This window comes from Endozoicomonas elysicola (assembly GCF_000710775.1).
GTDB lineage: Bacteria > Pseudomonadota > Gammaproteobacteria > Pseudomonadales > Endozoicomonadaceae > Endozoicomonas > Endozoicomonas elysicola.
The window spans coordinates 292,107-349,777 of the sequence record NZ_JOJP01000001.1; the positions used below are offsets into that span (position 1 = coordinate 292,107).

Here is a 57,671-nt window from a genome sequence, read left to right on the forward strand (position 1 = left end):
CCAGAGTTCTTCCCAGAACAATCCAGCCAGGATCAATGGGGAGCAGCTTGCCAAATAGCCCTGATAATCCAAATAAAAGTATGGCGATATGAAGTGTGAATAAAGCCTGTCGGCTATCGTTCATTGCTTTCCCTTACATCTTAAACAGGAAAAGGCTACCTGCAATCTGAGAAATTCAGGGTATGAGCATGGCAACCATTGAAAAACAGAAGGAAGAATAACCGATTAATTATAAAAGTGTTGGAATAATGGCACTTTTGCTTAACCCACGGACATATACCTATATAAACACCGTTGTATCAAATAAAACTTCAACCTGTTGAAAATAAAGAATAAAACTTAAAACCAACTAATCAATACAGATAACTAAAAACCAAATAGATTAATTAATTATTTCTTATCCAAATTAAGAATAACTTCTTACTTTCACTTCCTTGTTATTTGTTCCCTATACAACTTCACTATTAATTAAACCCTTTATAAATATGGTTTGAAATTAACTCGTCTGATTTTAATGGAGAACAATAATGAAAAAGACTCTTTTTGCCATCGCAACTTCTTCTGTCATTCTTTTCAGTGCTAATGCTTCTGCTGACATGGATTACGCCGCTCAAGCTATGGAAAGACATGGTATGGAAAAGCCTGTATCAATGCCTTTCATGAATGTATTCAGTGGCAGAGCATCACTGGATTCTATCGTTGTTCCTACTGACTATGAAAAGCTGCAAGCTAGAATGGAAGAGCTATCTGATAGAAGAGGAAAGTAATTTCTTTTAAAAACATATGGTTGTGATACTTATACATCCCAACCATATGTGCGCTGATCAACACATATGCTTCCATTCGATATACTGAAGATAAAGCAAGTAACTATGGGTAAATATAGGATGGCATAAACTGTTTACCCAAAATCCATCCCTTGATAACACTGCATTTTTTTGAGAAAGCATTCTGCGCCTTTTAAACACCCCATCCAACACCGTATGGGTTAAAAAACCATGTTAAGGGAGCTGGGTATTATGAAGTTTTTTGTAGTCATTCTTATTGCAGTTGCTGCTTTCTATTTTTATAAAAGTGATCAACCAGAAATCATTATTTATGATGGTATAACTAGTGAGAATATCTTTGAAGTAAGTGGTTCAGACAGCCGCTTTCAATATGAACTGGAAGAAGGCTTTATCTCCATCGACGCTGTTGCTGCAATGACTGGTACAAATGGGGGGCTTAAGGAAGGAGGAGCGTTACTGACGGTGCACTTATTAAACCATCAGGCAGTCAATAAGTTTACTGAAACGTATGGTCAGTCTGGACTGTGTCCAGCACCTTTCTTTAATCAATATGCAGATCAGAAGATTCTGGTTGCCGCAAGCTCAGTGATTGGAGAGAAAATCGCTTCCTGGAATTTACCAGATTACAGAATGAGCAGTACGTGGGAAAACTTCACAATACAAGGACAATGTATAAAGCGGCTAAAGTACGGAGAGCTTGATGGAGAGGAAATGCAAATACCTGACTCTTTTTTTAATAACTGCCGCATGATTCTGGTGAATGAACTGGAACATTATTCCCTCTAACAGACTCAATATCTGTATTCTTAACTGTCCTTCAGGATTCGTTCAATTAATTGGCTTTGGTCTAAACTTCACTCCTCTCAGCCAAATTAAGTGCAGAGCCATGTCATTAGTTGTCAACTTTCTTAATGAATTCAGAGACTGTCTGCTCAATGGCAGTGAAGACCGAGTACTGGAACTGAATATGCCTGATGACATCACAGGCTGGGGCATCACTGAAAGTGATGATTTCAACTGTCTTGATGATCTTTACAAGCGCTCAGGTCGTTACTTTGCAGAGCGGGAGTCTGCTGATATTCAACTTGAGCCACTGGACAGTTTCGGAAATGGCAAAGCAATGATGATTGCCTGCCGGCTCAAACGGGACATTCAATATAAAAACGGTTTACGGTTGAAAGATGACAATCTAAGACTCACGTTTTATCTAATAGAGCATCAGGGCGAGTTGAAAATTCGTCATGGCCATATCAGCAAAGCCTGGCCTGAAACCATAGCATTTCCGGTCGATCCGATCCCACAAAGACCTCAACCAGAATTGACTGATCGTTCTGCGAGGTTGGACTCAATCAGCATTGCTCCATTTCTTGATGCTTTGAGCAAACGGGTTAACTACAGTGAATCAACCGATATGGAAGGCCTTGAGTCCCTGCAGCACCCAAGTCAGAGCAGGATTTACTTTCCCATTCAGGGGAGTGGAGAACTTCGGGGAACCCGTCAGTACACACAATACCTTCACTCGCTTGCCGAAAAGTACGCCAATCCATCGCTTAAATATCATCACCCGGTAGCCTTTCAAGATCAATCTCTGGTCTGCCTCTCGGCCTACGCTGAGTCTTCCTGTCTGGATAAAATCACCGGCGAGGAAATCAGCGTCTCACCATTGCGTGTAACCTATGTTCTTCAAGAGCACGAAGGCCAGTGGTTATGTCGACACAGCCACTGGTCGTTACCCCATCCCGATGTTGTCTGAGCCCGCCAGACAATCTGCTTTTAAACCAGATCTGCAACATCCGCTCTTAACAGAGGTTCCTTACCAAGATCAAAACCAGCAACAGCAATATGCAAAATGAACAGTTGCTTCAGGGTGTCAAAGTCTCTCGACTTTGGCCACCTGTCTTCATCTTCAGTCCACACTGAAAACTCATTCTCCAGAATGGCGCGAGCCTCCTCACTCACACCATCGACCAGACTCTCTTCCGACTCATGCTCATCAAAAAGATAAGCGCCTCCTTCAAAGTCCCATGTCTCAGGAAGTTCAACATCCAGACTTTTTACCCAGTCGATAAACGCTGGTTTTGGCTTCAAGGTAATGACACAACGGTTAATAAATTTCATTACTTACCTGTTCGCTCTTGGATATAGGAGGTTGAAATTTTTTGTGCCAGACGCTTTGAATCACACCATTAATCATGGATGATTAACTGCCGGCACGCATAAACTCAAATTATTATAAACAACCATGAGTATAAGAAATATTTTTCTCCACACTCCCTGATGAGTTTTGAACAGAAAGCACTCAATAAAAAACACAAAAACACTTTCTTGAAATTGGAGTCTGCAGCGCAGAAAGGATGGTAACGAGATGCCTAAGGCCTGGCAGCTAACAAAAAGAACAGGTAGCTTTATTGCACTGTCACTCATACTGACGGGTTGCAAGGAAGAGATAGCCCAGCCCTCTGTTCAGTCCGTATCAGCCCAGAACAAATCGGTTCAGAACCAAAGTGGACAGACTGATAAAGCTCTGCCGAAAGTCTCATTACAAACAATGGTGGAAACGCAAACTGTACCGACCATTCGCACCGTCGGGGAAATACAGTCAGCCGTACAAGTCGATATGTCGGTCAACTTCTCTGCTCCCGTTTCTCGTATTGCGGTAACAGAGGGTCAGAGAGTCAAACGCAACCAGCTATTACTGGAACTGGATGCCACCAAACTACAACTTCACCTCAATGCTGCAAAACAGGCACTGCAAAAAGCCGAAAGTCGTTTGGCTGAAGCGGCTAACAACCTGCAACGCAGGGAGGTGTTGGCCAATCAGAATAATCTATCCCAAGAGGCACTCGACAGTGCCCACTATGAACACCAGCGCAGCCAGGCTGAAGTGGCTGAAGCAAGGGCAAATGTAAGCCTGGCGCAACGGGAACTATCAGACACTCGTCTTTTAAGCCCGGTTGATGGCATCGTTAATAAGCAGCTTGTAGAAGCAGGAGAAAGTGTTCAGCCTGGACAAAAACTGCTGATATTACAGGCGACAGAAACGCTTGAAGTACAAACATTTGTCAGTGACCACAATGTTAACTCTCTTGCTCCAGGCAGCCGTGCTGAAGTTTCTATTAATAAAGGCTGGAAGGAACGCAGTTATCAGGCGGAGATCTTATCCGTTGGTGCTGCCGCAGACTCACGGACGGGTAACTTTGAGATACGGCTACTGCTGAACCAGCCTGATACCTATATTCGTCCTGGCATGACCGCCCGAATTTCAATGGAAGGCCTTCCTCTGAACGGTATTCTGCTGTTACCAGAAAGCGCTCTGACCGATCAGCAAAATCAGCGCGTCGTTTTTGTCTACAACGACTTAACCGGCAAGGTTGAGCAACGGCATCCTGCCTTGAAAGTGGGGCTGGGAGATCAGCTCATTATTATGTCTGGCTTAGTGGCTGGGGAGCAGGTTGTTGTTGGTGGCGTTAAACATCTGGTTGAAGGCACTGAGGTGGGTGTAGCTGACAGAGCCAATAATGAAATATCGCAGCTATCTGTCCAGTAGAACGAAATAAAAGAATAATGAGTTCGTCACTATGAAGTCACTTCTACCGTTTTTTATTGCACGCCCTAAAATCGTCAACCTACTGGTCGGCTGTGTGTTCCTTGCAGGGTTTCTTTTACTGGATGGCTTGCGGTACGAATACAACCCCCGGGTTGATATGGGTACCGTCAACATCACCACAACCCGCCTCGGGAGTGGCCCTGAAGAAATTGAACGGTCCATTACCATGCCCATTGAAGAAGAGCTGCTAAAGGTTGAGGGCATCGAAAAGATATTCTCCAGCTCCATGGATGGCATGTCGGTCATTACCGCACGGCTGGATATCAATTACCATGATAAAACCCTTCTGCTGTCTGATATTCAGAAAGCGGTTGATCGTGCCTATACCCGTCTTCCCCAGGATTTGCTGGACAAACCCCTCATAGAAGAACAGTCCACCCAGAAGACACCGGTTATAGAGATCCACCTTGTAGGTAATGTCAGTGAAGAGATACTGCGTGCCTCTGCACGAAAAGTAGCTGAAGGCCTTCGTGAGGTAGAGGGAGTTTCTGGGGAGCATCGCATTGGCTATCGACGCAGTGAGGTGAAAGTATTCCTTTCTCCTGAAAAATTGACTCAGCTGGGTATTTCTATCGATGAGGTACGCAAGGCTATTGTTTCACGTAATGTGAGAGACTCAGGAGGCTCTCTGTCCAGCTTTAATGCTGAAAAGAAAGTCATTTCAGTTGGCCAGTTCCAACAGCCTAAAGATATTGAATCCGTGATTATCCGAGCTTATGAACCCGGTAATGTTGTACGCGTCAGCGATGTTGCCAGTGTCATAAGTGGTTACGGTGACTGGGAGGTTGAGAGTCGTACCGATGGCCGCCGGTCTATCATCCTGCAGGTTCATAAAAAACCGACATCCGATGAACTTCATACCGCCAGTAATGTACGAAATTATATCGAGCGGATGCGCGCACAAATGCCTGCTGGCATTGAGCTGATTGATGTAAACGACATTTCACGTTTGACGATACAAATGCTCGATGTCCTGGTAAGCAATGCAGCCCTTGGTCTGGCGCTGGTGTTGGTGATTCTTTATGTAACACTGTCACCTCGTCTCGCATTCTGGGTGGCAATGGGACTACCCTTCTCGATCATTCTGACCTTTCTTACCATTGATGCACTGGGTATCAGTGTCAACGCCATCAACCTGGTTGCCATCATTTTGATGCTGGGAATTCTGGTAGATGATGCAGTGGTGGTTGGAGAGTCTGTTCAATATCAGCGGGAGCTGGGTTTATCCGGGCCTGAAGCAGCAATAAAGGGAACTCAATCTGTTGCTAAACCGGTAATGTTCGCGGTACTGACCACAATTCTGGCATTTGTGCCCATGCTGGCCATGGGTGGGCGGGACGGTGCATTTATGAAGGACTTTCCTATCGCCGTTCTGATTGTTCTCACCGTATCGCTATTTGAATCTCAATATATTTTGCCCACGCACCTGGCTCATAAAAGTGGCAGCATCGAGCAGAAACAGAGTCGCTTTCTCAGCCGCTGGTCATCAATCTATGAAAAGGTCATTTCAACACTGATCCGGCACAGCAGGAAAAGTACGCTGGCTTTTATCGTGGTATTTATCGGTGTAATGGCTTTTGGTGCATCCACCATTAATTTTCAGCTCTATCCAGCAGTGGATATTGATAATGTCAATGTCAAAATTGAACTGCCAGCAGGCTCCCGTATGACCGATACACGGGAAGTAGTATCTGCACTGGAAACGCGGGCAAGGGAGCTGATTCCTGCTTCTGACCTGCTGAATATCACCTCTCAAATTGGTCATCACGATACTGATTTTTATGGAGCCACAGAGGGTCGCAGTGAGTCCTGGGCCTTGATGATTGTGCAGTTAAAACCGCTCAGCCAGCGTACGGTAAAAACTCACGAGATGGTTGAACTGCTTCGTACTGAGCTGAAAAAAGTATCACCGGTTACCCATTTGGTAGTCGAGCCTCAAACCGATATCCCTGTGACAGACAAGCCAATACAGGTTGAGTTCATCAGCAGTGAGGAATCCCGTTTCCCTGCAGCACAGAAGCTGCTGGACTATCTTGAGCAGCACCCAGCAGTGACCGAGTCCTGGTCAAGCTTTAAGCCCGGCAGGGATGTAGTAGACCTGACGTTTAATTATGAGCTGCTGGCATCCAGAGGCCTGACGGTTCGTGAGATCACCGATGCAGTTCGTGTGGCGATGGATGGGCTGATTGTTGATGAGTTACAGACGCTGGATGAACGAATCTACTATCGCCTGCAATACCCTCCCAGCCGTGAAAGCCAGCTGTCCACTCTGGAGAATCTGAGTATCATCAATCATCGAGGAGAACAGATTTTTCTCAATAGCCTTGTGGAATTTAACTGGCGCTCTGGTGAGGCAGATATCAAACACTACCAGGGACGCCGTACCACAACAGTGTACGCAGAGATGGATACAGCGGTGATGTCTCTGGAACAGTTAAATCAGGACGTCAGTGACTTTATCGCAACTCAAAGCTGGCCACAGACCCACCCGGACCTCCGTGTATACCAAGGAGGCGCTCTTGTTCAACAGGCCGATTCCCTGGGACGGATGGGGGATGCATTTCTGATCTGTCTGCTGGCAATTTTCATTGCCCTCGTGTTGTTATTCAACTCATACAGCCAGCCAGCACTGGTACTGTTATGCCTACCTTTTGGTGTGATGGGTGTGGTTCTGGGCTTTGGCTTACAGGGTATTGATATGGGCTATGTTGCACTGACCGGAGTACTGGGACTTATGGGTGTACTGGTCAATGACTCGCTGGTTCTACTTCATACGCTCAACAATCAGAAAACCGATAGGGCCTCGTTGTTGAGTAATTCAGAAATTGCCGCCGGTGCGGCCATGCGTTTTCGACCTATTGTGATTACCTCACTGACGACAGTAGCCGGATTAATTCCAACCGCATACGGAATAGCTGGGACGAATTCTTATATAACACCAATGGTTATGGCGATGGCCTGGGGGGTTGGCTTTGGTATGTTTGTCACCTTATTGCTCTTACCCTGTCTCTACACAATTGATCGCGATATTAAGGCCTATTTCCATCGCCGATCAGAAGCAAAGAAAGATCTGAGCTGGCAAAATTCTGAGCAAGTTTAGGTTCTGTATTTTTCTGAAAATTCAGCACCCGAACACAACAGGCTAATCTGCCTGAAGCAATAAGCTTGGCAGCGCTTCCATATTCGCAAATCGGGTTACCAGTGGATGATTTACCGGTTCGGAATGTTCATCCCTGCAGTAATGGAAAACAGGGATACCTGCATTGATACCTGCCATCACGCCAGGTACGGAGTCTTCGACCAGAACGCATTTTCCCAAATTGACGCCCATGCCTTTTGCAGCATAAGCCAGTAATCCAGGGTCTGGCTTCCAACAATTAGCATCAAATGCACTGAACAGCTTTCCTTCAAATCTTGGCAGTAGCCCGGTCAGCCCCAGAGTATGTTCCATCTTGCTGGCCGGCCCATTGGATGCCACACAGATGGGCATCTGGATCTTCTCCAACATCAGAGGTACACCATTCACAGGTGTCAGATATTTATCAAACAGTTGTCGCAACTCTTCCCGATACTCTTTCTCAAGCTCTGCCAAATTAAGAGACAGATGATGATCACCACAGATGGCTGTCAGGATCTCCACCATCTTGCCGCCTTTGTATTTAGTCAGGCACTCTTCCAGCGTGATTAGAGCACGGTAGCGGGTAAAAACATTGACCAGTCCCTGGTTACACAAAATCTCGCTATCGACGAGTGTTCCATCACAGTCGAAGATTACACACTCAATGGTTTTTGGGGTCATTTCAAAAGTTTTTTATCTACTGAAGTTACAATAATGCCCATATAGCAGGTGACTATATGGGCACCAAATACGTTGTAACAAGCTCTATCAGGCTGATATTTTAGGCTTCACGTCAGTGGTACCCATCAGCCGAGGTCGGTTCAACTCCATTTCAACCAATGGCATCACCTCTTTCATGGTTTTGCCAGAGCGGATGGCCAGGTCCTGATACTCTTTGGTATTCAAACCTTTCCAGTGCATATCCTGATCAGACACCTGACGAACCGGTTTGGCCGGTGAACCAATCAAAAGCTGTCTTGCTTCACCCTGAAAGCCAGCTTTCACAAAACTCATGGCCGCTACAATGCTCTCTTCCCCGATAACAGCACCGTCCATTACCACCGAGTTCATGCCAACCAGTGCATTTCGACGGATGACACAACCGTGAAGAATAGCGCCATGGCCGATATGTCCATCACGTTCGACAACCGTGTCCATATCGCAGTAGCCATGCATTACACAGCCATCCTGAAGGTTGGCACCCTCCTCCAGAATCAAGCGACCATAGTCGCCTCTCAGACTGGCAACAGGGCCAATATAAACACCCGGCCCGACAATCACATCACCAATCAACACCGCGGTTGGATGGACATAGGCAGTAGGGTCTACCACCGGTACCAGTCCTTCAAACTCATAACAGGGCATTTCGATAACTCCCTTAAAAAACGCTGCCCGTCACCCGCTGCCCGCTTCCCGTATAAGCGAAGGTTATCCTGGCTTTTACGGACGACGGGCAGCGGGAGGCGCGTAGCGTTTTAAAATTACTCAGCCGTAGCGGAACTCAATACCAAAGGTACCCTGTGGGTAGTGCCATTTTTTGATAATGGTGTCACCACAGAGAATACGACAGGTACCACACTCCAGGCAGCCAGCGGAGTCAAAATGGATATTGCCATTTTCGTCACGCTTATAAAGACCAGCAGGGCAGGCAGCTTCCAGCTTGGCAAATTCTGCCGGATCCGGATTCTCAACCAGTTCGATATGAGGATTGCCTTCATCAACAAAGAATTTGTTAATGCCCAGCTTTACATCAACATTGACCTTCTCGCTCATAGCGCAGTCGCTCCCTTGAAGCCATCTTTAATCAGGTTCATGAAACCGGCCTGCTTCAGGTGAGGCATCACAATTTTCCGCAGTGGAGCAGAAGTGCCGTTCATGGTGTAAAGGTCTTTCATGATGCCGGTCATCATGGTTGGATACTGGTTAAACATTCTTGGGTTATCCAGGAAGCCGGGAACCTTCTTATAGAGCTGAAGGTCTTTCATCACAAAGCTGTTATCCAGCGTTGTTTTGTAGGAGGCCAGACCCGCTTCACTGAAGTCGCCCGCCTCTTTAGCCTTGATGATGGCATTGGCAGCTGCTTCACCGGAGGCAATGGCCAGGTCCATTCCCCGAATGGTAAAGCCAATATTCAGACAGAGACCTGCGGCATCACCGGCAATCAGAACGCCATCACCCACCATCTTCGGCACCATGTCATAACCACCTTCCGGTACAACGTGGGCAGAATATTCTACGGTCTTACCACCAGCGATCAGCGGCTTAACGGTTGGATGATTTTTGAAGTCTTCCATCATCTGAGGAATGCTTTTGCTGACCTTGTCAATGTTATGCAGACCAAACACCAGCCCCAGAGAAACGCTGTCTTCATTGGTGTACAGGAAGCCACCACCCATCTGGCCATCAGAAGGTGAGCCAACAAACAGCCAGGCAGCACCTTCATTATCCATGCAACCAAAACGATCATTGATCTGCTGGCGGCTCAGCTCAATGACTTCCTTAACACCCACACCGGTGTTGTGTGCATTTACACCGGTCACCATGCCCAGCTTCTGGCCCAGCATGGAGTTCACACCATCGGCAAGAAGCACAACATCGGCTTCCATCTCTTCGCCACCGGCAATAACACCACAGACCTTACCGTCGCGAACAATCAGATCATCAACATGAACACCCGGAACAATGCTGGCACCTTCAGATTCAGCTTGTTCTGCCAGCCACTGATCAAATTTTGAACGCAGCACAGCATAAGAGCGACTGCCTGGATCTGCGGCTTCAGGGCTTGCATAGTCAAGCGTCACACTGCTGCTGCCATCCATAAAAGAGACCTTCTCATGGACAATGCAGCGCTCAACAGGAGCTTCTTCAGCAAAGTTGGGGAAGATTTTCTCGATACTGTGGGCATAAAGGCGACCACCGGTCACATTCTTTGACCCTGGAAAGTTGCCCCGTTCAATAACCAGTGTTTCCAGACCGGCCTTGGCTAACAGGTACGCACTGATGCAACCGGCAAGTCCTGCCCCGACAATGATTACATCAAATTTATCTTCGGACATGGTGTCCCCTCACTTCTAACGATATGCACCTGGTAGTGCAATTCCATTTATTGATTAAACTTTTCCGGCCCACGCTGTTTATTGGCTTAAAAGAGCGTTATATGGGATGGCCCAGTAATAGATAAGAAAGGTGGAAACCAATACCCCGGCAGCCACCATAATCCAGCCGTAGTAGCGACTTCTGACATACTCTGCCGCCACCGTTTCTGATGCGGGTATCTGGTGAATTTTGTCCTGGTAAGTAATCTCTTCGATGGTCTTGGTCTGGCCTTTTGAGCCCCAGATACCAAGCACGATACTGATGGCTACGCCAATAAAGAAAGGATCAAAAAGATTAACCAATGGCACACCGGCCAGCTCTTTAAGCAGCTTAGCGACCATATACCCAAAGAAACCGCCCGCCATGGCCAGGTAAGCGCCACGTTCTGTCAGCTTCTTACTCCAGACACTGGCAAAAGCAACGTAACCCCAGGATGCCGCGATGATCGTGCTGGCAAACCAGGCAATGACACGGATACTGGCCATATCCATACTGGCAATCATCAGTGACAGTAAACTGACCAGCAGCATCATCCCACGGGTGAAGCGCAGTTGTGATTTCTCACTGGCAAACTTGATATTCAGAATATCGCTGGACAGGCTGAAGCCCACCACCGACAGAAAAGTACATGCTGAAGTAAGACCGGCAGTCAGAATACCCGCGAGCAGAGCTACACCCACCAGCGGAGGCATTAACTCCATGGCAGCCCAGATCATGACCTTTTCAGGCTGATCCATCGCTGGATTCACAGGAATGACACTGATGGACATCAGATAGAGGTAGAGCAGAAAAATTACCGTCAGCAGCGCCATCATCACACTGGAGCGCAGAATCACATGTTCATTTCGCGCCATCAGGTTCCGGCCAGCCTGCCAGGGGCTGACGGCAACGGTTACCAGCCAGATAATGCCCATGGTGATGCCGTAAAACACCATATCAAACTCGGAGCCACCACGAGGGTTACCGTGGTAATCCAGCAGTCCCGGTGGCGTTTCTGGATTACGGGCCAGCGTATCAAGCAGATTCTCAAGACCACCTGCGGCTTCAAATACATAAGGCCCGGCAAAGATCGTGATGCCCAGGAAGAACAGGCACATAACGGTGTCTGTCAATACGCTTCCACGAGCACCGGAATAGAAGGTAAACAGGGTGATGCCGACCCAGGCAATCAAAAGACAGGTTATACGACTGTAACCAGTTAATGTTTCCATCAGCAGGCCGGTACCCTGTAGAACACTGATCAGATAAGCGAACAGGGAGGCTACCGTAATCATGGCAGCCAACCGGCGAATACGAAGGCTGTTAAACCGATTAGAAAAATAGGTAGGCATGGTATTAACCATGGCCCTGCGAATATAGCGACCAAAAAACAGGCCACCGATCACATACCCTCCGGCACAGAGCGTATTCAGTAAAAGCATGGTGGTAATGTTGCCACCGTAGCTGAAAGCGGTATCCCCCATAAACCCATTAGTACTGAGCATGGAGGCAAATAAGGTGCAGGTAATAAATAACGTGGGAGCATTGCGACCGCAGACATAATAATCATCAATGCCTTTAACCTTCATTCCGGCGTATGCACCAATCAACACGAATACAACAATGCTGACAAGAACGCCGGCGGCATAAATACTCATAACCCACTTCCCACAGGTGCGCCCGGTAATGCTTCCGGTGCTGTCACAGATGTTTCTTCAATATTGTTACTATCAATGCTTTGCTGATTGTTAGAGTTGTGTCTTTTTTGCTCAAGATATAAGACTCTATTCATCAACAGGCCAACACCTGACAGAAAGCTGCCAATAAACAATGAAAAAATGATTTCACCCATGATTGAACGTCTCCCTGCCAGTTATAAGAGCGCTTTCCGCAACCCGCTGGCCGCTTCCCGTAAAAGCATATGTCTTATCTTTTTCGGGGAGCAGGCAGCGGAGACCGGACGGCGAATCAGCTGATGCTTATTTCTCGCCAAACGCAGCAGTCAGTGCTGGCACGATCTTGTAAAGATCGCCAACAATGCCGTAGTCCGCGTATTGGAAGATCGGAGCATTTTTGTCCTTGTTCACTGCAACAATCACCTGGGCACTGTTGGCAGCAACCATGTGCTGGATCTGTCCGGAAATACCCAGTGCCAGATACAGTTCTGGTTTTGGCATCACACCGGAGATACCCACATAACGCTCTTGCTCCAGCCACTTCTCGCTCTCAGCGATTGGACGGGAACAACCCAGCTCAGCATCAATGGCAGCACCCAGGGCTTCAGCCATGGCAATGTCTTCTTTCTTGGCAATACCACGGCCGATACTAACGATACGCTTGGCCTTACCCAGGTCTACCTGAGTAGCCTGCTTAGGCTGACGCTCCAGACACTTGATGGCTGCTTTTGGTGCAACGAATTCAACGTTGATGGTTTCACCGGTTCTGGCAGCGTCTTCGCTTTCAGGTGCAAATACACCACCACTGACAACCATCACGGCAAACGGAGAAGCCACTTTCTCCTGACCGTGGGCGAGACCACCGTAAACCATGCGCTTACCGGTAACACCACCGTCTTCAACGGTCACGTCATACGCTTCAGTTACCACACCCGCCTTCAGCTTAACGCCCAGCAGTGAAGCCAGAGCCTTACAGCAGCGAGTGCCTGGCAGCAGAATCAATGCAGAATCGGCAGCTTCAGAGATGGCCTTGGCCATGGTGTCAGCGTAATCTTCAACAATGCGTGAAGTTTCTCTGGCACCCAGCAGATAAACTTTGTCAGCACCCTGGGCGTAAGCTTTTGCTACATCACCATCTGTGCCAATAACAAAGGCAGAAACCGTATCACCCAGTTCGCGGGCACCGGCAAGTACTTCTGCCTGACGGGATTCGACGTCGCTGAAAACCCAAACGTTTGCAATCTTACTCATTGGTCAACCTATCAATTCAGAATTTTACGCAGGTGGCTTACCAGCTCAGCGATTTGATCTTCACCGTCGCCTTCAATCATGACGTTGAGGCGTTCTTTCTGCTTGGGTGCTTTGGTTTCCAGCAATTCAACCGATGCTGCACCCTGCGCCACGCCCAGCGCTGATGGTGTCATCGTACCTACTGGCTTCTTACCGGCAGCCAGAATGGCCTTCATGCCAGGAATCGCAGGGGTGTTGATGTCTGCAGAAACAGAGATAACGGCAGGCAGAGTGACTTCCAGCACTTCCACTTCACTTTCCAGTGCACGCTCAACCACCAGTTTGCCGTTGTTCGCGGAAACAATTTTGCTGACGCCGCTCAGGGTGGCGACATCCAGCAGTGCACCCAGACGGGTACCGACCTGCTGAGCCAGAAGGTCTCCGGAACCGTCACCACACAGGATCAGGTCAAAGCCAATCTCTCTGGCGGCAGTTGCCATCACTTCGGCCGTCTGCTCTGGAAGCAGATGCGTATAGGCATCATCCATAACCGCAGTCATGGCGTCAGGACCGCGGGACAAGATGTCCTTACGGGCCTTGCTGTTTTCCAGTGTCTTGTCACCCACGCTCAGAGCGGTGATGTGGGCTTCACCCACCAGGCCTTTTACTTCAACAGCTGCTTCAATAGCATTCAGATCAAATGGGCTGATCTTTGGCGTTGCACGGCTAACGTCCAGTGAGCCATCGGCCTGTACAACGATATCCTGCTCTTCAGGTACCAGTTTGCATCCAACAATAATTTTCATAGTCATTCAGCTTTCTACCTAAACTGCCCGGAGCACTCTGCCCCGGACATACTTCAAAACGACCTCTGCTCACCGGAACAGAGGGTATGCATCTTTATTTCCACTCAGCGAGGGCGTAATTCAGATATGCGATTTCTGGATCGTTGGCATCAATCACACGGAAGTGGATGGAGTTGTCATCCCACTTCCACATCTGGGTCTTGATGGTGCAGCCTGGGTACAGAGACTTGGTAATCCGAGTCTTGAAGCGGGTCAGGCGCTCAGGCTCACCAGGCAACAGCGTGTTGATGATGTGACGGCAGGCAAAACCGGCAGTACTTACTGCATGCAGGTTTGGCTTGGGATGGTCAAACTTCTGGGCATATTCCCAGTCAATGTGCTGAGGATGGTAGTCACCATTCAAACGGTAAATGATGGCCTGGTTCAGAGGCACCTGTTCCACAACTTCAAAGTCAGGCTCTCTCTCAGGAATCTCAACAATATCCGCTGGTGCTTTTGGACCACCGAAGCCACCGTCGTACAGACAGCAATCCCAGCTTTCATTGGTAAACAGCAGGGTGCCATCTTCATCAAAGGTCTCGCCAATATGCTGAGCCAGACAGCCACGACCTGGACCACGGTCATAAAGACCTTTCAGTAATACTTTGGTGCTGAGTTTGCCAGACAGCTTGGTCAGCGGCTGATGGAACTGAAGATCAAAGCCCCAGTGGAGGGAACCACCCCACTCAAAACCAAAGTCGATGGTTTTGGTGACTTCGCTGTCCACAATCGGCATGGCAGCAAACATCGGCAGAATTTTCTGATTCTTTTCGTAAACGTACTCAAGATCAGTCTTGCCATCGGCACCGGCACCACAGCCCAGGCCAAAGATAATCAGTTCACGGAAGTCATATTCCCGTTCAAAAGGGCCGTATGTTTTGCCCTGCATATCCAGTTTTAAAGCCATCGTCGTACTCCTGACGAAATTAATTTTTCAGTCGTTCGCCTTTATTGCCACTCAGCCAAGGCAAAATTCAAAAGAATGGTTTCAGGATTGTTGGCATCGACTACACGGAAGCGAACGGACTGGTCAGGCATTTCCCAGACCTGAGTGCGCACATCCATTCCCGGATAGCTGACGCCGGTAAAACGAAGTTTGAAACGCTTCATGCGTTCGGGACGACGTCCCATAAACTGATTAGTGATGTGTCTGAATGCCAGACCCGCCAGACCGAGGCCCATATAGAAAGGCTTTTCGTAACCAAACTCCTTGGCATATTCCCAGTCAGCGTGCAGGTGGTGATAGATACCAATCAGACGGAAAACCAGGGCACTGTTCAGGTTCAGGTGGTCATCAAATTCAAAGTCAGGGGCACGATCCGGCATCTCCACGATGTCCTGTGGTGCTTTAGGCCCACCAAAACCACCGTCGTATAGACAGATATCCCAGTTATCGATGGTCAGCAGTTTGTTGCCATCCTCATCGAAGGTTTCTCCGGTTTTCTGTGCCAGGCAGCCTCGGCCTTCACCTCGATCGTACAGACCGGTCAGAGTAATATTGGTGGTCAGCTTGCCTGCCTTTTTGACAAAGGGGTGATGGAATTTCATATCAATCCCCCAGTGCAGAACACCATCCCAGTTAAAACCGAAATTAATATCCTCGGTTACTTTGTCGGACGCATCGATAGTCGCCAGAAAGACAGGGTTTACCTTGAGGTCTTTTTCAAATGCCCAGTCCAGGTCGGTTTTACCATCCTGAGCGGCACCACTGCCCACCCCGAAAGCCAGCAGATCATTCAGGTCATACTGAGTTTCATAGGGTCCATATACCTTACCTACCAGATCTGTATTAATCGTCATGGTTTTGCTTCCGCGTCTATCGATATGTTTGTTTTTTATTCATCACATGCTGATGACAATCAGCATGCACACCATTCATCAAAAACCCGCATCAGACTTGTTCAACACATTCACTCTTAATTCAGTACGGTATCCACCCTGATTTCAGCTGTGTGATTCCGGTTAATCAGATAATTCTCAACTTGCTGGAATTCAGATCTGGAAAGCACTTCTTCTTTCAATACATTTTTCTGTACTTTTCCTGTACAGGTTCTTGGAAACTCTGTTCTGAATTCCACATGGGCTGGCACTTTAAAAGCCGCCATATGGGTTGAACAGAATTCAAGAATTTCTTCAGTGCTTAATGTTTCACCTTCTTTAAGAATGACAAACGCGTTAACCACTTCGTCATACATTTCATCTGGAATACCGATAACGGCGGCTTCAATAATTTTGGGATGGCAGACCAGTGCATTTTCAATTTCAGAGCTGGAAATATTTTCGCCGGAGCGCTTAATCAAATTGACATTACGGTCAACAAAATAGAAATAGCCGTCTTCATCCATGTAGCCGCTATCACCGGTATAAAGCCAACCATGACTGTCCAGTGCTTTTGCTGTTGCTTCCGGGTTGTTGTAATACTCTTTAAACAGCGTTTTTCCTGGTTCACCCTTGATGACAATTTCACCGGTGGTATTTGGTGTTGCTTCGTTACCCTGATCATCGACAATTTTGATTTCGTAGCAGAATCCGGGTCTGCCAATGGATGGCCAGCGACGCTCATAGCCGGGGGTATCACCCAGATTGCCAACGATGGTTTCGGTCATGCCATAAGACGTCAGCAGCCGTACACCAAAGCGCTCTGAAAACTGATCTTTTTCCAGCTCAGAAAGTGTCAGATAAAACATAACCTCCCGCAGACAGTGGCCCTTCTCCCAGGCTCTCTCTGGCTGCAGCATGAGGGTGCGAATCATCAGCGGAATACATTCGGTCACGGTTGCCCGGTAATGGCAGATCTGACTCCAGAAGCGAGATGCACTGTACTTCTCTATCAGGATCAGCGTGGCGCCTGAGGCAAACGTTGGCATCGCTGCAGTACATTGAAAATCAATGTGGCAGGCTGGCATGGTGCTCAGGTACCGGTCTTCTGAACGCAGAGAGCATAACCAGGAGGTATATATTCCGGAAAAGTTAAGGTTGTAGTGCGTAATCACCACACCTTTTGGTCGAGACGTTGTGCCCGACGTAAAAATAATCTCTACTGGATCACTGCTGTCTAAAGGAACTGTTTTTTCAAGTGTTGTTGATTGCTTTCTTAACAGGGCACCAAAATTCAAAGTACCAGCAGGTTCTTCATCTTCTTCAATTCGTGTGATCAGGATGTGCTCAAGAGGAATGCCATCCTTCTGGCTGATTTCCTGATAAAGAGAAACAAACTGCTTCTCAACAATGACCGTTTCTACCTGGCATTTCTTCAGAATATAGCTGGCTTCGTGGTGCAGGGACTGCACATTAATCGGAACGGTAATGGCTCCAATTTTCGCCAGACCAAACCAACTCATTAAAAATTCAGGGCTGTTGAATAACTGGGTAGCAACCCGGTCACCCTTTTTAACGCCCAGTTTCAGAAAGAGGTTTGCAGCCTGATTTATCTGATGATTAAACTCAGCGTATGAAAGTTCACTGGTTTTACCTGATACATCTTCAAAGACAATGGCTGTATTTTCAGCATACGCTTGAGCCAGCCGATCCCATGTATCACGTAAATTTTTATTGCCAACCAAGTCCAATGTAACACCTCATCGCTGAGCAATTCGCCTGCAAACCCCGGTTATTTATTCAAGGCATTCGGGTAGCTGCCGGAAAATCAGACGGTCTTTTCCGACAGTTCACCAAAATGCGCTCTTGCCCAGTTCACTCTTTCAAGTTCGGCTTTTAAAAAGCCAGCCAATAATCAAACGTTCGTCGTTTAATCAGCCAGCTTGACGGCACCGACTTCTGCCAGAGCATGGATCTCCTGATCCGAGTATCCGAGATCACTCAGAATACTTGCGGTGTCCATACCCCGTGATGGTGTGCTCCGCCAGATCTGTCCTGGGTTTTTGGTAAATTTAGGAACAATGTTTGAACCCTTGCACTTACCACCAGACAGCGTGTCCCACTCAACAATGTTTTCGCGGGCGATGTACTGTGGGTGGCTTTCCAGTTCAGGAATGGTCAGCACACGGGTCGCAGCGATGGTCATGGACTCCAGCAGCTCCAGCGTTTCATCGATGGTTTTCTCACCGAAGAATGCATCCAGCTTGTCTTCCAGAATCTGCCCCTGAGAACTATCAGCACGAATACCAGGAATACCTTCAGGAAACTCGTCAGTGCCCAGAATGTGGGTATGATCCAGAACCTCAAGCAACCTTCGGATCTGTGGACCACCTACCCAGGACATGGTGATACAGCCGTCATTACAGCGATAAACGCCACAACCTACCTGAGTTGGATCCTTACCTTTGGTTGTGCGGGGATAGAGCGTGCCGTTATTGAAGTAGTCGATCATGTAATAGTGGCTGACTCGCAGCAGAGCCTCATACATGGCAACGTCAACACTTTCACCTTCCCCGGTTCTTTTAGCATTGTGAAGTGCCGCCAGGGCGGAACTCAGCACCATGAAGCCGCTGATGTAGTCACCAGAGTATGGGAATGCAGGTACTGGCTGATCACCATCACCGTTCTGAACCAGGTAACCACTGAATGCCTGGGCAATGTGGTCATAAGAAGGCAGGTTGATGTACTGATCTTCACCGTACTGGCCATAACCTGATAGATGCACAATAACCAGCGACTTGTTGTGTTCCCACAGCAGTTCATCGGTCATACCACGGCGTTTGAAGGCTGGTCCTTTACTGGACTCGATAAAGATATCGGTGGTTTCCATCAGCTTGAGGAATGCTTTCTTGCCTTCCTCAGAGAAGATATCGATGGACAGACTGTGCAGATTACGGCGCGCCAGCTCGCGGTAATTTTTCATTACCCGGATGGTATCGGGATATTTGGTGTGCTCGATCCAGATAACTTCTGCACCCCATTCCGCCATCATCTGGGCTGGAAATGGGCCAGCAATTTCAAGCGCTGAAAAAACAACCCGGACCCCGTGCAAAGGGCCAAATTCCGGTGTAGACACCTTGTTGGACATTATTCATTCCCCCGCTAAGCAATATATTCACCTTCAGAAAGGTAACCCCGCAGGGTCAGCCCTTTCCAAAGGTTCAGTTAACGACAGATTAACGATACTTTTTCAGTACCTGGCGACCGAGAGTCAGAATCTGCATTTCGTCAGATCCACCGGAAACACGGTCAACCCGCAGGTCACGCCAGAAACGTCCAACGCGATGTCCAGTGATACCGATACCGCCCAGTACCTGCATGGCAGAGTCCACTACTTCGAAGGCAGCATTGGCACAGAAGTATTTACACATGGCAGCGTCACCGGAGTTCACAGTGCCGTTGTCGCACTTCCATGCAGTTTCATAAACCATGTTCTTCATGGCGTTCAGTTTGATCGCCATGTGAGCAAATTTTTCCTGGATCAGCTGAGTACGACCGATGGCTTCACCAAACTGGATACGCTGGTTTGCATACTTGGCAGCGTCTTCAAAGGCGCACAGGGCAACACCGTAGTTGGTGCAGGCTACCAGGAAGCGTTCAGCATCAAACTCTTCCTTAACACGGTTGAAGCCGTTGCCTTCAGAGCCAAACATGTCCTTCTCTTCCAGCTCAACGTTATCGAAAATCACTTCGCAGCAGCTGTCCATGCGCAGACCGATCTTGTCCAGTGGGTTCAGCTTGATGCCAGCCTTGCTCATATCCACGAACCACTCGGAGAAGACCGGTGAGTCTGGAGAAGCAGAGTCGCGGGCCATCACCACCAGGTAAGGACAGTGGGAGCTACTGGTGATAAAGCACTTGTGACCGTTCAGGTAAACTTTGCCATCCTTGCGGGTGTAAGTGGTTTTCAGACTACCTACGTCAGAACCGGCACTTGGCTCAGTAATGGCGGAGTTCCACATTTGTTCGCCAGTGCCGCGCAGAGCAAAAATCTTGTCGATCTGTTCCTGGGTACCATGACGCAGCATGGTATTGAAACCAGGCAGCTGATACAGAACGTAGGTAGGCGCACCGTGACGCCCAAGCTCTTCCCAGATAGCGGTCAGAGTAACCAGACCAGCATCCATACCGTCGTGTTCTTCTGGCAGCAGCATTGTGTCGATGCCCAGTTCAGCCAGAGCCTTCACCCAGCGCAGTGGGTATTCGTGCTTTTCGTCACATTCAACGAAGTAGGCTTCCCAGTTCTCTCTTTCCATCAGTTCGCGGACACCCGCAACAAACAGTTCCTGCTCGTCAGATAAATTAAAATCCATGTCTAATACTCTTCTTACTTAATTGACTATTGCTTCACTGAAAAACGGATTTACCAGCGATTCTTTTTGGCATCTTTCAGGAATGCCCAGATAACCAGAATATTTACGATGGCCAGTGGCGCGCCCCCTGCGATGATTGCTGTCTGCAGAGGCTTCAGGCCACCCAGAGCAAGCAGGGTAATACCCAGAATCCCCACCAGTAGAGACCAGCCAAGTCGAATCCACAGTGGTGGTTCGTCGTAACCAGTCGCTTCCTTACAGGTAGACATGGCCAGGGTGTAAGAACAGGCGTTTACCAAGGTGATCGTGGCCAGGAAACAGAGCACCAGGAAGACACCGATGGTGAAGGTGCTGAGTGGCAATGTTGCCCAGATTTCGATAATGGCCCGTGGTACATCGTTCTCACTGATGATGGTGCTGATATCCAGCAGTCCCTTGTGCATAACCTCAACGGTATAGCTGCCGAGGATGCCCCAGAGTGTCCATGTGGTCAGAGTCAGACCGCCCACCATGCCCAGACAGAGTTCACGTACCGTTCTGCCCTTGGAGATACGGGCAAGGAAGATGCACATCTGGATGCCGTAAATCATCCACCAGGCCCAGTAGAAGACGGTCCAGTTCTGAGGAAAACCACTCTCACCGATGGCATCGGTATAGAACAGCATCCTGCCGGCATTCATCAGGAGAACACCAAAGGAGTCGGTGAAGTAATTCAGAATAAAGGTGGTACCACCAACGATCAGAACCCAGGCAAGCACAAAGATACTCAGGTAGCTTCTCAGGTCACTGGCGATACGAATGCCTTTCTGAAGACCGAAGGCCACACAGATCGCGTTGAAAACAATAAGGAAAGAGATAATGGTCGCATCAACTTCCAGGCTACGCTCAATACCAAAAAGATACTCGATACACTCAGTAACCAGTGGTGTCGCCAGACCAAGACTGGTACCCATCGCCAGAATCAGCGCAACGATGTACAGGTTATCTACGAAGGTTCCAAAAAGGCCGTTACTGTGCTTTTCACCCACCAATGGTTCAATGGTCTTACTGGGGCGAATAACATTGACCTTTTTCACATACAGGAAGTAGCCAAAAGCAACACTTAACAGACTGTAGGTTGCCCAGGGTAAAGGTCCCCAGTGGAAGAGAGAGTAGGCAACACCGTATTCTTTTGCCTGTTGAGAGAAAGGTTCGATACCGAATGGAGGCGTGAGGATATAGTAATAAACTTCAATCGTACCCCAGAAAAGTACGGCTGCCGACGTACACGAGGCAAACATCATGAAGATCCAGCTGGCAGTACTGAATTCAGGCTCTTCATCACCCAGCTTTTTATTGGCATAAGGACCAAAGAGCAGCCAGAAATAGCCGCCCAGCATGATGACCATATACCACTCAAATGCCCAGGCCCATTTGTAGGTCACATATTGAAAGACCTGATTAATCACCTGATTAGCGGCATCCAGGTCCCGAACCGTGAAATAAATCAATATGGCAACAATAGCTAACGAAGGTATTGCTATCTTCGTATCTATTCTTATTGCCTTTTTTGGTTCAGCATCCATTCAAACTTCCCCCTATTAAAAGCCTTGAATAACATACTAAAAAGCTAATCTGATTTTTGGGTGTTCAATCTTTTTTCTATAAATAAATGTTTTCAACGATGGATCAATTGAATACTCAAAAACAGACTCTGAAACAGAAAATGAATAATCTGGAATAAAAATTAATTCAGAATTTTACGAATAACTCATCATGAAGAAGACCAGATCTTAAGGTCGCATAGCAGGACAACTGGTCTTTAAATGATCAACAACACATCATAGTAATAAATGTAACTTCTCCCATTCATCTTAACCAGGAGATAAAAAATAAGCGCTTCTATGAAGGCAGGCAGAATATAATATACTCACTATTTCCATAATTTGATTTGAAGCAATTATTGGATGAATAGTTTTTTCCTTTATCTTTCATTTACTATTCATAAACTTAAAGAGTTTTGAGTATTTTTTAAGCAACACAAAGCGTACGTCACTATTTATTAAAAAACAGATTAAATATTATTCAGGACAAATATTAATCTACTGATCATCAATTGATCACTGGCCAAAAAAAGCACTAATAAAACAGTCAAACTTATTAACCTAGATCAATTTCTCAATCATCAACGATAAAATACACCCCAATAGTTTGATGAGAATCATTTATTAACAATCAAAAGCTATTCGACGTGAAAAATACTTATTTTCCAGAAATAAAATAACATTCCTTATAAAAGTATTGCCGACGATACTCTATCTCTTTTTAACAACCCGATTCTCATTACTAAAATTCACTTTTTAGAAAAGCCTTTATAAAAATGACTCGTTTTTATAAAGGCTATTTGTGACAGGATTCTCATATTGAATTTCTGTATCCAGAAAGATACATAATCAAAAATCAACCGTTTTCCTGGTCCTCCTGACGGCAAAGTAACCCCATCACCAGACATTGAGCCAAGTGCATAGAGGTACTCAATGAACGCATCCCCATCATTTCCGCTTCTTTAACCTGAAGCCCGTGGGTAATCACTTCTTTGCAGGGATGGATACTGTGATCGGTCAGAACCAGAGATGGACAATGACGCTCATGGGCAATCTGAATGCACTCATTGGTCTCATCGGCATGTGGGTGGTAGCTGACTGCCAGCAGCAGGTCATTCTCAGTCAACCGCTTTAGCTGGTTTTTATGCATGGCACCCACACCATCGAGCAAGATAACATCGACATCTGCTCGCATCAGGGCATAGCAAAGGTAATACGCAACCGGAAAGGCACGACGAGCACCGGTTACATAAATAATACGGGCACTACTCATCAGGCCGAGCGCTTTATCAAAATCTGCAGGAGAAATATCAATCGATAGGTTCTCGATCGCAAGACTCTGCGGCCCAGAAAAAGCATCCAGCAAATGATGACCTTCTTTAATGGCGCCAGTCATTTCCGAAGCGTGTCGAACCCTCTCACGGTAACCACTGACTTGTCCCTTCAGCTGGCTGCGATATAGCTGTTGTAGTTCAGAGAAACCGGCAAAGCCAAAAAAGTTGGCAAAACGCACCAGCGTTGAAGGCGACACATCAATCTCACGGGCAATAACCACCAGGTTTTCCAGTGCAACCGTATTGGGATTCTGAACAAAAAAATCCGCAACCAAACGCAGGCGCTTACTCATTGAGTCGTAGCGATTGATGATGTCACTTTTCAGTTCTTCAAGTGTTTGAGGTGTTGCTGGCTTCAGCTTGGTATTCATATTCAATGACTTGTACTTGGTAATGGATCAAATGTGGATTCAGCCCTGCATATGCTTGGTAAAGAGCAGCAAAAACAATCCCTGACTCAATCCATCACCTATTTATACTCTCTTCTTTATTTAGACGGTCGCCACGGCAACCGTATTATATACACACTTGTGTATAAAATTAGCCGCCATTCTTTCCGTAGAACAGCTCCAGTTGATGACGTGCAGCATCTTCAACAGCCAACATCGCTGCAGCCATCAAGACCGGCCGGTCAAATTCCTCAGGATTAGCGATCATCGTTTCCCGAAGCTTACGGCCAAAAGCCATACGCAGAACTGTGCCAATATTAAATTTGGCGACAGCCCCCTTACGCATTCTGGTCAGATCTTCTTCCTTAATGCCACTGGTGCCATGAATAACCAAAGGAGTATCAACCGCATCAGCAATACGCGCCAGGCTGTCATGATCAATCGTGGCCGTTGGCTCTTTCAGACGATGGATATTTCCTACGGATACTGCCACGGCATCCACACCGGATTCTCTGGCAAAAGCGGCGGCTTCAAACGGATCAGTAGCAATGGTTTTAATGTGTGGGCGAATATCGTCGTAAGGAACGGAACCAATCTCCCCTTCAACAGACACACCACAGGCATGAGCGACGTCAACCACCGCACGGGTACGACGGATATTCTCTTCCAGGGGTAACTGAGAACCATCAAACATCACGGAACTGAAACCATGATGAATACCCTTGAAAATAATATCCTCCTCATACGTATGATCAAGGTGAGCACAGACCGGTACACTGGCTTCTTTCGCCAGAGCACTGATCATCTGGGCAGCACTCGCAACTCCCATAAAGTCCACAAGGGTTTTATTAGCTGCGAGAATGACCGGTCGGTTCATTTTTTCTGCTGCGTTAACTACTGCTCTGGCATCTTCATAGCCAAAAACATTAAAGCAGGGTACAGCATAATCTGATTTTGCTGCGTCCGGCAGCAGGTCCCCAAGGTTCACCAACATGGTCTTTCCACCTGAATAATGAGAGTGGGAAGTACTGCAGGCTACCTTACCCCCTACTGCAGTACCCCCAAATTGTCACAGCCATTTACTTGAATTTGGCAATCATGTCTTTGATACCGGGAATGGTGTTCACTTGATCCGCATGAGCCGGCTCAAAGTACTGAATCAAAGACTTGGAAGTTTCACCAACGATGATGGTGAAGTAATACATCTGATAGCCTGGAGCCGCTACGCTTGGGTGATAGCCTTTATCGATCGCGATAACGCTGCCGTCTTTCACCATGTAGCAGGGGCCACACTTTTCTTCTTCGGTATAGAGGAACTGGGCGCCAAACCCCTGGGGCGGATCAAAACGGAACTGGTAAACTTCTTCGTAACGGGTTTCAATACCTTCACGATCTTCATCGTGTTTGTGAGTCGGAAAACCTGACCAGCCACCCTGACCAACAGTAAATAGTTCACTGACCAGTAGACGGCCACGCTTGTCAGCATTAGCCTGCCCGAGAACATGCTTGATCTTGCGATGAGTTTTGGTGTCATCACTACCATACTGAACTACCTGAACGTCATCAGGACGAACGGCAAATGGCCTCAGTTTCTCTTCATAGCGTCCACCAGCAATCATGACTTCAGCATGATCACTGATGCACTCAATAAGCACTTCACTGTCGATTGGGGCATAAACTGCACTGGGATGACCATCCCAGATACGCTCGCGCTCACCAATATTTTCGAATACTTCACCATCAACGGTGATGCGACAGGTACCATTGGCCAGTACGGCCGCAGTTTCATAATTTCCCAAGCGGTAAGTGTGAGTGCCACCCTTTACCAGCTTGACGCTGTTGAAATAACAAAGTGGGGTTGTATCGTCGTTTTCTGCAATAATCGCTTCGTTGCGATTATCAAAAGGTTCAATATGCTTGCCCATGTTTAACTCTTTCCCGGAGTGGTTTTTTAAGCCTTCCGCTTCCCGCTGCCCGCTCCCCGTAAAAGCATTTGTCTTGTCTTTTTCGGGTGGCAGGTAGCGGACGGCGGGAAGCGTCTTAACAACGTTCAGCGATAAATTCAGCCAACTCATCACTGGTTGGCATCGCTTCAGTACAGGTATCCCTTGAGACGTTTATGGCCGCTGCTGCCGACCCCATCTTCACCGCTTCTCTGAGGCTCTTGCCACGAATCAGTGCCAGCAACGTGGTTCCTGCATAAGAGTCACCGGAGCCAAATGGCTTTTTCACAGTGACCGGGAAAATACCCTGCTCAAAACGCTCGCCATCGCGGGTGTACACCTTGGAGCCCAACTCACCCGCCTTAAGCAGAATGATCTGGGTCTCACCCGTCATGAAACGCTTCGCAGTAGCATCATCATCACGGTTGTTCGGAGCAATTAGCGCTTCCAGAACATCAAACTCTTCACGGTTACCAATCAAAATATTGGACATGCTGGCAGCCTGGCGATAGTAGATGGCACTCTCGGCCTCGGACTTCCAGGAATAAGCACGGTAATCCAGATCCAGGGCAACAATCGTTCCGGCTTCTTTCGCCAGTGTCATAGCATGAAATGCAGCTTCTCTGGATGGACTTCCTGACAGGGCGGTACCGGTCACCAGTAACACCTTGGCACTAGCAATATAATCACGGTCAATATCGTCTGGTGTCAGTGTTAAATCGGCAGGCTGGTTACGATAGAAAACAACGGAGCCACCACTGGCTTTCAACTCACAAATAGCCAGACTTGTTCTTGATCCAGAGTCGTCTACCTTTACGCCCCTGAGGTCAACTCCAAATCCTTCCAGGTAATGGCAGACAAACTGTCCAAGAACGTCGTTCGATACACCACTGATCAGACCAGGGCGACCGCCCTGACGGGCGATCGCAGCACTGATGTTCGCCGGCGAACCGCCGACGAACTTGTTGAAGCCGGTGACATCTTTCATGTCAGTGTCGGCTTCACGGGCGTAAAGATCGACTCCAGCCCTTCCAAGACTGATAACGTCTAATGGACGATCCTTCAGGGAAGGGTGCTGAAAATCGATTGTTGTCATACGTTCACCCACTGGCTGCCATTATCTGCGGATTCAACGCAACGCTCGATAAAGCGAACGCCTTCAATGCCATCGTCAATGCCAGGGAACCAGATACTGGCCAGTTCCTGCTGGGCATCGTTGTCAGCAGCGATCATGGCATGACCCATGTTGCGGTAGAGGTTAGCCCAGGAGTCGAACAAGCCTTCAGGGTGGCCACCACCGATACGCTCAAATCGTGCAGCGTCGTGCAGGTAGCCCATACCGCGATCCAGCTTGCGGAAAGGCTCACCCAGTGGTGCGTATTCGATCTGGTTTGGATGCTCATCCCACCAGCGGATGGTGCCCTTTTCACCAATGACTTCTACTTTGAAGTCGTGGACGTTACCGACGGCTACGGCGGAACACCAAAGAGTACCGACCGCACCGTTCTTGTAACGGATCATGACGTGTGCATCGTCTTCCAGCTGACGGCTTTCTACAAAGCTCTTGCGCATGCAGCTCAGGCTGTCCATCTCCATGCCACTGATCAGATGACCCATCTGCAGACAGTGAGTACCGATATCACCCAGAACATAGGAAGGACCAGAAGCTTCCGGAGTTACACGCCAGGCCAGACCCGGATCGTTCTTTTCAACTTCTTCCGCGTGGTAGCCGTGAGCAAACTGCATGTGAACGATACGAACCTTACCGATATCACCACGCTTAACCATTTCACGGGCCTGGGCAATGGTTGGGTAACCGGTGTAGCCATACATCACGCCGAATACACGATTGTGCTTCAGGGCAATTTCTTTCAGTTCTTCGGATTCAGCCGCTGTAAACGTCAGTGGCTTTTCACACACAACGTGCATTCCATGCTCAAGCGCCATTTTGGAAATGGCGTAGTGAGTGCTGTTAGGCGTAGCGATGGTGACGGCCTGAATACCATCTTCACGCTTGCTTTCCACTTCGATCATCTGCTTGTAATCGTCATAGCAACGATCAGCATCCAGCCCCAGCTCTTCAACACCAAAGGCACGGCCACGCTCAGGGTTTACGTCGAAAGCGCCAGCAACCAGTTTAAAGTTACGGTCACGCTGGGCTGCATCACGGTGGATATAACCGATCTGGCTGCCCTTGCCACCACCAATCTGCCCCCAGCGCAGTGGCTGCTTCAGGTTATCAGTGCGAATCATGGTCTTACTCTCAAATGGTCTTAAAAATGTTTTGAATTAATTTTTTTCTGGTTCGGGCAGGCTTCCCCACCTGCCCGTTATCCATAACGTATTGATTCAGCTTTCTATTGGGTGATCAGACGCCGGGGCGCTGGTACATGCGCTTTTCTTCCCAGTCAGCAACCGCTTTGGCAGTACGATCATCACGGGTAACTTTTGGCAGACCCACTTCCCACCAGCAGTCACACTTGGACCAGGCGTTCGGATCGATGTCCACAACAATGGCAGTGGTTCGGTCAGCGGCCTTGGCTTTAGCGAACGCTTCATCAAACTCATGCATGCCACTGATCTTGATCGCCAGAGCACCCTGAGCTTCTGCATGCTTGGCAAAGTCAACACGGGCCAGTTCACCCGTTACTTCACGACGGCAGTCTTTCAGAAGGTTATTGAAGGATTCGTTACCGGTGTTGTTCTGCAGTTTGTTGATAACGGCAAAGCCTGCGTTATCACACACCACCACAATCATCTTGTGACCGGTCAGGACAGAACTGTAGATATCGGAGTTCATCAGCATGTAAGAGCCGTCACCCACCAGAACCACCACATCGTTGTCTGGATTGGCAATCTTGGCACCCCAGCCACCGGCAATTTCATAACCCATACAGGAGTAGCCAAATTCGATATCGAACTTGCCAAGCTGCTTGCTCTGCCAGTTCATGGCCAGTTCTGCAGGCAGACCACCCGCAGCTGTCAGAACGGTGTCGCCTTCTTCGGTCAGGCGGTTAACAGCACCAACAACCTGGGCGTAAGAAGCCATATCTCCTTCAACCGGTGTAATACGTTTGGTGACCAGAGCCTTCCACTCGTTGGTCACTTCCACACCCTTGGCAGTCCACTCTTCAGAGAAGCGAACGCCCTGAAGCTGTTCGCTCAGCTTTGGCAGTGTGTCGCGGGCATCGCCAATCACAGGGACGGAGCGGTGCTTGATCGCATCAAAGTGCGCTACGTTAATGCTGACAATTTTCAGCCCTTCATCGCGGAATACGGACCAGGAACCGGTGGTGAAGTCCTGCAGACGGGTACCAACAGCCAGCACCAGATCAGCATGGCCAGCCATGTAGTTGGCGGAGTCAGAACCGGTAACCCCAATCGGACCGCAGTTCAGCGGGTTGTCCTGAAGCATGGTGGCTCGGCCAGCAATGGTTTCTACCACTGGAATGTTGTGGGTTTCAGCAAACGCTTTCAGTTCTTCAGACGCTTCTGAGTAGTGAATACCACCACCGCTGATGATCAGCGGACGCTTGGCGTTGCGGAGCAGTTCAGCGGCTTCTGCCACCATGCAGGCTTCTGGTTGTGGACGACGAATTCTGTGTAATTTCTCTTCAAAGAAGCATTCTGGGAAGTCAAAGGTATGACCCCAGACATCCTGTGGAACACCCAGGAAAGCAGGACCACAGCTGGCTGGGTCGAGCATGGTATCAACCGCATGAGGCAGAGAATGAATCAGCTGCTCAGGGTGAGTGATACGGTCCCAGTAACGGGTAACAGCCTTGAACGCATCGTTGGTGCTGATGGTTGGGTTGTGAAAATGTTCGGTCTGCTGCAATACAGGGTCAGGCAGACGACTGGCATAGGTATCGCCAGAGATCATCAGCAGCGGCAGACGGTTGGCATGAGCAACACCTGCAGCGGTAATCATGTTGGCAGCACCAGGACCAATGGATGTGGTCGCAACACCAATACGCTGACGCTTATTTGCCTTGGCATAGGCAACGGCAGCCATGGCCATGGACTGCTCGTTCTGACCACGCCAGGTTGGAATCTTGTCTTCTATATTTTTTAACTGCTGAGAAAAGCAGGTAACGTTGCCATGACCAAAAATACCAAAGCAGGTACCAAAGAGTTGCTCAACCTTGCCGTCCACCTCAATTTTCTGGGCAACCAGGTATTTGGCCAGTGCTTCTGCGGTTGTTAGACGAATGCGTTTCATGCTGACGGAACTCGTTAATAATTTCCCGGAATGTTTCAACTGACGATTCCCGTAAAACCCCCTCTTCGTCCGGTTGCCCGGAACAGGCAGGGGGAACACCCCGGGAAACAGTCAGTGCCTGGACTTACAGTCCTGCTTTAGCCACGTAGGCAGTCAGATTCTTGTAAGCCATGTCTGCATAAGTCTGTGGGTGAGCAACCGCAGGATCCTGCTCAGCTTCAACCACCAGCCAGCCTTCGTAGTCGAAGTTTTTCAGGGCAGCGAAGATTTCATCCCAGTTCAGGTCACCATCACCAGGAACAGTGAATACGCCGTTCAGAACCGCTTTCAGGAATGGAAGGTCTTTTTCACGAGCGTCTTTCATTACATCCAGACGAACGTCTTTGGTGTGGAAGTGAACAATACGCTCACCAACCAGACGGATGATTTCAGCAGCATTACCACCGCCGTATGTGGCGTGGGCAGTATCAAATGTCAGGCCAACAGATGGCCCGGTGTACTGCATGAACATTTCAAAGTCACGTGGCGTTTCAAAAACAGTACCTACATGGTGATGGAATGCCAGACGAATACCGTGCTCTTTCAGGTAATCAGCAAACTGGGTTACTTTGGCACCATACTCTTTCCACTCTTCGTCAGTCAGCACTACGCGAGTAGAAAGTGGTTTTTCAATATCACCATGAACCGTGTTGCTGACTTCACCGGCAACCATAACTTTACAGCCGCAGCCTTTCATCAGGGCCAGGTGACTCTGAACCGCATCAATCTCTTCTTCTACAGAGCGATGGCACAGTTCCAGGCTGTACCAGCCGGAGGCCAGAACCAGACCATTTTCTTCCAGTTTTGGTTTCAGCTCATCGGTAGTGCGTGGATACTTGACTCCCATTTCAGAACCTTTAAAACCAGCCTGGTGCATACCTGCCAGACAGGTTTCCAGAGCAATCTCACCGCCCAGACTAGGCATATCATCGTTGCTCCAGGTCAAAGGACTGATTGCCAGTTGTACCTTGCTCATTGTTACGACTCCTAAGGTTTGGTATGAAGGGAAGCCCTTCTGATTTTCTTCAAATAGTTCGTCACGGCGTTGGCCCTATCTAACAAAAAAAATGAATTTCCAGTCAATAAGCTTTTGGAAAATATTTTCCAGTTCTCCACTTTTTTTGACAAGCATCAACGTTTTAAATAACAAAAAAACTCATCCTTTCACCATCTCGAAACAGTCACGGCGCAAAAATGCCCGGAAATAATCACACTGTTTCTTTTTTAATCATCAAGTGTCGTTTATAGACAACTTCCAGCATCGGTTTGTTAATGGCTGTAAGGATGAGAAAAAGGAAAGGTGGATCCGGGTTAGCAGTCAGCCAGACAGGGTAGCTCCACCAATCGACTGGTCGACTGGCTTTATCTACCCGGGGGAAGAGCATCTCTTATCTGAGTGCTTCTGGCTGGCCTTTCATAAAAGAATGGTCAGGGAATCATTGTGAAATCGAGTCAAACCCACGATATCCAATATGTAATCCGTATCTGTATGGTGTCAGCACTGGGAGGATTGCTATTCGGCTACGACACTGCTGTTATCTCCGGAGCCATTGGCCCTTTACAGGAGTACTTTTCGCTTACTCCCGCCATGACTGGCTGGGCAGTATCTAACGTCGTTGTTGGCTGCATTATTGGCAGTTATTTTGCCGGCAAGCTCAGTTACTCCACTGGCCGTAAAAATGCCCTTCTTATTGCTGCCGTTCTTTTCTTTATTTCTGCATTGGGTTCTGCTGCAGCCTCTAACTTCACATGGTTCGTTATCTATAGGATGATCGGTGGTCTGGCCGTGGGTATCGCATCGGTTATATCACCAATGTATATGTCCGAAGTGGCACCAAAAAACTACCGTGGTCGTACAGTAAGCATGCATCAACAGTCTGCTGTCATTGGCCAGACGGTGGTTTTCTTTGTCAACTTCCTGATTGCCCGCGGTGCATCTGAGCTGTGGCTGGTCGATATGGGCTGGCGCTACATGCTGGGCTCCGAAATTATTCCGGCATTGATGTTTGGTGGCCTTTTGTTTTTGATTCCTGAGTCCCCCCGCTGGTGTGTACTTCGTGGCCGGGATAACCAGGCACTGGAAATTCTCACCCGTATTTCCAACCCGACACATGCTCAACGTACACTGGCAGATATCAAAGCATCCATGAAAGATACTGGTACGAGCGGTGGCGTCAGTATTCTCAAATCCGGCCTGATGCCCATTGTTATCATCGGTATCATGATCGCCAGTATGCAGCAGATCATTGGTATCAACGTAATCATGTACTACACACCGGAAATTCTTAAGCCTATTGCCGGTGGTACCGAAATGGCACTGCTGCAAACCATCGTTATCGGTGTGGTATTCATTGCCGGTAACTCTCTGGGCATGTACCTGATTGATAAAGTAGGCCGCCTGCCTCTACTGAAAGCCGGCTCTATTGGCTGTCTGATCGGTATGCTGATGGCCAGCTGGGGAATTTTCAACCAGTCAACAGGTTATACCGCACTGTTCGGCCTGATCATTTATGTTGTGTCCTTTGCCGTCAGCTGGGGTTGCTGCTGCTGGACACTGATCTCGGAAATCTTCCCCAACCGAATTCGTTCACAGGCAATGGCCATTGCCGTTGCAGCCCAGTGGACTACCGGTTTTGTCGTCACCCAGGCGTTCCCGATGATTAACAGCAATGCCTGGTTGCAGGAACAGTTCAACGGCGCCTTCAGTTTCTGGGTATTCAGTCTGTTCTGTGTCTTCGCTTACTGGTTTGTTCAACGTTACGTACCAGAAACCAAAGGCGTCAGTCTGGAGCGTATGGAAGAGCATTTCATGTCACGCTATGGCAAGCAAAAACAGTCCACTGCCAATGCAAATCTTGCCCAAACCAGTTAACCACCGGCCTAACTCCCTCTTAATATCACTTGTGGCTCCTGCATAGGAGCCACTTTCAGTCTGGCTTTTACGCACAACAAAAATGGAAAAAATATTCCAAAAAAATAAAAACGGAAAATTAATGCAAAGTTTTGACACATATCAACAGCAGGATTCACAAAGAACATCAAAATACACCACGCCAAACCCCGGGAAGATTCTGTGAAAAAGGTTGAGCTGCATGCTTGCCATTAAGGTGCAAGCCTCTGGCTTACCCATGGTGATCCTGCAAAACCGTCTGTAATAAGAACGATTCAGAAAGTGAGGGTAGATATGAAGAAGCTCACCAAAATGCTTCTGGTGTCAAGCATGGCAATTCTGGCTGGCTGTGGTCAGAAAGATGATGGACGTATCAAGATCGGCGCCTCTTTCTGTGCATTCAACGACACTTTCCAGATGTATATGAAAGATGCCATGGATGCCAAAGCGGCCGAACTGGGTGATGTTGACGTGGTCTACACCGACGGCAAAGAAGACATCACCATTCAGCTCTCTCAGGTTGAAAATTTTATAGCCCAGGGTATGGACAGCATGATCGTCTGCCCAACCAACGGCGATGCTGCCAAATCTATCTCCGATGCTGCCATCAAAGCAGGTATCAGTATTGTTTATCTGAATCGAATGCCAACAGAACTTCCTGACGGAACGTACTACGTCGGTTCCGATGAGCGCAGTGCCGGCCAGATTCAGGGCAAATACATTGCTGAACAGTTACAGGGAAAAGGACAGGTCGGTGTCATCATGGGTATTCCCGGTCTGGATAACACCGTTAAGCGTACCGAGGGTGTGAAAGATATCCTGAAAGATCACCCAGAGATGGCGGTTACCCGTGAGCAGACTGGCCGCTGGATGCGCGATCTGGGCATGAGCGTTGCGGAGAACTGGATCACTTCCGGCGACAACATGGCCGCCATCATTGCCAATAACGACGATATGGCTCTGGGTGCCGTCGCAGCGCTTGAAGCCAGCAACATGAAAGGCAATGTTCTGGTAATGGGTATTGATGCCACGCCCGATGCCCTGGCTTTTATGAAAGATGGCCGCCTTGATGCCACCGTCTTTCAGGACCCTGTCGGTCAAGGTGCCGGCAGCCTGATGGTCGCTTACAACCTTGCCAAAAAACAGCCCGTGGAAAAGGAAACCTGGATCCCCTTCGAGCTGGTCACACCTGAAAACTACAAAGATTACCTGTAATTCATCACCGCATAGAAACGGAAGCCTGTTTGAACCACAAAGACACCCGAATTAACCATCGTGCACTTTGTGGTTCAACCAACTAATGGAGGCAATATGCAAGCAGAGGCAGAAGTTGTCCTCGATATGCGGGGAATTTCGAAATCCTTCCCTGGTGTCAAGGCACTGGATAACGTTCAGCTGAGCCTGAAAAAAGGCAGTGTCATGGCCCTGATGGGCGAGAATGGCGCCGGTAAATCAACGCTGATGAAAATACTGTTCGGCATGTACAGCCGTGACAGTGGCACCATCACTCTGGATGGTCAGGACGTTCAGTTTGACAGTGCTCTTGATGCCCTGGAAAACGGCGTCACCATGATTCATCAGGAACTGGCCCCTATCCTTCACCGAAGTGTCGCAGAAAACATCTGGCTTGGCAGAGAGCCAGTGAAAGGTCCTCTGGGACTGATCGATCATGACAAAATGTGGGCAGACAGCCAGAACCTGCTGCGCAGCCTGGATCTGGACATGGATCCGAAAAAACGGATGTGTGAACTGACCGTCGCACAAATGCAAATGGTCGAAATCGCCAAGGCCATCTCCTATAACGCCCGCATCATCATCATGGATGAACCTACGTCATCCCTCACCGATAAAGAAGTTAAACACCTTTTTGAAATCATCCGCCGATTGAAAGAAGAAGGCGTCTCCATTGTCTATATCAGCCACAAAATGGATGAAATCTTCCAGATATGCGATGAAATAACCGTCTTTCGTGATGGCCAGTACATCAGCTGTGTATACAGCAGAGACACCAGCCAAAGTGAGCTTATCAACATGATGGTTGGGCGAGAGCTCAAGGATATGTTTGTTCGTGAGAGCCATCATATTGGTGAGCCCATGCTGACCGTCCATAAACTCACCCTTGAAGGAAAGTTTCATAACGTTTCTTTCAGTGTCCGCAAGGGTGAAATTTTTGGTATTGCTGGACTGGTCGGCGCTGGTCGTACAGAACTGATCGAGACCATTTTTGGTGTTAACCAGAAATCCTCTGGAACTATTTTTGTTGACGGGAAAGAAGTCGATATTCCCTCTCCTTCCATTGCCATAGAGCACGGCATGGCGTTACTCACAGAGGATCGCCGCCAGACAGGGCTCAGCCTGATGCTCTCAGTAGAAGACAATGGGTGCATTGCCAATATTGATAATTACATCAACAAATTCAAATTACTGGATCTTGTCCGTCTTAGAAAAGAAACCCGAGAGGAATGTCAGAAAATCCGGGTTAAAACCCCTTCCATGTCGACCCCCATCGGTAACCTCAGTGGTGGCAATCAGCAGAAAGTACTGCTGGCTCGCTGGCTATTGACCCAGCCTGAGATTCTCTTCCTGGACGAGCCTACCCGGGGCATTGATGTTGGAGCCAAAGCTGAGATTTACAAACTGGTCAGCCAACTGGCTGCCCAAGGAAAAACCGTCATTATGGTGTCTTCTGAAATGCCGGAACTGCTTGGACTTTGTGACCGGATCATGGTCATGCATGACGGTCAGGCCAAAGGCATTCTCAGTCATGAAGAAGCCAGCCAGGAAACCATTATGGATATCGCTCTGAACTAACAGAGCGTTGAAGAGCATGTAACAGGAAATACAAGACAAACCATAAACAGAGTTAACCGTGTTTCCTGTTAAGAGAGTATCAAGGAAATTACCATGTCAAACCCCGCGTTATCCACAGGTGGACAACACCTGAGTACAGACGAAAAGAAAGTACTGATTAAAAGCATCATCAGTAAATACGGCATTTATTTTGTCTTTCTTGGTCTGGTGCTGTTCATGTCCATCATGCACCCGGCATTTCTGACCGTTAACAATATTTTGAATATCATACGTCAGGTTACCAGTATTGGCCTGATTGCCCTGGGTGTCACCATCATCATCATCACCCGCGGCATCGACTTGTCTTCTGGCTCAGTACTGGCACTGGTTTCAGTAATTGCAGCATCACTCGCACAAAACCCAGACTGGGGTGCCAGAATGTATCCGGCCCTGCCGATGCTTCCCGTTGTTGTCCCGATTGTTGTTGGCCTTGCTATCGGTGCATTGTGTGGCGGTATTAATGGCTTCTTTGTTGCCAAGACCGGTATCCCGCCTTTCATTGCCACCCTAGGCATGATGATCGTGGCTCGCGGTGCCGCCATGATCTATAGCGACGGTCGCCCTGTCAGCTCACTGACCCCGGAATATAACTTTATTGGTCAGGGTGAAATTCTTGGTATTCCTTTCCCGGTTATTCTCTTCGCCATTATGGCGGTGCTCTGTTACATCCTGCTGAACCATACCCGCTTTGGTAAATACGTTTATGCCATTGGTGGTAATGAACAGGCAGCTCATGTGTCCGGTATCAATGTCGGCAAGTATAAAATTCTGGTCTATATCCTCGGCGGTGTGATGTCTGCCCTGGCTGCACTGGTTCTCTCTGCCCGTATCAGCTCCGGCCAGCCAGGTCTCGGCAATATGTTCGAGCTGGACGCCATCGCCGCAGCCACCATTGGTGGTGTCAGTCACTCCGGTGGTATAGGAACCATTCAGGGTACCGTCGTCGGCGCCTTAATCATTGGTGTACTCAATAACGGTCTGGATCTGCTTAACGTCTCAGCATACTGGCAGATGGTGATCAAGGGCGTGATCATCGTGGCTGCGGTTGTCTTTGATATGCGCAAGAACGCCAGAAAGAGTTAAAAGCGACAACGAACACCCAGCTAAACAGGCACGAATTCAAAAAAGTATTGTCTTTGTGAATTCGTGCTCTTGTGGTGAAAAAGCTTTCCTATTGCATTTTTGATTCATAAACGACCAATAGCAGGAGTTGTAAACATGGCTATTCACAGACAGGAAAGCCAGTTCAGGATTGCCAATGCCCCCTGTTCCTGGGGAGTGGAAGACCCAAGCAACCCAGATAATCCACCGTGGCAGCAGATTCTGGATGAAGCATCCAAAGCCGGCTACAAAGGGCTGGAGCTGGGACCTTACGGCTTCCTGCCAACAGATCATGTGCATTTACGGGACGAGCTGGGTATCCGCGAACTGACCATCAGTGCCGGTACTATCTTTGAGCCGCTGTGGGATGAAGAACAGCGCCCATTTATTCTGCAGAAAACCCGCAAAATCTGTCAGCTGCTCAACAAGCTGGGCAGTGAATATCTGGTGGTAATCGACAGTGTTAATGGTCTTCGCAGCTCCTATGCAGGTCTGAAAGACCTTTCCCCCAGGCTGGATAACTATCACTGGGAAATCATGATGAGCACTATTCGTCAGATTTCGGATATTGCCCATGAGTATTGCATCAAGCCTGTGCTGCACCCACACGCCGGTGGCTATATCGAGTATGCCGATGAGGTGACTCGCGCCATGGAAGACCTTTCTGACGACACCATCTCCCTTTGTCTGGATACCGGCCATTGCGTCTATGCCGACATGGATCCAGTCCATTGGCTTAAGCAGTGCAAAGATCGTCTGGCCTATGTTCATTTCAAGGATGTCCGTGCTGAGCGACTTAAACACTGCATCGACTCCCGCATGGGCTTCTGGGACGCCTGTAAATACGGTGTGATGTGCCCTATCGGTGAAGGCTGTGTGGATTACCCTGCCGTTAAACAGGCTCTCACGGAAATAGACTACCGTGGATGGATTGTTATCGAGCAGGAGCGTGACCCAAAAGCAGCAGGAACCTCTCTGGAAGATGTCAGCAAGAGTCTGAACCACTTACGCCAGTCAGGATTCTGCTAAGTGCTGCCCGAATTTTCGATACTGGCTGTAGCCATCCCTGCCGTGGTTATTAATGGCCTCGGCAAGGGAGGTCTTGGTGGTGCCCTGGGTATGATCGGGGTACCGCTGATGTCACTGGTAATGTCACCACTTCAGGCCGCGGCTATTCTGCTCCCCCTGCTTCTGGTGATGGACGGTTTTGCCATCTGGGGCTGGCGGCACAGTGTTCACTGGAAAACCATGCGGATCATCATGGTGCCGGGACTGATGGGTGTGGTTCTGGGTGTGCTGATCTTTTATCGTCTGCCTGATTCGGCTATACGCCTGATGATTGGCATTATTGCGGTTCTGTTTTGCCTGCATCACTGGCTAAACCATTTAATTCAAGGATCCCTGAAACACTCCAGTAAACCCGGGTTTATTGCAGGTATTTTCTGGGCTACGGTCAGTGGCTTTACCAGCTTTGGGCTTCATGCAGGTGGACCACCGATGAGTATTTATCTGCTGCCACAGAAGCTGGATAAAAAAGTACTGGCAGGAACGACCGCTGTATTTTTTGGCATTATTAACGTTGCCAAGCTTTCCGCCTATGGCCAGATGGGCCAGTTCACAGTGGATAACTTGCTGCTGACACTAATACTGCTCCCCTTCTGTCCACTCAGTGTTCGCCTGGGAATGAAACTGGTAAACACCCTGCCGGAAAAGACATTTTATCAATGTCTTTATCTCGGGCTTTTTATTACCGGGATGAAATTGATAATGGATGTCATGGTGTAAATGAGTTGAAAGAACCCAGATGAGCTCTACCTTAGAGGTTAAAGCTCATCTGTATTCGACCATTTGTTCTTCCATACAAAAACGTACTTTAGAACCAATAAAAGGAATTGTAATTCTTAACTGTAATTAAAACGGCAGCCATTAACTTTAGTTACTACTATTTGACTATCTCATAAGCAATTTACTCATACAGTAGGAGTTTAGTTAATGGCTGAAGTGACCTTTCAGGGCGCGCCGGTTAAGGTTTCCGGTAAGTTTCCCCAATCCGGCTCGAAAGCCCCTGCATTTTCTTTATGCGCTGCTGATCTTAGTGATTTATCCCTTGAGGATTTTCAGGGTAAAACGTTAGTACTTAATATTTTTCCCAGTATTGATACCCCTGTCTGTGCGACCAGCGTTCGCAAATTTAATGAAAAGGTTGCCAGTCTGAACAATACGGTTGTGCTTTGCGTATCAGCAGACCTACCATTTGCCACCGGTCGTTTCTGTGCCGCAGAAGGTATTGAGAATGTGAAAACCGGCTCATTCTTCCGTTCTCCCGGGTTCACAGAGCACTATGGTGTAAATATTGCGGAAGGTGGATTGAGAGGGCTGGCGGCACGGGCAGTGATCATCATCAACGCTCAGGGTAATGTCACCTACAGTGAACTGGTGCCAGAAATTGCTGAAGAACCCAACTATGAACTGGCGCTCAGTGCTATTAAGGAGCTGATGTAATGATAAAGTTCTCAGCTCTTTTTCTGTCACTGGTTTCCAGCACTTTTGCTTTCGCCGATTTTCCAATTACCCAGGAAAATGCTGGACTTGGTGTCAAAGAAACATTAACTCTGGAAAAAGATACCGTATTTCACCTGACCGGCAATGCCATTAAAACCGGTCAATTAATGCCTTCTATGGTATTAACAGACTCGAACCTTAGCTCATTTGATACCAGTAAAAACAGCGGTAAGGTAAGAATATATAGTGTAATCACATCCGTTGACACGCCAGTATGTGAGCAGCAATCCGTTGATCTGGCAAAGTTCATTAAAAGCAATAAAAAAAAGCTACAGGATATTGAATTTATTGTTGTCAGTGCGGACACACCCTTTGCTCAACAACGCTTTATCAAAGAAAATGGGTTAGAAAAAAGCCAGGTGACATTCTTATCTGACTCTATAGCTCACGAATTCGGTAATAAAACAGGTAGCCAAATTCAAGAGCTTGGCCTGTTAGCTCGCGCAATTATCGTCGTCGATAAAAACAACAAAGTATCCTTTGTTCAGCGTGTTCCAGAGCTGACAACCATCCCAGATATCAACACTGCGATAAAAGCGGCAAAAGTTAGCTCTTAATAATTCAAACTCCAGCCTGATGACGTTAATGACTACGCTATCAGGCAGGTTATTTCAAATAAGCTTCTCAATTTTTAGCCAATGATAGAATCAGCCCCTGCGCCAAGCACATGGAAGTTGAAAGCCCACGTACACCTCCCACTTCGGCATCTCTGACAAATAATGCCAGATCAGCGTCTTTAGCCAGAGGGCTGACTTCATTGTCCGTCAGAGTAATAAGCCTTGCCTCTCTCATTCGGGCATGTTCCTGCATCCACAGCGTTTCTTCTCCATAGGGATAATAGCTGATCAGAAACACCAGATCTGTACGACGAATGCCTGCTGCTTCCTCTTGATGAAGTCCACCTTTCCCTCCCAGCAGAACACAGCGTCGATCCAGCTGCCAGAGACCATACGCCAGATAGGTAGCAACCGGATGAGCTCTTCGTACACCCATCACATAGATGGTATCCGCCTGCTGAATCAGACTCACCGCCCGAAGCAGATCCTTTTTGTTAATTGATTGTTCCAGTACCTGAAGTGATCCCCTGCTCTTTTCAATCAAAGGAGACAGCGTTCCCTGTTGAGCACTTTCCGGGTGAGCAGCCTGTACACGATCCGTATAAGAGCCGGTGTAGTGCAACTGGGATCGGATCTCCCGACGCATTTCACTGAAACCACCAAACCCAAGGGCATTGGCCAGGCGAATAACCGTAGAGGGTGGAACATCGGCTTCGCCCGCAAGTTCAGCCACTGTACAAAGTGCCAGACGTTCAGGGTTCTCCAGCAGATAACGGGCTAACTGCTTCAGTCGTTTACTTAACCCGTCGTAATGCTCCTGGATAAGCGCCTGAAATACTCCATTACCAACAGATTGATCGATTGTACTCACCATTAAAACTCATCTTTTAACAACCGGTGCTGCTTATCTGCCATAGATCAACAAACTGCAACTTTTATTCCATTACCATAAAAAACGGAATTTATTTTCCACATATTAGGGTATGTTGATGTTTCGTTGCTAGCTCAGTGGCTCAGAAAAGCGTCATATACGCGAAAGACTTGTACAGTCCTGACTCTACAACAAGCAAGTCTGACAAAGCAGATGGCGCTTTTATGAGCCACCCGAAAGGGCGTATCAGGGTGCCCCTATGACTTCGTTCCGGTATTTTGAAAGGCAACTGGCCTTTATGCCCTTAGGGTATTCCTGCAATACCGCGCCTCATCATAGGAGCACCCTGATACGCTGAGTACGCAACGAAACGCCAACATACCCTATGTCAACGGATCTTGAGAGTCATCGATAATCCACCAAAGGGAGTGTTCATGTCCGAACTGCTGGTCAAAGCCTCTACCGATAAGACCGATGGGTCAATCATCAATATTCAGCGTAGCCAGTCCTGCCTTAAGTATGTGGGTTTTCAGGTTTTGCAGCTTATGCAGGGAAGCTGTCATGAACTGAACTCTGGTGAAGATGAGCTCTGTATTGTCATCCTTGAAGGGAAAGCGTCAATCAACGCCGGTGAAGAACTTTTTCCTCAGCTTGGGCAGAGAACGTCTGTTTTTGACCAGATTCCTACTGATGCTCTCTACATTCCGGCAGGTATCTCTGTACACATCACGGCTGAGACCACATCTGAAATTGCACTTTGCAAGGCTCCCCATCTGGGTATCAATCAAAAGGTCCAGTGGATTCGCCCAGAAGATGTTGAGGTGCTTGAGCGGGGAGAAGGTACGAATAAACGGTATATTCACAACATCATGATGGCGAATGCCGAAGCTGACAGCCTGCTGATTACCGAGGTGTATACACCCGGTGGTCACTGGTCCAGCTACCCTCCTCATAAACACGACACTGATTCGTTACCAGAAGAGTCTTTTCTGGAAGAGACCTACTACCACCGGCTGAACCCACCGCAGGGCTATGCACTCCAGCGTGTCTATACCGATGACCGCAGTATTGATGAAGCCATCTGTGTAGAGAATGGTGACACCGTTATGGTGCCGAGGGGATACCACCCCGTCGGAGCCCCTCATGGCTACGACCTTTATTATCTCAACGTAATGGCAGGCCCAAAGCGGCAGTGGAAGTTCAAGAACGACCCCGCCCATGAATGGATGCTGAAGAACTAATTCTGAAACCACTCTGAAAAAACAAAGCCCGGAGGAAACCGGGCGCTGACTACAAAGACCATACTGGAGAAAATAATGATTAACTTCGCCGTCATCGGTGCAGGTCGTATTGGCCGCATCCATGCTGCTAATGTGGCTGAATCACCGGCTTGCCATATTCACTCCATTGTTGACCCATTTCCGGAAGCAGCCGCAGCTTTGGCAACAGCATTAAATGCCAAAGTCAGTACTGTTGAAGACGTATTGGCAGATCCTGAAATTCACGCTGTTGTTATCTGTACACCCACAGACACCCACTGCGATCTGATTGAGCGATCAGCTCGAGCTGGCAAAGCCATCTTCTGTGAAAAACCCGTGGATCTTGATATTTCCAGAGCTCGTGATTGCGCGGCCACTGTTCGTGAAACCGGTGTCGTTTGTGCCCTGGGCTTTAACCGCCGTTATGACCCAACCTTTAACTCTCTGAAACAGAGAATTGCCGATGGTGCTATCGGAGCGACCGAGCAAGTTATTATCACCAGCCGCGACCCAAGCCCTCCTCCAGCGGAATACGTCAAACAGTCTGGTGGCCTTTTCCGCGATATGATGATTCATGACCTTGATATGGCTTGCTGGCTGCTGGGTGAAAAGCCCGTTGAAGTGTATGCAACCGGCAGTTGCCTGGTAGACCCAGCCATTGGAGAGGCCGGTGATATTGACTCAGCGATGGTCATTCTGAAAACCGCCAGTGGTAAAATCTGCCATATCAACAATAGCCGACGTTCTGTTTACGGCTACGATCAGCGTATAGAAGTCTTTGGATCCGAAGGAATGGTACAGGCAGGGAACCATAAGCCCAGCGAAGTCACTGTCAGCAACCATCAGGGAGTTTCACAGGATCAGCCAGAACACTTCTTCCTGGAGCGTTACCGTCAGGCCTATAAAATTGAGCTGCAGAACTTTATCGATGCCCTGGTGGATGGCAAACAACTGCTGACCAATATCGATGATGGCATTAATGCCCTTGAACTGGCAGATGCCTGTGTTGCGTCCATGACTACCGGTAAGCGCATCACACTCTGATTTTCCACACCCCTTAAAAGCCAGCACCTGCTGGCTTTTTTTCATTCTTGTGATTCTTGCTTTAAGTCAAATAAATCAAAAATTCCATATGATAAAAATATGAAATAAATATTTCATATTGCTTCAGTAAGAACCAGCTACCACAAAAACAGTCCCTCAGAAAATGGGAGTACCAGAATCATGAGCAAAACGCTGGATGTCATCTGCATAGGCCGTATCGCTGTTGACTTCTATGCCCAGCAAATTGGCAGCCGCCTGGAAGATGTGACTTCCATGGCCAAATACCTTGGGGGATCATCAGGCAATGTCGCTTATGGTACTGCCCGCCAGGGGTTGAACTCTGCCATGCTGGCCAGGGTTGGCAATGACCATATGGGGCGATTCCTCAAAGAAGAGCTGGGTCGGGTTGGCTGTTCAACCGATCACCTGATGACCGATACCGAACGACTGACTGCACTCGTTGTACTGGGCATTGAAGACCAGGATACTTTTCCCCTGATTTTCTATCGTGAAAACTGTGCCGATATGGCGCTGTGTGATGCCGATATTCAGGAAGACGCTATTGCCCGTGCCAAAGTGCTCCATATCACCGGCACCCATTTTTCCACACCCACAACAAATGCCGCCTGTCGTAAAGCAATCGAGTTTGCCAGGAAAAATGGTACCCGCACTTCACTGGATATCGATTATCGCCCCGTACTCTGGGGACTCACCGGCAAGGCCGAAGGTGAAAACCGGTTTGTTGCCAATGATAAGGTGACGGAGCATCTGCAAAGTATCGTTCCACTGTTTGACCTGATCGTGGGTACCGAAGAAGAACTTCATATTGCCGGTGGCACCACAGATACACTGGCCGCCCTCAGGAAAGTGCGTGAGCTCAGCAAGGCAACCATTGTCCTTAAACGGGGAGCGTTGGGTGCATCGGTGTACACCGGTGAAATACCAGAAGACCTGAATGGTGGTATTAATGGCCAGGGCGTCCGAATTGAAGTGCTGAATGTACTGGGTGCCGGCGATGCCTTTATGTCGGGCCTATTACGGGGTTTTGTCCGTGAAGAGCCCTGGGAGCAATGCCTCCGTTACGCCAATGCCTGTGGCGCTCTGGTGGTATCCCGACACGGTTGTGCACCGGCCATGCCATCGGTTGAAGAATTGGATTACTACCTGGCCAGAGAGCAAGAAATTCTCCGCCCAGACCTGGATGAACATCTGAATTATCTCCATCGGGTGACCTGTCGGGATGTGCAATGGCCTGAACTCAATGTGCTGGCATTTGACCATCGTCTTCAACTGGAAGAGATGTGTGATCAGGCTGGTGTTGAACGGGCACGTATCAAGCCACTTAAGCGCCTGATTCTGGAGGCCGCCCGACAGGGTGCCCGTGAAATGGGCCTGGAGGGTAAAGCCGGTATTCTCTGTGATGATACCTATGGTCAGGATACGCTGAATGACATTACCGGCAAGGGGTGGTGGATTGGCCGCCCTGTAGAGCTGCCGGGTTCCCGCCCTCTGCGCTTTGAGCACGGTAACCACTCGACAGCCAGTGTTGCCAGCCGTTTAACTACATGGCCTTCTGAACACGTGGTGAAGTGTCTCTGCTTCTACCATCCGGATGACGAGGAAACGCTGAGACTGGATCAGGAACATCAGGTTCAATCGGTGTACAACGCCTGTCTGGCCAGTGGTCATGAGTTCCTGTTGGAGCTGATTCCACCCAAAGGCTCCGCAACGGATGATCAGACTCTGGTTCGTTCCATGGAACGTTTCTATGACATTGGCGTTCGCCCAGACTGGTGGAAAGTTCCCTCCCCCTCCCGCAGCGCCTGGCTGGCTATTGAGTCCCTGCTTCATGAAAAAGCACCGCACTGTCGCGGCGTCATTCTTCTTGGCCTGGACGCCCCTGAAGAAGAACTCAAAAAAGGATTTAACGCCGCGGCAGGTATCAGTGTCTGTAAAGGCTTCATGGTTGGCCGCACTATTTTTGGTCAACCTTCAAAGGCATGGCTTGCGGGTGAAATTACCGATGATGAACTGGTTCACCAGGTAACGAACAACTACATCCGATTGATTCAGTTCTGGCAGGAACGCAGCTATCAAGCCTGACTAGTGCTGACCTTTTAATAATTTTGAACATGAAGGAAATACGAATGACAATCATCGGCAACTATATCAACGGTGAGTTCCTGGCCAGCGGCTCAGGCCGTACCAGCCCTGTTTTTAACCCAGCCACTGGCGAACAGACACATGTCGTCAGTCTGGCAACGGCTGAAGAAACTACTCAAGCCATTGCAGCAGCCAAAGCCGCATTTCCTGCCTGGTCACTGACCAGTCCTCTGAAGCGGGCACGCATTATGTTCCGCTTTAAAGAATTGATTGAAGCCAATATTGATGAACTGGCAACACTGATATCCCGTGAACACGGCAAGATTCTCTCCGATGCCAAAGGTGAGATGGTTCGTGGCCTTGAAGTGGTCGAATTTGCCTGTGGCATTCCACATCTAGTCAAAGGTGAGCACTCAATGAATGTGGGTGGTGGTGTCGACAGCTGGTCACAGATGATGCCACTGGGGGTTTGCGCCGGTGTTGTTCCTTTCAATTTCCCGGCCATGGTGCCTATGTGGATGTTTCCGGTTGCACTGGCTACCGGTAACACCTTTGTCCTGAAGCCTTCTGAAAAGGTGCCAGGTGCCATGATGCGCATGGCTGAACTGCTTACCGAGGCAGGTTTGCCCAAAGGTGTCTTTAACATTGTGAACGGTGACCGGGACGCCGTTGATGTCCTGCTGACCCACCCGGATGTCGAAGCCGTCAGCTTTGTCGGTTCAACACCGGTGGCCGAATACATCTACAACCGTGGCTGCCAGCATGGCAAGCGGGTGCAGGCACTGGGTGGTGCCAAGAACCATATGGTCATTATGCCGGATGCCGATATGGAAGCCGCTGCCAATGCGTTAATGGGTGCAGCCTATGGTGCTGCTGGTGAGCGTTGCATGGCAGTATCGGTAGCCGTTCCGGTGGGTGAAGGAACCGCTGAACGCCTGCTGGAGGTTCTGAAGCCTAAGGTAGAAGCACTGCGTGTTGGTCCCGGTATCGTTGACGGCCAGGAAAACGAGATGGGGGCTCTGATCAGCGAGCAGCATCTGAATAAGGTGAAAGGCTATATCGACCAGGGCGTTGCGGAAGGGGCTAGGTTGTTGATCGATGGTCGTGGTCTGACCATTCCTGGTCATGAGAAAGGCTTCTTTATCGGTGGCACACTGTTTGATCATGTCACACCGAACATGACTATTTATAAGGAAGAAATCTTTGGCCCGGTACTGAGCATTTGTCGTGTAGAAAGCTTCAAAGATGCGGTGGATCTGATCAATAACCATGAGTATGGTAATGGCACGGCGCTCTTTACCCGTGATGGCAAGGCCGCCAGAGAATTTGCCCAGCACATTCAGGTGGGCATGGTCGGTATTAACGTACCCGTCCCGGTACCGATGGCGTTCCACAGTTTTGGCGGCTGGAAACGCTCTCTGTTTGGTCCTCTGCACATGCATGGCCCAGACGGTGTCCGCTTCTATACCCGTATGAAGATGGTGACCAGTCGCTGGAATGACCATGATCCATCACAGTCTGTTTTCTCAATGCCCACGATGAAATAGCCGCACGTTTTGAACACCCCTTAATTATCTCAAAAGGCCGTCTCAACGCTTTGGTAATTAAGGGGTAACGTGACTTTGGACAAAAGATCATACGGCAGTTTTTTATACATTACTTTTCTCGTTCCCACGGGGAACCGCAGGAACGGGAAAGCCGTTAAACCCATTTTATAAAAACGCTTATTATCCTTTTTAGCGGAAGTTAGTTATGCCTTTTGCGTTACACGGAATGTGCTCTCTGCACAATAACATTGTCAGCGATATTCGCCTGGCAAAAGAAACCGGATATGAAGGCCTTGAAATTCACACGGAAAAACTCTGGCGCTATATCAATGCCGGTTTAACCGCAGAACACCTCAAGCACCTTCTGGACAAGGCGCATATCAAGCCAACAGCCATTGATATTGTCGGCTCTGTAGAAGCCAGCGATCGCGCTACACAGCAAAAGGTATTTCAAGAAGTTGAAACCCTCTGTCAGTTCGCCAGCACCATCGGTGCCCCGACCATTCAGTTAAATGCCTTTGAAGCACTTAATGGTCTGTCCGTCGAAGACAATATTCAGATCACGGCTCGTAATATCCGTGAAATAGCCGACATTGGTCAGCAGTACGGCATTCGCTTCCAGTATGAAGGTGCTGCCTGGACACCCATTGCCAAACTGGATGACTACCTGCGGCTTCACGATGCGGTCAGCTGCGATAACTTCGGTTTTGTTCTGGACACGTGGCACTTCTGGGCCTGTCGTGGCGCAACCCCTGATGAGATGGCACAGCTGCCAGTTGAACTGATTTATAACGTCCATCTTTCCGATGGACTTCGTCCAGAAGAAGGTTCGCCCTGGGTTGATGAAAGAGAGCTGCGGGGATGCCTGCTGGGTGAAGGCAATATTCCACTGCAGGAGTGGGTTGATGCCATCAAGAGTACCGGTTATCAGGGCTTCTATTCCGGAGAGTTTCTGAATGACCAGCTCTGGGAGTCTGACCACTATGAAGTGGCCAGCAAAATGCTGGCGTCCATGCAGACATTGGTTTTAGGTGCTGCAGAAATGACAATCACCAATAAAACTACCGCAATGCCAACCGTTCATTAAATGCTTTCTTAACAGTAAAACACCGCCGATAGGCGGTGTTTTTTTATACCGAGTGATTGATCAGAAGAACGTCATGCCCGCGCAAATAATCACCCCAGAAGCGATCAGAACGACAAGGCAGTAGCCCATAATATCTTTCGCTCCCAAGCCCGCAATACCCAGGGCAGGGAGAGCCCAGAATGGCTGGATCATATTGGTCCATGCATCCCCCCAGGCGATGGCCATGGCAGTCTTGGCGGAATCAACGCCCAGTTCAAGACCCGCTGGCATCATAATGGGAGCCTGAACGGCCCACTGACCACCACCGGAAGGCACAAAGAAATTCACGATACCTGCACTCAGGAACGTAAACAGCGGGAATGTGGTTTCATTGGAGATGGATACAAACCAGTCAGAAATCACACTAGCAACGGAACTTCCTTCAGGACCCGCAGCTGTCATCATGCCCATAATGCCGGCATAGAAAGGGAACTGCAGCAAAATACCGGCGGTGTTTCTGGCTCCGGAAAATACCGCATCCAGCAAGCGACGGGGGGTACCATGAAGAATAATGGCCGTAAACAGGAAGACGAAGTTCACGATATTCAGGTTCAGGGCAAAACCATTGCGAACGAAGTAGCCGATAATAAATGCATACCCCATTACACCGAGCAGTAATGAAAGTACCTTACTGTTCTCAATGCGCTCAGCTGGAGTCATTTCATTAACTGGCTTTTCTGGTGAATGCTCCTCTTTCAATAACTCGGGATCAATGACAAATACCTGATCCGCAGAAGGGTGCATTGCCCGGTTCAGCAGAGGAATCACCAGTAACAGCAGAGCAATAATGGCCAGATTAAAGAACGAAAACATGGTTTGGGATGTTGGGATAATCCCGGTTATGGCACCCTGAGTGACTTTTGCCAGATTACCATCGGTAGCAATTGAGAGTGGTACAGAGCCGGACAGTCCACCATGCCAGAACAGAAAGCCGCTGTAGGCGGAAGCAATCAATAAACGATAATCGACGTTTTTAACCCGGGCAGCCAGTTCCCGGGCAAACAGTGCGCCGATAACCAGACCAAAACCCCAGTTGATCAGGCAGGCCAGGGCAGAAATAAAGCTCACCAGGTAAATCGCTTGGGTTGGAGTTTTTGCCATGCCAGCAATGTGAGAAAGACCGCGTTTGAAAACCGGTGCCGACGCCATTGCGTGACCGGTCACCACCACCAGCGCCATCTGCATGGCAAATTCCAGCAACCCCCAGAAACCACCAGCCCAGGCATTCACCATGGCCATAGGCCCCTGGCTGCTCATCGGCATGGCCATCAGAAAAACAAACAGTGTCAGCAGTGCGGCAAAAATAAATGGATCTGGCAGATACTTTTGCACCAGCGCTACACATCCCCCGGAAAAACGCTGAAGCAGACTGTTTTGCTGTTTCAGCTCTTGTGTCAGAGCAACCATGAAAAGGCTCCTGAAAAATCTGACATTGAAATAATTGTTGGTTTTTTATTGGAACCACAGAGAGCACAAAGTTCACAAAGGTACAGAAAGAGCTTTCTTTGTGTGCTCTGTGGTCTTTGTGGTTCAAGCGGTTCTTTCTTCAGGAAAAAGAAGAACCTTTATTTATGGCAAGCTGTTTAAAGAGGGTTTATTCCCGTTCCACCACCATGGCAATCCCCATACCACCACCAATGCACAACGTGGCAAGGCCATGACGGACATCTCGCTTCTGCATTTCATGAAGCAGAGAGACCAGAATCCGGGCACCGGAAGCACCAATCGGATGACCCAGGGCGACCGCACCACCGTTGACGTTGGTTTTATCAGGATCCAGTCCCAAACCTTCAACCACAGACAGCGCTTGAACCGCAAACGCTTCATTCGCCTCAACCAGATCAATATCCGCCACCGTGAGCCCAGCTCTGGACAATGCTTTCTTTGTGGCAGGCACAGGCCCATAGCCCATCACTTCCGGTGAAACACCGGCGGAAGCGGAAGCTTTGATCACGGCCATAGGTTTCAGCCCCAGGGACTCGGCTTTACTGCGGGAAATCAGCAGCAACATGGCAGCGCCATCGTTAATACTGGAAGCATTTCCCGCCGTTACTGTGCCATCTTTGCTGAAAGCAGGGCGCAGTTGCGCCAGTTTTTCTACTGACGTATTTCTCGGACCTTCGTCTTTATCCACGACCACGGTCTGCTTTCTATCCACCACCTCAACCGGCACGATTTCCTCAGCAAAGCGGTTGGCTTCCTGAGCGGCCAGCGCACGTTCCTGACTTCTGGCTGCATACTCATCCTGTGCTTCACGGCTGATGTGATAACGCTCTGCCAGGTTCTCTGCGGTAATCCCCATGTGGTAGTCATTGAAGACATCGGTCAAACCATCACTGATCATGGTATCCAGAAGCTGGCCATGTCCCATTCGCTGACCCCAGCGTGCCTTGGGCAGGACATAAGGCGACTGACTCATATTTTCTGAACCACCCGCCAGGGCAACCTCAACATCACCACAGGCAATGGCCTGAGCGGCAAGGGCAACCGCTTTCAGGCCAGAACCGCAGACCTTGCTGACGTTATAAGCCGTACTCTCTGTGGACATACCAACACCCAGGGCTACCTGACGGGCAATGTTCATACCCTGCCCTGCGCCAAGTACATTACCCAGAATCAGCTCCTGTACCTCTTCAGCCTTAACACCGGCTTTCTCCAGAGCGGCCTTTGCTGCACAGATGCCCAACTCAGCAGGCGTAACAGAAGCCAGGGCACCATTGAACGTTCCAATGGGGGTACGAACAGCACTGACAATCACCACTTCTTCTAATGGACGGTCTTGCATTACTCAATCTCTCCGAATGTTTTCAGGTCGCTGGCAATTTTCAGTTCTGCGCCAGTGGCTTTGATGACCTGCTCTACGGTGGTATCCACAGCGATTTCAGTTAACAATAGTTCGTTTTCAGTCACCTCGATGACCGCCATTTCAGTAACAATCAGGTTGACCTGACCTTTTGCCGTCAATGGCAGGTTGCAACGCTGAAGGATCTTAGGCTCTCCATTCTTGTTGCAATGCTCCATGGCGATAATGACCTGCTTTGCCCCAGTCACCAGATCCATGGCGCCCCCCATACCGGGCACCATTTTTCCGGGAATAATCCAGTTCGCCAGATTGCCTTCAGCATCCACTTCCAATGCGCCCAGCACCGTGCTGTCAACATGACCACCACGAATAATGGCAAAGGACAGGCTGCTGTCGAAATAGGAAACTTCGGGTACCGTGCTGACCGGCTGACCACCCGCATTGGTGATATCCACATCCAGGTTGTCGTCGGTCACGGCATCACGGCCAATACCGATCATGCCGTTTTCAGACTGGAACAGAATGCCCATATCATCGCTGACGTGATTGGCCACCAGCGTGGGCATACCAATACCCAGATTAACCAGACTGCCCGGTTTGAGTTCTTCAGCAACCCGTTTAACGATACGGTTACGTAATGCCTGCTTGTCCATGTCCTCTACTCCTCAAACCGCAACGATAAAATCAACAAAGGTGCCTGGCAGCGTGAAGCGGTCGGCTTCCACGTCACCCACTTCAACCACTTGCTCAGCCTCCACAATGACCAGCTTCGCAGCAGTCGCCATCAACGGGTTAAAGTTTTTGGTGGTTTTATTGAAAATGCAGTTGCCCGCTTTATCCACAATGGAGGCTTTGACCAAGGCGACATCTGCCGTTAATGGCAACTCCAGCAGGTACTCCTCACCTTCTACAGTGACCTTCTGCTTATCTTCTTCAACCATGGTTCCCAGACCGGTTTTGGTCAGAAAGCCACCCATGCCCGCACCGCCGCAGCGAATGCGCTCTGCCAGAGTCCCCTGGGGAATCAGTTCAACCTCCAGCTCACCGGTATTCATCTGGCGTCCGGTTTCCGGGTTCAAGCCAATGTGTGAGGCTTTGACGCTTTTTGCCTGCTTGCTGGAGATTAACTGTCCGATCCCTTTATCGGCATAACCGGTATCCGTACAGATAATGTTCAGCTCTCCGGTACCCAGATCGACCAGATGGTTAATCACATTCAGAGGTGATCCTGTGGCCATAAAACCACCAATCATGACTCGATCGTTGGGTTTGATTTTTTCGACGGCCTGCTCCGGGCTGATAATGGGTTTGAGTTGCATCGTTATGGTCTCATCCGTTGAAGAGGCTTGATGGAAAATACTTGTTTGAGCCTCTGAATCTGGTTGAAACCTATTATTCGAGTTTTTGAAAAAAGCAGAACAGCACAACTGCAACCATGACTTTGCAAATTTGCAAAGACGATTAAAGAACATGCACAGAACATGATTTGGATTAGCTTCTTTACTGGAAAGCCCCGCTACAATCGATCACCTTGATAAGCAGGATGATCCATGGCAACAGGAACAAAACCCCACAGCCCTTTAGAAAGCAGCGATCCAAACCTCAGTGGCAAAATGGATTTTTTTGTGCGAATGGTGAGAACCGGATCCATTACTGCTGCTGCTGAGGAAGTAAACCTCTCTATATCCACTGGCTCACGATGGCTCAGTGATTTGGAACAGCAACTGGGCGTTAAGCTTTACTGTCGACGTGGCGCATCAGTTACCCTGACCTCGGCTGGGCAATGCCTTTTTGAAAAATTTGGACCCATCAGCGATAACATTCATTCGCTGATTCTGGAAATGGGCAGCTTTATTGATGAGCCTCAGGGGCTGGTCCGCATCTGCTGTACGCCGATCTTTGCGCAGAGTGTGCTGTTGCCCGTGATTAATGCCTTTAATCGTCGATATCGCAAAGTTCGTTTCTCACTGGATATCAACCCCTATGGATTGAGCCAGTACTACCGCTATGACCTGATCATTAATGCCGAAACGTCATACCAGCCTCAGGAAAATCGTACGCTTCCCCTGGTTAAAAGAAATTTACTGACCGAGCCGTTTGTACTGGTCGCTTCGGCAGGCTATCTGAAAACCCGCCAGCCTATACACCGTCCAGAACAACTTCAGGAACATACCTGTCTGTACGCAGACTCTTTAACTCATTCACGTCAGTGGGCTTTTAATGAGGAGGGTCAGGTTCGTTTGATTAATATTTCAGATAATCTGGAAGTCAGCGACACCAACCTGCTGTTTGATGCCGCCAAAATGGGAATGGGTATCGCCTATTTACCACGCTATGTGGTTGAAAGCAGTGTTCGCAGTGGTCAGCTGGTAAAGCTTCTACCGAATCACCAGACCGCCCACTGGATGTTGAACCTTTACTACCCTGAACTGAAGCAGATGGACCAGGGATGCGTGTTGTTTAAGGATTTTTTCCTGAACACTTACCGTGACCAACTTAGCAAGCAATAGAAAATACCTACTGGCTAGGACCTATGCAGCTTTGAAATGAAAGGAATATTCCGATACCTATCCTGCCATGGCAGACCATAACCCACCAGCAAGTCGTCGTTTTCCATTTCATAAGCAAAATATTGCTTTACCGGTATATCAACACGCCCTGGCTTCACCAGAAGGGTAGCAATTGAAACGGACAGGACACCAAAACTCGAAGCGATGTATTCGACAATGCGTTTCATGGTACCGCCAGACTCAATCGCATCATCCACCAGTATCACATGCTTACCTTCCACACTGATGTTATGGTGGTAAACAATTTCAGAGGTATTGTTTCTATCGCCCGGAGTATGCGGACAGGAGATATAATCCATACACAGGTCAAGAGTCAGCCTTCTGACCAGATCGGCGGTAAATAGTATACCGCCGGGGACGACACTGATAATCACAACCTCATCACCAGCAAACTGATCATTCAGCTGGGCTGCGACGTTTTCAGCACCGACTGCAATCTGTTCCTGACTTAAAACCAGTTCACCTATGTGCTTGTCGTTCATCAGGCCACTCCATCAAACAGGCTATTGGAGCTCAGCTTGTCCAGAGCACCGCTCAAAATATGGTCGATGGTTTCCAGAACCCCTTCATCATTATTTGTGGGCGCGGAATAACGGGCCACCTGCCGGATGCTGTCGCTGGCATTGTTCATGGCAAAGCTGAAGCCTGCTTTTTGCAGCATCTCCATATCATTGCCGCTGTCACCAAAGGCCGCCACTTCATCATCGGTAATATCCCACTGTTTCTGCAACAGATGAATTCCATGGGCCTTATGGACACCGGGGATGATCAGATCAATCCACTCATGGCCACTGGTAACCGACACCAGCACGTCACCCAGCTTCTCTCTTGCCGCTTCCAACACGGTATCGTGTATGGCTGGAGACATTTTGATGGCGATTTTGAGTACTGTGTCGTTTATATCCTGATAGCTTTGAATCAGTTCAAGACGCTGGTAGTGATTGCGAGCATTGGCTACCTCCGCAGGATCAGCAGTGTTCAAGACATAGGCGCTGTTCCGGCCACAGATAATAGCAGTTACGGCTTTCAGGCTTTCCAGAAACGGGTAGACACGAGCCAGAGTTTCGGTCGCAATATCCGCGACAAACAACTCCTGCTGACCATCGTGAACATAGCCGCCATTTTCTGCAACGTAAGCAATATCGCCAGCATCGATATCCTCAAAATAGGATCGTAACTTGTAATACTGGTTACCACTGGCCACAACGAATCGAATCCCCCGAGCCTTCAGGGCCTTGAACTGTTCAAGAAAGCGCTCACGGTTATACGTTTTGTTATCAGTCAGAAACGTGCCATCCATATCGACAGCAATCAATTTTATTCCGGTGTAGCCTGCCATTTCTGTTGTTATCTCTGGGGTAAAATTGGAATCATATTACTCAAACTACAGCAGCCCAATCCGCCTTTATATAGGGAAAATTACCGCAGATTTTAGGTCGTTACGCCACCAGTAATTCGGACTCAGAGGAAACTGTTTTTCCATCTAGACTTAGATGGCAATCAGGAGAAACTAGCCATGACTCGAGTAGCCGTAATTGGTGCTGGTCCATCAGGCATTTCGGTATTACACGCCTTTAAATCGGCAAAAGACAAAGGAGCCGATATTCCTGAGATTGTCTGTTTTGAGAAGCAGAAGACGTGGGGTGGCCTTTGGAACTTTACCTGGCGTACCGGGCTTGATGAATATGGTGAGCCTGTTCACAGCTCAATGTATCGCCACCTCTGGTCCAATGGACCCAAAGAGTGCCTGGAGTTTGCCGACTATTCTTTTGAAGAGCACTTTGGCAGCCCAATTCCCAGTTACCCACCCAGAGAAGTATTGGCTGACTATATCTTCGGGCGGGCTAAAAAATCTGGGCTTCGTAACTGGATTCAGTTTCGTCATACAGCTTGCTGGATCGAATATCACCAAGAGCAAAAAGTCTTTTCTGTCATTGTTCATGACCTGGTGAATGACTGTCAGAAACGTGAACTATTCGATTTCATCATTGTGGCTACCGGTCACTTCTCAACACCCAATGTCCCTGAGTTTGAGGGTATCGAGACGTTCCCGGGAAGAGTTTTACATGCTCACGATTTTCGCGATGCCCGGGAGTTTAACGATCAAGCCGTTCTCATTATTGGCAGTAGTTATTCAGCGGAAGATATTGGTTCTCAGTGCTTGAAGTTCGGAGCAAAATCCATCACCGCCAGCTATCGCACAAATCCAATGAACTTTGATTGGCCTGAGAACTGGGAAACCAAACAACTACTTACAAACATTTCCGGAAATACCGCGCATTTTAAGGATGGAACCTGTAAAGACGTTGATGCAATTATTCTATGCACGGGCTACCTTCACCACTTCCCGTTCATGCAGGATGATATTCGTCTTGTGACCACTAATCGACTATGGACTCCGGGGCTTTATCAGGGCATTGCATTGGAAAACAATCCCCGCGTTATGTATCTGGGTATGCAGGACCAGTTTTACACCTTCACTCTGTTTGATGCTCAGGCCTGGTGGGCAAGAGATATTATTCTCCAGCGCATAAACCTTCCGTCTGCCCCGGATATGTCAAAACACAGCGCCAAATGGCAAGAACGGGAAAGTACCTTAAAAACCGATGAAGATAAGATCTGGTTTCAGGGGGACTATGTGAGAGAGCTGATCAATCAGACGGATTATCCCCCTCTGGACACTGAAGCCATCAACGAACTATTTATGGCGTGGGAGCACCATAAACATCAAGACATCATGAGTTATCGTAGTAACAGATACCGATCAGTGATCACAGGGATACAGGCACCATTGCTTAAAACACCATGGAGTAAGGCGATGGATGATTCGATGGCTGTCTTCTTAAATAATCATTGTCCGAAGTGATACTGATTTCATCTCCACTTTGAGAAACTTATACCGCGGACATACACAACCTTGACACTCAATCAAGTGCACAGGTAGCATTTCTCGGCGAAAAACCAGAACATAAGTACAAATACATAAATACACAGTATTCATTCTGGCGTAAAAATCACGTAATCTCCTCCGCCCTTTGGCGCATATGCTCTAAAGGCACAAACACAACACAAAACACACGCAGAGAAGACATCATGAAAGTGCAAGGTTTCGCACGCTCACTGATTGCCATCGCAATTGGTGCAACCATCAGCAGTTCTGTTATTGCCGATGAAATGGCATCACAGGTCGTGGATAAAGGGCTGACATTCACTATTGGTGGTGCTTACCACGATCTGGACAGCGTCCGTGATCTGGACAACAAACTGGCTCCGGAAATCGGTATTGGCTACCGTCTGAATGATCGTTTCAGTGTAGAAGGTATCTACTCTCAGTACTCCACAGACCAGAAGACTGGCGGAGACGCTGACCTGAAAGAGTTTCGCCTGGACGCATTCTACGATCTGACTCCATGGGATGGTTCTCTGACCCCTTACGTTGTTGCCGGTATTTCCGAGCTGGAAACTGATCTCAAAGTTGATGGAGAACACGACGATACCCGTATGAATGCCGGTTTTGGTTTGAGAAAAGCATTTACTCCAAACCTGGCCATTCGTGGTGATGTGCGTGCCGTTCGTACTCTGGATTACGCTCAGACAGAAGCCATGGCGAACGTTGCCCTGACCTGGACCTTTGGCAGCGTGGCCAAAGCGGCAGAGCCCGTTGCAGTGATTGAGCCTGTTCAGGAAGAAGTAGTTGCAAAGGTTGAGCCTGCACCGGTTCTTGATGCTGATATGGACGGCGTTCTAGACAAGGACGACCTGTGTCCAAATACAGCAGCGGGCATTACCGTTGATCAGACTGGCTGTGAGCCAATGAAGGCCATTGATCTGCTGGTAAACTTTGAATTCGACTCCGAAGCCATCAATCAGGAAGGCGTTGACCAGATCGCCAAGATGGGTGAGTTCCTTCAGCGCTATCCAGAAGCTCGCATCCGTATTGAAGGCCATACCGATGCACGTGGACAAGCGGCTTACAATGAACAATTGTCTGTTCGCCGTGCTGATATCATTCGTCAACAGCTGATCGAAAAGCACGGCATTGACGCTGAGCGCATAGATGCAGCGGGTATGGGTGAGAGCGAGCCTGTGGCCAGTAACGATACTGTTGAAGGCCGTCAGCAGAACCGTCGTGTGACTGCTGAAGTTGTTGGTGCTTAATACCTCCACTTCCTATCTGAATATGGCCAGACAATCGTTTGGCCATTTCCAAAGATCTTTCTGATAAATGATATTTGGATTCGATCTGATCTAATTTTTATAGAAATTTTCCTAGATTGAAAATGGCCTTTGCTGGGTCAAGTTTTTTTTAAAACTGCGACTCCCTGGTAAACCTGATACTCAAGATTAT

Annotated in this window: 52 protein-coding genes (2 of these 52 cut by a window edge); 21 read left to right on the plus strand and 31 right to left on the minus strand. The window is 48.6% G+C overall.

Features of this window, described 5'->3' with window-relative positions; translation table 11 throughout:
* Positions 1-124, minus strand: the start of a protein-coding gene (locus GV64_RS01260) for a DMT family transporter (protein ID WP_020582011.1). 761 nt of this gene lie to the left of the window's left edge; the window shows 124 of its 885 coding nt (coding positions 1-124); its start codon is at positions 122-124; the stop codon falls past the left edge of the window.
* Between the two features lie 403 nt (positions 125-527).
* Here GV64_RS01260 and GV64_RS01265 point away from each other — a divergent pair, with 403 nt between their 5' ends.
* The 3 genes from GV64_RS01265 (at position 528) to GV64_RS01275 (ending at position 2,541) form a co-directional block, all read left to right on the plus strand.
* Positions 528-767 carry a hypothetical protein gene (locus GV64_RS01265; RefSeq protein ID WP_020582010.1) on the plus strand — a complete coding sequence of 80 codons (240 nt, stop codon included), beginning with the start codon at positions 528-530 and terminating at the stop codon, positions 765-767.
* Positions 768-1,019: 252 nt separating this feature from the next.
* Entirely contained in the window at positions 1,020-1,574 is a 555-nt protein-coding gene (locus tag GV64_RS01270; RefSeq protein ID WP_152553892.1) for a hypothetical protein, read from the plus strand.
* Between the two features lie 100 nt (positions 1,575-1,674).
* A complete protein-coding gene (locus GV64_RS01275; RefSeq protein WP_157236970.1) occupies positions 1,675-2,541 on the plus strand; it encodes a nuclear transport factor 2 family protein in 867 nt (288 codons plus the stop codon).
* Positions 2,542-2,561: 20 nt separating this feature from the next.
* Here GV64_RS01275 and GV64_RS01280 read toward each other — a convergent pair whose 3' ends face one another.
* A complete protein-coding gene (locus tag GV64_RS01280; RefSeq protein ID WP_020582007.1) occupies positions 2,562-2,906 on the minus strand; it encodes a hypothetical protein in 345 nt (114 codons plus the stop codon).
* 247 nt (positions 2,907-3,153) lie between these two features.
* Between GV64_RS01280 and GV64_RS01285 the strand changes: the two genes are divergently transcribed.
* Both GV64_RS01285 and GV64_RS01290 read left to right on the plus strand, forming a co-directional pair.
* Positions 3,154-4,335 carry an efflux RND transporter periplasmic adaptor subunit gene (locus GV64_RS01285; protein WP_020582006.1) on the plus strand — a complete coding sequence of 394 codons (1,182 nt, stop codon included), beginning with the start codon at positions 3,154-3,156 and terminating at the stop codon, positions 4,333-4,335.
* Positions 4,336-4,366: 31 nt separating this feature from the next.
* Positions 4,367-7,495, plus strand: coding sequence for an efflux RND transporter permease subunit (locus tag GV64_RS01290; RefSeq protein WP_020582005.1), 3,129 nt, complete (start codon positions 4,367-4,369; stop codon positions 7,493-7,495).
* Between the two features lie 42 nt (positions 7,496-7,537).
* Here the strand turns inward: GV64_RS01290 and yieH are convergent, their stop codons facing one another.
* The 21 genes from yieH to iolE form a co-directional block, all read right to left on the minus strand.
* Positions 7,538-8,194, minus strand: coding sequence for a 6-phosphogluconate phosphatase (yieH, locus tag GV64_RS01295; protein WP_020582004.1), 657 nt, complete (start codon positions 8,192-8,194; stop codon positions 7,538-7,540).
* A gap of 87 nt (positions 8,195-8,281) precedes the next feature.
* A complete protein-coding gene (caiE, locus tag GV64_RS01300; protein WP_020582003.1) occupies positions 8,282-8,878 on the minus strand; it encodes a carnitine operon protein CaiE in 597 nt (198 codons plus the stop codon).
* Between the two features lie 120 nt (positions 8,879-8,998).
* Complete coding sequence (locus GV64_RS01305) at positions 8,999-9,286, minus strand: 4Fe-4S dicluster domain-containing protein (protein WP_020582002.1); 288 nt, start codon at positions 9,284-9,286, stop codon at positions 8,999-9,001.
* The gene (locus GV64_RS01310) at positions 9,283-10,569 is read right to left on the minus strand and encodes an FAD-dependent oxidoreductase (RefSeq protein ID WP_020582001.1); all 1,287 of its coding nucleotides are present in this window, start codon (positions 10,567-10,569) and stop codon (positions 9,283-9,285) included. Before GV64_RS01310 ends, GV64_RS01305 begins: the two co-directional genes overlap by 4 nt.
* 78 nt (positions 10,570-10,647) lie before the next feature.
* Entirely contained in the window at positions 10,648-12,246 is a 1,599-nt protein-coding gene (locus GV64_RS01315; protein WP_020582000.1) for a sodium:solute symporter family protein, read from the minus strand.
* Complete coding sequence (locus tag GV64_RS01320; RefSeq protein WP_020581999.1) at positions 12,243-12,440, minus strand: hypothetical protein; 198 nt, start codon at positions 12,438-12,440, stop codon at positions 12,243-12,245. The genes GV64_RS01315 and GV64_RS01320 overlap by 4 nt, the downstream gene beginning before the upstream one ends.
* A 127-nt stretch (positions 12,441-12,567) precedes the next feature.
* Positions 12,568-13,515: an electron transfer flavoprotein subunit alpha gene (locus GV64_RS01325; protein WP_020581998.1), complete on the minus strand. Its 948-nt coding sequence runs from the start codon at positions 13,513-13,515 to the stop codon at positions 12,568-12,570.
* A gap of 11 nt (positions 13,516-13,526) precedes the next feature.
* A complete protein-coding gene (gene fixA / locus GV64_RS01330; protein WP_201772455.1) occupies positions 13,527-14,306 on the minus strand; it encodes a putative electron transfer flavoprotein FixA in 780 nt (259 codons plus the stop codon).
* Between the two features lie 88 nt (positions 14,307-14,394).
* Positions 14,395-15,246: a MaoC/PaaZ C-terminal domain-containing protein gene (locus GV64_RS01335; RefSeq protein WP_020581996.1), complete on the minus strand. Its 852-nt coding sequence runs from the start codon at positions 15,244-15,246 to the stop codon at positions 14,395-14,397.
* 41 nt (positions 15,247-15,287) lie between these two features.
* On the minus strand, positions 15,288-16,139 hold the full coding sequence (locus GV64_RS01340; RefSeq protein WP_020581995.1) for a MaoC/PaaZ C-terminal domain-containing protein: 852 nt from the start codon (positions 16,137-16,139) through the stop codon (positions 15,288-15,290).
* Between the two features lie 116 nt (positions 16,140-16,255).
* Positions 16,256-17,908, minus strand: a complete 1,653-nt coding sequence (gene caiC / locus GV64_RS01345; RefSeq protein WP_020581994.1) for a crotonobetaine/carnitine-CoA ligase — start codon at positions 17,906-17,908, stop codon at positions 16,256-16,258.
* Positions 17,909-18,087: 179 nt separating this feature from the next.
* Positions 18,088-19,305: an L-carnitine CoA-transferase gene (gene caiB, locus GV64_RS01350; protein ID WP_034843901.1), complete on the minus strand. Its 1,218-nt coding sequence runs from the start codon at positions 19,303-19,305 to the stop codon at positions 18,088-18,090.
* An 88-nt stretch (positions 19,306-19,393) separates the two neighbouring features.
* On the minus strand, positions 19,394-20,530 hold the full coding sequence (caiA, locus tag GV64_RS01355; protein ID WP_020581992.1) for a crotonobetainyl-CoA dehydrogenase: 1,137 nt from the start codon (positions 20,528-20,530) through the stop codon (positions 19,394-19,396).
* Between the two features lie 50 nt (positions 20,531-20,580).
* Complete coding sequence (gene caiT, locus GV64_RS01360) at positions 20,581-22,095, minus strand: L-carnitine/gamma-butyrobetaine antiporter (protein ID WP_020581991.1); 1,515 nt, start codon at positions 22,093-22,095, stop codon at positions 20,581-20,583.
* Positions 22,096-22,969: 874 nt separating this feature from the next.
* Positions 22,970-23,818, minus strand: a complete 849-nt coding sequence (locus GV64_RS01365) for a MurR/RpiR family transcriptional regulator (RefSeq protein WP_034843904.1) — start codon at positions 23,816-23,818, stop codon at positions 22,970-22,972.
* 169 nt (positions 23,819-23,987) lie between these two features.
* The gene (locus GV64_RS01370) at positions 23,988-24,830 is read right to left on the minus strand and encodes a class II fructose-bisphosphate aldolase (protein WP_020581989.1); all 843 of its coding nucleotides are present in this window, start codon (positions 24,828-24,830) and stop codon (positions 23,988-23,990) included.
* Between the two features lie 85 nt (positions 24,831-24,915).
* Entirely contained in the window at positions 24,916-25,911 is a 996-nt protein-coding gene (locus GV64_RS01375; protein ID WP_201772456.1) for a 5-deoxy-glucuronate isomerase, read from the minus strand.
* Positions 25,877-26,875, minus strand: coding sequence for a 5-dehydro-2-deoxygluconokinase (gene iolC / locus GV64_RS01380; protein ID WP_020581987.1), 999 nt, complete (start codon positions 26,873-26,875; stop codon positions 25,877-25,879). Before iolC ends, GV64_RS01375 begins: the two co-directional genes overlap by 35 nt.
* The gene (locus GV64_RS01385; protein ID WP_020581986.1) at positions 26,872-28,032 is read right to left on the minus strand and encodes a Gfo/Idh/MocA family protein; all 1,161 of its coding nucleotides are present in this window, start codon (positions 28,030-28,032) and stop codon (positions 26,872-26,874) included. Before GV64_RS01385 ends, iolC begins: the two co-directional genes overlap by 4 nt.
* Positions 28,033-28,147: 115 nt before the next feature.
* Entirely contained in the window at positions 28,148-30,001 is a 1,854-nt protein-coding gene (gene iolD / locus GV64_RS01390; RefSeq protein ID WP_020581985.1) for a 3D-(3,5/4)-trihydroxycyclohexane-1,2-dione acylhydrolase (decyclizing), read from the minus strand.
* Between the two features lie 124 nt (positions 30,002-30,125).
* Positions 30,126-31,016: a myo-inosose-2 dehydratase gene (gene iolE, locus GV64_RS01395; protein ID WP_034843908.1), complete on the minus strand. Its 891-nt coding sequence runs from the start codon at positions 31,014-31,016 to the stop codon at positions 30,126-30,128.
* Positions 31,017-31,481: 465 nt separating this feature from the next.
* On the opposite strand from iolE, the gene GV64_RS01400 reads away from it, so the two are divergent.
* The 8 genes from GV64_RS01400 to GV64_RS01435 all read left to right on the plus strand — a co-directional run bounded on the left by GV64_RS01400 (position 31,482) and on the right by GV64_RS01435 (position 40,000).
* Positions 31,482-32,912: a sugar porter family MFS transporter gene (locus GV64_RS01400; protein WP_085931365.1), complete on the plus strand. Its 1,431-nt coding sequence runs from the start codon at positions 31,482-31,484 to the stop codon at positions 32,910-32,912.
* Positions 32,913-33,224: 312 nt separating this feature from the next.
* Positions 33,225-34,145 carry a sugar ABC transporter substrate-binding protein gene (locus tag GV64_RS01405; RefSeq protein WP_020581981.1) on the plus strand — a complete coding sequence of 307 codons (921 nt, stop codon included), beginning with the start codon at positions 33,225-33,227 and terminating at the stop codon, positions 34,143-34,145.
* Between the two features lie 96 nt (positions 34,146-34,241).
* Positions 34,242-35,741, plus strand: coding sequence for a sugar ABC transporter ATP-binding protein (locus GV64_RS01410; protein WP_020581980.1), 1,500 nt, complete (start codon positions 34,242-34,244; stop codon positions 35,739-35,741).
* Positions 35,742-35,834: 93 nt separating this feature from the next.
* On the plus strand, positions 35,835-36,863 hold the full coding sequence (locus tag GV64_RS01415) for an ABC transporter permease (RefSeq protein ID WP_020581979.1): 1,029 nt from the start codon (positions 35,835-35,837) through the stop codon (positions 36,861-36,863).
* A 135-nt stretch (positions 36,864-36,998) separates the two neighbouring features.
* Positions 36,999-37,910 (plus strand): TIM barrel protein, encoded by a 912-nt coding sequence (locus GV64_RS01420; RefSeq protein ID WP_020581978.1) that lies wholly within the window; start codon positions 36,999-37,001, stop codon positions 37,908-37,910.
* Positions 37,911-38,666 (plus strand): sulfite exporter TauE/SafE family protein, encoded by a 756-nt coding sequence (locus tag GV64_RS01425; protein WP_020581977.1) that lies wholly within the window; start codon positions 37,911-37,913, stop codon positions 38,664-38,666. It begins immediately after the preceding gene.
* A 207-nt stretch (positions 38,667-38,873) separates the two neighbouring features.
* Complete coding sequence (tpx, locus tag GV64_RS01430; protein ID WP_020581976.1) at positions 38,874-39,383, plus strand: thiol peroxidase; 510 nt, start codon at positions 38,874-38,876, stop codon at positions 39,381-39,383.
* On the plus strand, positions 39,383-40,000 hold the full coding sequence (locus GV64_RS01435) for a thiol peroxidase (protein ID WP_020581975.1): 618 nt from the start codon (positions 39,383-39,385) through the stop codon (positions 39,998-40,000). The genes tpx and GV64_RS01435 overlap by 1 nt, the downstream gene beginning before the upstream one ends.
* A 67-nt stretch (positions 40,001-40,067) precedes the next feature.
* On the opposite strand, the gene GV64_RS01440 is transcribed toward GV64_RS01435, so the two are convergent.
* Positions 40,068-40,874 carry a MurR/RpiR family transcriptional regulator gene (locus GV64_RS01440; RefSeq protein ID WP_020581974.1) on the minus strand — a complete coding sequence of 269 codons (807 nt, stop codon included), beginning with the start codon at positions 40,872-40,874 and terminating at the stop codon, positions 40,068-40,070.
* A gap of 431 nt (positions 40,875-41,305) precedes the next feature.
* On the opposite strand from GV64_RS01440, the gene iolB reads away from it, so the two are divergent.
* From iolB to GV64_RS01465, 5 genes are all read left to right on the plus strand, one after another.
* Positions 41,306-42,112, plus strand: coding sequence for a 5-deoxy-glucuronate isomerase (gene iolB, locus GV64_RS01445; RefSeq protein ID WP_020581973.1), 807 nt, complete (start codon positions 41,306-41,308; stop codon positions 42,110-42,112).
* A 75-nt stretch (positions 42,113-42,187) separates the two neighbouring features.
* Positions 42,188-43,174 carry an inositol 2-dehydrogenase gene (gene iolG / locus GV64_RS01450; RefSeq protein WP_020581972.1) on the plus strand — a complete coding sequence of 329 codons (987 nt, stop codon included), beginning with the start codon at positions 42,188-42,190 and terminating at the stop codon, positions 43,172-43,174.
* A gap of 180 nt (positions 43,175-43,354) precedes the next feature.
* The gene (locus GV64_RS01455) at positions 43,355-45,277 is read left to right on the plus strand and encodes a bifunctional 5-dehydro-2-deoxygluconokinase/5-dehydro-2-deoxyphosphogluconate aldolase (protein ID WP_020581971.1); all 1,923 of its coding nucleotides are present in this window, start codon (positions 43,355-43,357) and stop codon (positions 45,275-45,277) included.
* A 44-nt stretch (positions 45,278-45,321) separates the two neighbouring features.
* Positions 45,322-46,824 carry a CoA-acylating methylmalonate-semialdehyde dehydrogenase gene (locus tag GV64_RS01460; protein WP_020581970.1) on the plus strand — a complete coding sequence of 501 codons (1,503 nt, stop codon included), beginning with the start codon at positions 45,322-45,324 and terminating at the stop codon, positions 46,822-46,824.
* A 205-nt stretch (positions 46,825-47,029) separates the two neighbouring features.
* On the plus strand, positions 47,030-47,911 hold the full coding sequence (locus GV64_RS01465) for a sugar phosphate isomerase/epimerase family protein (protein ID WP_020581969.1): 882 nt from the start codon (positions 47,030-47,032) through the stop codon (positions 47,909-47,911).
* A 60-nt stretch (positions 47,912-47,971) separates the two neighbouring features.
* On the opposite strand, the gene GV64_RS01470 is transcribed toward GV64_RS01465, so the two are convergent.
* The 4 genes from GV64_RS01470 to GV64_RS01485 form a co-directional block, all read right to left on the minus strand.
* Positions 47,972-49,357 (minus strand): short-chain fatty acid transporter, encoded by a 1,386-nt coding sequence (locus GV64_RS01470; protein WP_034843912.1) that lies wholly within the window; start codon positions 49,355-49,357, stop codon positions 47,972-47,974.
* A 187-nt stretch (positions 49,358-49,544) separates the two neighbouring features.
* The gene (locus GV64_RS01475; protein WP_020581967.1) at positions 49,545-50,735 is read right to left on the minus strand and encodes an acetyl-CoA C-acetyltransferase; all 1,191 of its coding nucleotides are present in this window, start codon (positions 50,733-50,735) and stop codon (positions 49,545-49,547) included.
* Complete coding sequence (locus GV64_RS01480; protein WP_020581966.1) at positions 50,735-51,406, minus strand: 3-oxoacid CoA-transferase subunit B; 672 nt, start codon at positions 51,404-51,406, stop codon at positions 50,735-50,737. Before GV64_RS01480 ends, GV64_RS01475 begins: the two co-directional genes overlap by 1 nt.
* Positions 51,407-51,418: 12 nt before the next feature.
* Positions 51,419-52,072: a CoA transferase subunit A gene (locus GV64_RS01485; protein ID WP_020581965.1), complete on the minus strand. Its 654-nt coding sequence runs from the start codon at positions 52,070-52,072 to the stop codon at positions 51,419-51,421.
* Positions 52,073-52,303: 231 nt separating this feature from the next.
* Between GV64_RS01485 and GV64_RS01490 the strand changes: the two genes are divergently transcribed.
* Positions 52,304-53,263 (plus strand): LysR family transcriptional regulator, encoded by a 960-nt coding sequence (locus tag GV64_RS01490; RefSeq protein WP_020581964.1) that lies wholly within the window; start codon positions 52,304-52,306, stop codon positions 53,261-53,263.
* A gap of 14 nt (positions 53,264-53,277) precedes the next feature.
* Here GV64_RS01490 and GV64_RS01495 read toward each other — a convergent pair whose 3' ends face one another.
* Entirely contained in the window at positions 53,278-53,805 is a 528-nt protein-coding gene (locus tag GV64_RS01495) for a phosphoribosyltransferase (RefSeq protein WP_020581963.1), read from the minus strand.
* Positions 53,805-54,662: a Cof-type HAD-IIB family hydrolase gene (locus tag GV64_RS01500; RefSeq protein WP_020581962.1), complete on the minus strand. Its 858-nt coding sequence runs from the start codon at positions 54,660-54,662 to the stop codon at positions 53,805-53,807. Before GV64_RS01500 ends, GV64_RS01495 begins: the two co-directional genes overlap by 1 nt.
* Positions 54,663-54,839: 177 nt before the next feature.
* Between GV64_RS01500 and GV64_RS01505 the strand changes: the two genes are divergently transcribed.
* Both GV64_RS01505 and GV64_RS23515 read left to right on the plus strand, forming a co-directional pair.
* The gene (locus tag GV64_RS01505) at positions 54,840-56,189 is read left to right on the plus strand and encodes an NAD(P)-binding domain-containing protein (protein WP_020581961.1); all 1,350 of its coding nucleotides are present in this window, start codon (positions 54,840-54,842) and stop codon (positions 56,187-56,189) included.
* Positions 56,190-56,416: 227 nt separating this feature from the next.
* On the plus strand, positions 56,417-57,481 hold the full coding sequence (locus GV64_RS23515; RefSeq protein ID WP_020581960.1) for an OmpA family protein: 1,065 nt from the start codon (positions 56,417-56,419) through the stop codon (positions 57,479-57,481).
* 137 nt (positions 57,482-57,618) lie between these two features.
* On the opposite strand, the gene GV64_RS01515 is transcribed toward GV64_RS23515, so the two are convergent.
* A protein-coding gene (locus GV64_RS01515; protein WP_020581959.1) for a hypothetical protein crosses the window boundary here: on the minus strand, positions 57,619-57,671 show its 3' end. It continues 745 nt past the right edge of the window; the window shows 53 of its 798 coding nt (coding positions 746-798); its start codon lies beyond the right edge, outside the window; its stop codon occupies positions 57,619-57,621.

Excerpts from the sequence above, each read along its gene's own strand:
- GV64_RS01340 (WP_020581995.1), bottom strand. The coding sequence starts at position 16,139 with ATGACGATTAATACAGATCTGGTAGGTAAGGTATATGGACCCTATGAA.
- GV64_RS01335 (WP_020581996.1), bottom strand. The coding sequence starts at position 15,246 with ATGGCTTTAAAACTGGATATGCAGGGCAAAACATACGGCCCTTTTGAA.
- GV64_RS01465 (WP_020581969.1), top strand. The coding sequence starts at position 47,030 with ATGCCTTTTGCGTTACACGGAATGTGCTCTCTGCACAATAACATTGTC.
- GV64_RS01480 (WP_020581966.1), bottom strand. The coding sequence starts at position 51,406 with ATGGACAAGCAGGCATTACGTAACCGTATCGTTAAACGGGTTGCTGAA.
- GV64_RS01270 (WP_152553892.1), top strand. The coding sequence starts at position 1,020 with ATGAAGTTTTTTGTAGTCATTCTTATTGCAGTTGCTGCTTTCTATTTT.
- GV64_RS01285 (WP_020582006.1), top strand. The coding sequence starts at position 3,154 with ATGCCTAAGGCCTGGCAGCTAACAAAAAGAACAGGTAGCTTTATTGCA.
- GV64_RS01505 (WP_020581961.1), top strand. The coding sequence starts at position 54,840 with ATGACTCGAGTAGCCGTAATTGGTGCTGGTCCATCAGGCATTTCGGTA.
- GV64_RS01365 (WP_034843904.1), bottom strand. The coding sequence starts at position 23,818 with ATGAATACCAAGCTGAAGCCAGCAACACCTCAAACACTTGAAGAACTG.
- GV64_RS01315 (WP_020582000.1), bottom strand. The coding sequence starts at position 12,246 with ATGAGTATTTATGCCGCCGGCGTTCTTGTCAGCATTGTTGTATTCGTG.
- GV64_RS01370 (WP_020581989.1), bottom strand. The coding sequence starts at position 24,830 with ATGTTGGTGAACCTTGGGGACCTGCTGCCGGACGCAGCAAAATCAGAT.
- GV64_RS01490 (WP_020581964.1), top strand. The coding sequence starts at position 52,304 with ATGGCAACAGGAACAAAACCCCACAGCCCTTTAGAAAGCAGCGATCCA.
- GV64_RS01475 (WP_020581967.1), bottom strand. The coding sequence starts at position 50,735 with ATGCAAGACCGTCCATTAGAAGAAGTGGTGATTGTCAGTGCTGTTCGT.
- GV64_RS01470 (WP_034843912.1), bottom strand. The coding sequence starts at position 49,357 with ATGGTTGCTCTGACACAAGAGCTGAAACAGCAAAACAGTCTGCTTCAG.
- GV64_RS01320 (WP_020581999.1), bottom strand. The coding sequence starts at position 12,440 with ATGGGTGAAATCATTTTTTCATTGTTTATTGGCAGCTTTCTGTCAGGT.
- GV64_RS01305 (WP_020582002.1), bottom strand. The coding sequence starts at position 9,286 with ATGAGCGAGAAGGTCAATGTTGATGTAAAGCTGGGCATTAACAAATTC.
- caiT (WP_020581991.1), bottom strand. The coding sequence starts at position 22,095 with ATGGATGCTGAACCAAAAAAGGCAATAAGAATAGATACGAAGATAGCA.
- iolE (WP_034843908.1), bottom strand. The coding sequence starts at position 31,016 with ATGAGCAAGGTACAACTGGCAATCAGTCCTTTGACCTGGAGCAACGAT.
- GV64_RS01455 (WP_020581971.1), top strand. The coding sequence starts at position 43,355 with ATGAGCAAAACGCTGGATGTCATCTGCATAGGCCGTATCGCTGTTGAC.
- GV64_RS01435 (WP_020581975.1), top strand. The coding sequence starts at position 39,383 with ATGATAAAGTTCTCAGCTCTTTTTCTGTCACTGGTTTCCAGCACTTTT.
- GV64_RS01325 (WP_020581998.1), bottom strand. The coding sequence starts at position 13,515 with ATGAGTAAGATTGCAAACGTTTGGGTTTTCAGCGACGTCGAATCCCGT.
- GV64_RS01275 (WP_157236970.1), top strand. The coding sequence starts at position 1,675 with ATGTCATTAGTTGTCAACTTTCTTAATGAATTCAGAGACTGTCTGCTC.
- iolD (WP_020581985.1), bottom strand. The coding sequence starts at position 30,001 with ATGAAACGCATTCGTCTAACAACCGCAGAAGCACTGGCCAAATACCTG.
- GV64_RS01495 (WP_020581963.1), bottom strand. The coding sequence starts at position 53,805 with ATGAACGACAAGCACATAGGTGAACTGGTTTTAAGTCAGGAACAGATT.
- GV64_RS01415 (WP_020581979.1), top strand. The coding sequence starts at position 35,835 with ATGTCAAACCCCGCGTTATCCACAGGTGGACAACACCTGAGTACAGAC.
- iolC (WP_020581987.1), bottom strand. The coding sequence starts at position 26,875 with ATGACAACAATCGATTTTCAGCACCCTTCCCTGAAGGATCGTCCATTA.
- GV64_RS23515 (WP_020581960.1), top strand. The coding sequence starts at position 56,417 with ATGAAAGTGCAAGGTTTCGCACGCTCACTGATTGCCATCGCAATTGGT.
- GV64_RS01420 (WP_020581978.1), top strand. The coding sequence starts at position 36,999 with ATGGCTATTCACAGACAGGAAAGCCAGTTCAGGATTGCCAATGCCCCC.
- caiB (WP_034843901.1), bottom strand. The coding sequence starts at position 19,305 with ATGTCCAACAAGGTGTCTACACCGGAATTTGGCCCTTTGCACGGGGTC.
- fixA (WP_201772455.1), bottom strand. The coding sequence starts at position 14,306 with ATGACTATGAAAATTATTGTTGGATGCAAACTGGTACCTGAAGAGCAG.
- caiE (WP_020582003.1), bottom strand. The coding sequence starts at position 8,878 with ATGCCCTGTTATGAGTTTGAAGGACTGGTACCGGTGGTAGACCCTACT.
- GV64_RS01385 (WP_020581986.1), bottom strand. The coding sequence starts at position 28,032 with ATGATTCGCACTGATAACCTGAAGCAGCCACTGCGCTGGGGGCAGATT.
- GV64_RS01265 (WP_020582010.1), top strand. The coding sequence starts at position 528 with ATGAAAAAGACTCTTTTTGCCATCGCAACTTCTTCTGTCATTCTTTTC.
- GV64_RS01485 (WP_020581965.1), bottom strand. The coding sequence starts at position 52,072 with ATGCAACTCAAACCCATTATCAGCCCGGAGCAGGCCGTCGAAAAAATC.
- GV64_RS01375 (WP_201772456.1), bottom strand. The coding sequence starts at position 25,911 with ATGAGTTGGCTGAATTTATCGCTGAACGTTGTTAAGACGCTTCCCGCC.
- GV64_RS01500 (WP_020581962.1), bottom strand. The coding sequence starts at position 54,662 with ATGGCAGGCTACACCGGAATAAAATTGATTGCTGTCGATATGGATGGC.
- yieH (WP_020582004.1), bottom strand. The coding sequence starts at position 8,194 with ATGACCCCAAAAACCATTGAGTGTGTAATCTTCGACTGTGATGGAACA.
- GV64_RS01410 (WP_020581980.1), top strand. The coding sequence starts at position 34,242 with ATGCAAGCAGAGGCAGAAGTTGTCCTCGATATGCGGGGAATTTCGAAA.
- GV64_RS01405 (WP_020581981.1), top strand. The coding sequence starts at position 33,225 with ATGAAGAAGCTCACCAAAATGCTTCTGGTGTCAAGCATGGCAATTCTG.
- caiA (WP_020581992.1), bottom strand. The coding sequence starts at position 20,530 with ATGGATTTTAATTTATCTGACGAGCAGGAACTGTTTGTTGCGGGTGTC.
- iolB (WP_020581973.1), top strand. The coding sequence starts at position 41,306 with ATGTCCGAACTGCTGGTCAAAGCCTCTACCGATAAGACCGATGGGTCA.
- GV64_RS01460 (WP_020581970.1), top strand. The coding sequence starts at position 45,322 with ATGACAATCATCGGCAACTATATCAACGGTGAGTTCCTGGCCAGCGGC.
- GV64_RS01440 (WP_020581974.1), bottom strand. The coding sequence starts at position 40,874 with ATGGTGAGTACAATCGATCAATCTGTTGGTAATGGAGTATTTCAGGCG.
- iolG (WP_020581972.1), top strand. The coding sequence starts at position 42,188 with ATGATTAACTTCGCCGTCATCGGTGCAGGTCGTATTGGCCGCATCCAT.
- GV64_RS01310 (WP_020582001.1), bottom strand. The coding sequence starts at position 10,569 with ATGTCCGAAGATAAATTTGATGTAATCATTGTCGGGGCAGGACTTGCC.
- GV64_RS01290 (WP_020582005.1), top strand. The coding sequence starts at position 4,367 with ATGAAGTCACTTCTACCGTTTTTTATTGCACGCCCTAAAATCGTCAAC.
- GV64_RS01280 (WP_020582007.1), bottom strand. The coding sequence starts at position 2,906 with ATGAAATTTATTAACCGTTGTGTCATTACCTTGAAGCCAAAACCAGCG.
- tpx (WP_020581976.1), top strand. The coding sequence starts at position 38,874 with ATGGCTGAAGTGACCTTTCAGGGCGCGCCGGTTAAGGTTTCCGGTAAG.